The organism is uncultured Aquitalea sp., assembly GCF_945957525.1.
In the GTDB taxonomy this organism is placed as follows: Bacteria; Pseudomonadota; Gammaproteobacteria; order Burkholderiales; family Chromobacteriaceae; genus Aquitalea.
This window is the reverse complement of the sequence record NZ_CAMFLA010000012.1, coordinates 1-55,892: the sequence shown is the minus strand read 5'-3', so window position 1 is coordinate 55,892 and position 55,892 is coordinate 1. Positions and strand designations below refer to the sequence as shown.

The following is a 55,892-nucleotide window of genomic DNA, read 5'->3' as shown; positions in this document are numbered from 1 at the left end:
CGCCAATGATGCAGCAGTATCTCGCGCTGAAAAGCCAGCACGCCGACAAGCTGCTGTTCTATCGCATGGGCGACTTCTACGAACTGTTCTACGAAGATGCGGAAAAAGCCTCCCGCCTGCTGGACATCACCCTTACCGCGCGCGGCGCCAGCGCCGGCACCCCCATCAAGATGGCCGGCATCCCCTACCACGCGGCGGAAAACTACCTGGCCCGGCTGGTGAAAATGGGAGAATCGGTCGCCATTGCCGAACAGATCGGCGACCCCGCCCTGGCGAAGGGCCCGGTTGAGCGCAAGGTAGTGCGCATCGTCACCCCCGGCACGCTGACCGACGCCGCCCTGTTGGACGATAAACGCGACAACCTGGTGCTGGCGGTCAATATGGTGAAGGGTGTGCTGGGCCTGGCCTGGCTGTCCCTGGCCAGCGGCGAATTCCGCCTGATGCAAGCCGGCGTGGAAGATTTCACCAGCGAGCTGGAACGCCTCAAACCCGCCGAGCTGCTCATGCCGGACGACACCGGCCTGGCCGCGCTGGACAATATCGCCGGCCCCAGGAAAAAACTGCCGCCCTGGCAGTTCGATAGCGAATCGGCCACTCTGTCGCTGACCCGCCATTTCGGCACCCGCGACCTGGCCGGCTTCGGCGCGGACACCCTGCCGGTGGCCGTGGGGGCGGCCGGCGCGCTGCTGGAATACGTCAAGGCCACGCAAAGCGTGAACCCGGCGCACATCAGCGCGCTGACGGTGGAAACCACCGGCGACATCATCCGCATGGACGCCGCCACCCGCCGCAATCTGGAACTGACTGAAACCATCCGCGGCGAAGCCTCGCCCACACTGGCGTCCCTGCTGGACACTTGCGCCACCAGCATGGGCAGCCGCCTGCTGCGTCACTGGTTGCACCACCCCATCCGCCAGCAAGACAAGCTGGCCCGCCGGCTGGAAGCGGTGCGCAGCCTGCTTGATCGCCACCAGGACGCGCGCGAAGCACTGTCCGAAGTGGCCGACATCGAACGCATCACCGCCCGCATCGCCCTGCGCAGCGCCCGCCCGCGCGACCTCGCCGCGCTGCGCGACTCGCTCAAATCGCTGCTGGCGGTTAAAAGGTTGGCCGAAGCCTGCGGCGCGCCGTTATTGCAAGAGTTGTCGCGCGTCCTGCCGGACGAATCGCCGGTGGAGCAACTGCTGACCCGCGCCATCCTGCCCGAGCCCGCCACCTTTCTGCGCGACGGCGGCGTCATCAATCAGGGCCTGAACAGCGAGCTGGACGAACTGCGCGCCATCCAGACCGACTGCGGCGAATTCCTGCTGGCGCTGGAAGCGCGCGAACGCGAACGCAGCGGCATCAGCACCCTCAAGGTGGAATACAACCGCGTGCACGGCTTCTATATCGAAGTCTCCAAAGCGCAATCCGACAACGTGCCGGACGATTACCGCCGCCGCCAGACGCTGAAAAACGCCGAACGCTACATCACGCCGGAACTGAAAACCTTCGAAGACAAGGCGCTGTCGGCGCAGGACCGCTCGCTGGCGCTGGAGAAGCAGCTGTACGAAAGCCTGCTGGACCAACTGGCCCCGCATATCCCCGACCTCAAGCTCATCGCCCAGGCCGTGGCCGGCGTGGACGTGCTGTCGGCCTTCGCCGAGCGCGCCAGCACCCACAACTATGTCGAACCGCGCTTCGTGCGCGAGGTGAGGCTGGACATCATCGGCGGCCGCCACCCGGTGGTGGAGGCCGAGGTGGAACGCTTCATCGCCAACGACACCCGTCTTGGCGAACAACGCAAGCTCCTGCTGATCACCGGCCCCAATATGGGCGGTAAATCCACCTATATGCGCCAAAACGCGCTCATCACCCTGATGGCGCACGTGGGCAGCTTCGTACCGGCGGAAGAGGCCGTCATCGGCCCGGTGGACCGCATCTTCACCCGCATCGGCGCCTCGGACGATCTGGCCGGCGGCCGTTCCACCTTCATGGTGGAGATGACCGAAACCGCCAACATCCTCAACAACGCGGGCGAGCACTCGCTGGTGCTGATGGACGAAGTGGGTCGCGGCACCTCCACCTTCGACGGTCTGGCGCTGGCCTCCGCCATCGCCCGCGCCCTGATCGAGAAAAACCGCAGCTACACACTGTTCGCCACCCACTACTTCGAGCTCACCACGTTGGCCGAACAGTATCCGTCGGTGGCCAACGTGCATTTGTCCGCAGTGGAACACAAGGACCGCATCGTCTTCCTGCACCATGTGGAAGACGGCCCCGCCAGCCAGAGTTACGGTCTGGCGGTGGCGCAGTTGGCCGGTGTGCCCGGCAAGGTTATCCGCGAAGCGCGCCGCTACCTCACCGAACTGGAAAACCAGTCCGCCGCTCGCGTCCAGCCGGACCTGTTCGCCGCGCCGGCACCCATGGCAGCAGCGGAACCCGAACCGCATCCGGCGGTGGAAACACTGCAGGACCTCAACCCGGACGACCTGACGCCGCGCGCGGCACTGGATCTTGTGTACCAGCTGAAAAAGATGACTGAATAATTTCAGCAAAATTTCCGGGCTGGCCTATCATGAAAAAATCATTCAAACCCGAGAACAGGAGATAGCTATATGTCGTCACAGAGCACTGTCGTCAATCCCGGCATCACTCGTCTGTTCGGAGCACCCGGGGATGATGGCAGCATTTCTCTGGTTGCCATCCGCGAGCGCGCCAACAAGCAACTGGGCCGTTTCGCCGATCTGGCGCAAGAGCAACTGGCCACCCTCGGCATCAGCATGCCGCCGGCCATCAGTCTGGTAAGCTGCCCTGGTTGCAGCCTGACCTTGGGCAACAAGCATCCGCAGGCCGAGGAAATCCTCGCTTGGCTGGATGGCAACTCCAACGTCAGCAGCCTGTTCAAGGAAGTTGAAGTCTTGTTCGAGCTCGTAAGAGCCGCAGAAGTAGCAGGAGACACCGTCCCGGACACCTCCTGCTTCCATATTGGACTGACCAGCGCCGGACCGATTGCCTTCTTTGAAGAGCACCTGTGCGGTCAAGACCAACAGTAATTTCCCGACATTCCTTCAAACTCCATCGACAGGGAAGCCGCCAGGCTTCCCTGTTTTCTTGCTGCACCCGCTAACAAAAGCCCTGGTCCTGCCTTGCGCCGGCGGGTCGCAAACCGGTACTGCCCGCCTTGGCTCGTCTCGGCCAAGGGTCTCCATGAGGTATTGTCAGCCGCTCTTAACTGCAATCGCCCCACTGCAAAACCAGCCGTTTCCACAAACAGACTCAGCCCTCTCTCCGAACTCGGCTTTCTAGACTTCCTGCATTACGCCGCAAGGAAAGCACCCCATGATTGCCCAAGCCCAACACTCCGCCTTGTCTGTACAACGCCGCTCTCGTCATCTGCTGGCCCGCTTCGCCAGCCGTGCCCTTGACGAGCTGAAACGCCAAGGCGTGCCGCTCTCGCCAGCCATCTGCCTGAGCCGGCAGGGCGAGCGTCTGCGCACCGTTACCCCGCACCCTCAAGCCGAACGCATTCTCGATGGCCTCAACCGCCACAGGGAGTTGATCGGGCTGTTTCATGAAGTGCAACTGCATGTCGAATTGCTGCAACGATTGCGCCACCCATCCCTACCGTTTCTGGGAGGAACGCGATTTCGCATCGGTCTGACCAGCGCAGGGCCGATGGCGTTTTTCGAAAACAATCACCCCTCCGGCGCAACGCGGGTAGAGCGCGTGCCGGTCTGACGCACCGGCACGCCTTGAAAACAAACCGGGAGGCATCCGCCTCCCGATTTGTTTTTCTGCTGCGTGGATACAACGGGGTCAGGCCGGAATCCTCTCCATGCCCTGCCCCGCGCTGGCAAAACGGTTCACAAAACGCATCTCTTCCGGATAGGGGTAGAAATCTTCGATAAAACCCTCGCGGATGCGCTGCTGCCTTTGCTGCCAGAAGCCGGCGTCCAGCAAGTCCCGATGGTATTTGAGGAAGGTCTTGCGCACGACGGGGTCGCCCAGCAAGAAGGTGCCGAACTCTTCGGGAAACACATCATTGCGCGCCACCGGGTACCACACCTCGCCGGACATCTCCATCTCCGGATTGGGCGCGGGCGGTATCCTGCGGAAGTTGCAGTCCGTCATGTATTCGATTTCGTCGTAGTCGTAAAAAATCACCCGACCGTAGCGGGTAACGCCGAAATTCTTGAACAGCATGTCGCCGGGGAAGATGTTGGCCGAAGCCAGCTCCTTGATGGCCAAACCATAATCGCGAACCACCCGCTCCTTCTCAGCGGCATCGCAACTCATCAGGTACAGATTGAGCGGTTTCATGCGCCGCTCGATATACAAATGCTTGATAACGATGCTGCCCTCGCTCTCCTCCATCATCGAAGGCGCCAGCGCGCGCAACTCGCCAATCAGCTCGTCAGTGAAACGATGGCGCGGGAAGGCCACGTTGGAAAACTCCAGGGTGTCCGCCATGCGCCCTACCCGGTCGTGCCGTTTCACCAAGCGGTACTTTTGCTTTACCGTGGCGCGATCCATTTCCTTCGGGCCGCCGAACACGTCCTTGATCAGCTTGAACACGTAGGGGTAGGACGGCAAGGTGAACACCAGCATCACCAAGCCGCGAATGCCTGGCGCAATCACAAACTGATCGTCGGAGTGCTGCAGATGCTGCATGAAATCGCGGTAGAAGGTGTTCTTGCCCTGCTTTTGCAAGCCCAGCATGGTGTACAGCTCGGCCTTGGTCTTGCTGGGCAACATGCCGCGCAAAAACTGCACGTAGCCAGACGGCACTTCCATATCCACCAGGAAGTAAGCCCGGCTGAAAGAAAACAACACGCCGATACGCCAGGGTTCCAGCAAAATGGTGTCCAGATACAACCGCCCAGCCGCGTCGTGCAGCACCGGAATGGCGAAGGGATAACTATTGCCGCCATTCACTACCTTGCCAAAGATATAAGCCGTCTTGTTGCGGTAAAAAGGCGACGACAGCACCTGAATCTGGAAATTGGCCTCCGGCTTGGGCCAGATGCCCTGCAAAAACTCATGCGCATAGCGCAGCAGAAAGGCGGTATCGCGGTTGAGATCAGCGAAGGGCCGCCGCCAGCCAAAATCGCGGATGATGCGCTTGGTCACGGCGCGCAGGCTGCTCTTGGCCGGGTAGTAACTGCGGTAGGACGGGGGGTCGGACTCGATGTACTCGGTGGAAATGGCCGGCCGGATAAAGATGAAATCGTTGTTGAAGTAGTCCCGGTGCAGCATGCGGGTGAACACCGAGTTGAAGAAGGTTTCGGCCAACTCCGGCTGCTTGTGGTTGGTCAGCAAGCCAATGAAATACAGCTTGGCCTGCTGCCAGATATCATCGTCCAGCAGGTCGGCGTGGAACTCCGTGTTCAACCGCGCCACGGTCTCGCTGACGCGATCATCATAAAACTGGATGCGGTCGCGAATGGCTTTCTGCACGCCTTGCCAGTCGGCATCGTCAAACAACTGACGGGCCTTCTGATTACACTCGCGAAACAGCCGGTAGTGCTTGTTGAAACCGTCTATCAGGGCCTGGGCAATGTCCCTGGCCACCGGGTTGTAGTATTCGGGTATCTGCATGTTCTCGCCTCGAGTTCTTCCCTGCCGCGTTGTCTTTCGCAACGGCGGCCATGCGACGAACGCCCTGACGGGCGTTCACGGGAAGCGGGGCGAGCGGGAGGAAGGGTATCCGGCGGCTCAGGGCTTGTTCTTGCGGGCGAAACGGAAGGTCGGGGGTGCCCCGGCGCGTCCGCCCGTCGGCGCGCTGTTCCCTTTTGCGGGCGCAGGGCCGGGCTTCCCGATGCGGCTAGCATGCTGCACCTGCGGCAAATCTTCAAGGCTGACGGAGAGCCGGCGCAACTCGCCCGGCTGCAAGCCATCCAGCCGCCATGGCCCGATGGCCGCCCGCACCAGTCGCAAGGTGGGCAGGCCCACTTTGGCGGTCATGCGCCGCACCTGGCGGTTCTTGCCCTCGCTGATGATGATTTCCAGCCAGCCATCCGGCACCGTCTTGCGAAAACGCACCGGCGGCACGCGCGGCCACAATGCCGGGGTGTCAATGCGGCGAACCTGCGCCGGACGGGTGATGAAGTCGCCCAGATCCACCCCGGCGCGCAGGGCCTCCAGCTGCTCCTCGCGAATCTGTCCTTCCACTTGCACCCAGTAGGTTTTCGGCAACTTCCAGCGCGGATCGGCAATACGATGCTGCAACGCGCCGTCGCCGGTCAGCAGTAGCAGGCCTTCGCTGTCGGTATCCAGCCGGCCGGCGGGATACACGCCCGGCAGCTTGATATGGTCTTTGAGGGTGCGATGCAGCTCGTGCTCGGAGAACTGGCAGATCACGCCATAGGGTTTGTTGAACAGGATGAGTTCGGGCATGGACAAGCCGTAAAGATGAAGTCTGGCCGCCATGATAACAAAGCCGCCGCCGCCCGGCCCGCTCCAAACCCTGTACAGGCCCGGCGCCTGCGTTGTTTTTTCAACAAGTGATCAGCACAACAACGAAATGGCGCTATCCGCTGCCTGGCATTTCAATTTCGAACAAGCGTTTGCACATATTTCACTATGAAAGTTCGATATGCTACAAACAGAGCGAGCGATTGAGAGGTATAATTCTTTTCTGAAAAGTCGCCGAGCGTCTTCGGCCTTCAGCGCTGCGGTAGCATGCCGCGGCGGCCGCGCGTCTTTCCACATGCCTTTCCTTGTCTCCGGCGGGATGCCGCCCAGCCTCACATGCTCGCCGGGAGCAAGCGTTCTGACGTCAAAATAATCATGGAGATAGAGTAATGCCTTCGGAAAAACCGACCATCATCTACACGCTGACCGACGAAGCGCCGGCGCTGGCCACCGCCTCTTTCCTGCCGATCATCCGCACCTTCACCGATGCCGCAGGCATTCAGGTAGACACCGCCGATATCTCCGTGGCCGCCCGCGTGCTGGCCGAGTTTCCCGAATATCTGACCGAAGAACAAAAGCTGCCTGACACCCTGGCCGAACTGGGCCGCCTGACGCAAGATCCGGACACCAACATCATCAAGCTGCCCAATATCAGCGCCTCCGTGGCGCAGCTGATGGCTTGCGTCAAGGAACTGCAATCCAAAGGTTACCCGTTGCCGGACTACCCGGAAAACCCGGTTACCGACGAAGAAAAAGCCCTCAAAACCCGCTACGCAAAATGTCTGGGCTCCGCAGTGAACCCGGTGCTGCGCGAAGGCAACTCCGACCGTCGCGCGCCGCTGGCTGTGAAAAATTACGCAAAGAAGCATCCGCACTCCATGGGTGAATGGAAGCAGTGGTCGCAGACGCACGTCTCCCACATGCACCACGGCGACTTCTACCACGGCGAAAAGTCCATGACGCTGGACAAAGCCCGCGACGTGAAGATGGAGCTCTCCACCAAGAGCGGCAAAACCATCGTGCTGAAGCCGAAACTCGCCCTGCAGGACGGCGAGATCATCGACTCCATGTTCATGAGCAAGAAAGCCCTGTGCGAATTCTACGAGCGCGAAATGGAAGACTGCCGCCAGTCCGGCATCCTGTTCTCGCTGCACGTGAAGGCCACCATGATGAAGGTGTCCCACCCCATCGTGTTTGGCCACTGCGTCAAGATCTACTACAAGGATGCGTTCGAAAAACACGGCAAGCTGTTTGAAGAACTGGGCGTGAACGTCAACAACGGCATGGCCACCCTGTACGAAAAGATCGAAACCCTGCCGGCCACCAAGCGCGAAGAAATCATCCGCGACCTGCACGCCTGCCAGGAACACCGCCCGCGCCTGGCCATGGTGGACTCCGCCAAGGGCATCACCAACTTCCACTCGCCCAACGATGTGATCGTGGACGCTTCCATGCCGGCCATGATCCGCAACGGCGGCAAGATGTGGGGCGCCGACGGCAAGCCTTACGACAGCAAGGCCGTAATGCCGGAATCCACCTTTGCCCGCATTTACCAGGAGATGATCAACTTCTGCAAATGGCACGGCAATTTCGACCCGCGCACCATGGGCACCGTGCCCAATGTGGGCCTGATGGCGCAAAAGGCTGAAGAATACGGCTCCCACGACAAGACTTTCGAAATCGCAGAAGACGGCGTGGCCAACATTGTCGACCTCGCCACCGGCGAAGTGCTGCTGTCGCAAAACGTGGAAGCCGGCGACATCTGGCGCATGTGCCAGGTGAAGGATGCGCCGATCCGCGACTGGGTGAAGCTGGCCGTCACCCGCGCCCGCAATTCCGGCATGCCGGCCGTGTTCTGGCTGGACCCGTACCGTCCGCATGAAGGCGAACTGATCAAGAAGGTGCAAAAATACCTGAAGGATTACGACACTACCGGCCTCGACATCCACATCATGTCCCAGGTGCGCGCAATGCGTTACACCCTGGAGCGCGTGGCCCGCGGTCTGGATACCATCTCCGTTACCGGCAACATCCTGCGCGACTACCTGACCGACCTGTTCCCCATCATGGAACTGGGCACCTCGGCCAAGATGCTGTCCATCGTGCCGCTGATGGCGGGCGGCGGCATGTACGAAACCGGCGCCGGCGGTTCCGCGCCCAAGCACGTGCAGCAACTGCTGGAAGAAAACCATCTCCGCTGGGACAGCCTTGGCGAGTTCCTCGCCCTGGCGGTGTCGCTGGAAGAGCTGGGCATCAAAACCAACAACAACAAGGCCAAGATCCTGGCCAAGACGCTGGACGAAGCCACCGGCAAGCTGCTGGACAACGACAAGTCCCCGTCCCGCCGCACTGGCGAACTGGACAACCGCGGCAGCCAGTTCTACCTGTCGCTGTACTGGGCCCAGGCGCTCGCCGCGCAAACCGAAGACGCGGAACTGCAAGCCCGCTTCGCGCCGCTGGCCAAGGGACTGGCCAACAGCGAACAAGCCATCATTGATGAGCTGAAGGCCGTTCAGGGCAAGCCGGCCGACATCGGCGGTTACTATCTGCCGGATACGGGCAAGTGCAGCGCCGTGATGCGCCCGAGCGCCACGTTCAACAGGCTGCTGGCTGCAGCTCAAGCCTGATTTACCGCAATCCCATTACCAAGCGCCATGGTTATCCATGGCGCTTTTTTCATGCTCGATTCCAGCTTGCTGCTTGAATCGAGGGGATTTTCACGCTTGTTTGGTAGATAATTCTGTAGATGCCGGGTCAACGCAGCCTCTTGCCCGGCAGAAAAGACGGCACACCGGCCTCCGCCGGCTCAGGCCGCCACCACCACAGATAAGGAGAGAAAAAGAATGACAGCTTCGCATATTCAGGTACCGGCCGGCGGCCAGAAAATCGTCGCAGGACAAGCGGTGCCCGACCAGCCGATCATCCCCTTCATCGAGGGAGACGGCATCGGCGTGGACATCACCCCGGTGATGATCAAGGTGATCGACGCCGCCGTGGAGAAAGCCTACGCCGGAAAGAAAAAGATTCACTGGATGGAAGTGTACGCGGGCGAGAAATCCACCCGGCTTTACGGCCCGGACGAATGGCTGCCCAAGGAAACCTTTGACGCGCTGAAAGAATACGCCGTGTCCATCAAGGGCCCGATGACCACGCCGGTAGGCGGCGGCATCCGCTCACTCAACGTAGCGCTGCGCCAGGAGCTGGACCTCTACCAGTGCGTGCGTCCGGTGCGCTATTTCAAGGGCGTGCCCTCGCCGCTGAAAAACCCGGAACTCACCGACATGGTGATTTTCCGTGAAAACACCGAAGACATTTACGCCGGCATCGAATGGCAGGCCGGGTCGGAAGCGGTAAAGAAAGTCATCGGTTTCCTGCAGCAGGAAATGGGCGTGAAGAAAATCCGCTTCCCGGAAAGCTCCGGCATCGGCATCAAGCCCATCTCGGTAGAAGGCACTGAGCGACTGGTGCGCGCCGCGCTGCAGTACGTCATCGACAACGACCGCGAGTCGCTGACGCTGGTGCACAAGGGCAACATCATGAAGTTCACCGAAGGCAACTTCCGCGACAGCGGCTATGCGCTGGCGCGCAAGGAGTTCGGCGCGGAACCGATCGACGGCGGGCCGTGGTGCAAGTTCAAGAATCCGAAAACCGGCCGCGACATCATCGTCAAGGACGCTATCGCCGACGCCTTCTTGCAGCAGATCCTGCTGCGCCCAGCCGAATACGACGTGATCGCCACCACCAATCTCAACGGCGACTACATCTCCGACGCGCTGGCGGCGCAGGTGGGCGGCATCGGCATTGCGCCGGGAGCCAACATCTCCGACAAATACGCCTGCTTCGAAGCCACCCACGGTACCGCGCCCAAGTATGCCGGCCTCGACAAGGTCAACCCGGGCTCGCTGATCCTGTCCGCTGAAATGATGTTGCGCCACTTGGGCTGGCGCGAAGCGGCCGATCTGGTGATCAAGGGCATGGAAGCCGCCATCAACGACAAGATCGTCACTTACGACTTTGCCCGCCTGATGGACGGCGCCAGCGAAGTCTCCTGCTCCGCCTTCGGTGACGCCATGATCGAACGGATGTAAGCGCCGCGCTTCGGCCAACCATCCCCAGCAGGACAGCCCGCCTCACGGCGGGCTTTTTCATGCCCCCAGCCGGTAGCGCCGGACGCCGCCTACCGCATCAAGGAACGCCTCATCATGCGAAATCAGCAGCAAGGCTCCCGGATAGTCGCGCAACACCTCGATCACATGCGCACGGGTGCGCGCGTCAAGATGATTTCCCACTTCGTCCAGAATCAGTAGCGCCGGCACCTTGGCGGCCACGCAAGCCAAGGCCAGCCGCACGCGCTCGCCGCCGGACAACACGGCAACGCGCCGCCCCGCTTCACCGCCCTCCCGAAACAGGAAATCCGCCAGATGTTGCCGGCGTTGCGCCATTGCCCAAGCCGGCGTATGCCGCTCCAGCGTCGACAGTACCGTATCGTCCGGCTGCAAATCGGCCAAATGCTGATCCAGATAGGCCACCGTCGACGCTTCGGGCAACAGCCATTCCCCGCTCACCGCACAATCTGTCGGTCTACCTGCCAGTACGCTTGCCAGCGTGGATTTGCCGCTGCCGTTGCGCCCCGCCAACGCCAGCCGCTCCCCTGTGCACAAGCCCAGGTAAAGCTTGCTCAGCAAGACGCGCTCAAACGCCAGCTCACCATTGCTGATCTGCACGATCACCCGCTTGCCCTGCGATGCCGCCGCAAAATGAAAGCGCGGTGTCACCACAGGCGGCGCGGCGTTCTCGCTGATTTGCCGCGCCAGTTGCTGACGCCGCTCCCGCAAGACGGCTTGCTGACGCCCCGCCGTTTCATTGCCTCGCCCCAGCTTGGCCGGCGAGCGCACGGTAGCCCATTTGCGTTGCGCAATACTGCGGGCGCCATGCAAGCGCGCTTTGCCGGCACGCTCCTGTTCCGCCATGCGCGCCGCGTGCAACGCTTGCGCCTCCCGCTTGAGCAACTGCATTTCCCGGCCTTGCGCGGTGCGCCCTTGCGCCAGTTCGCGCAGATAATCCTGATAACTGCCGTTGAACACCCGTACCCTGCCGTCGGCCATGTGCCAGACGGTATCGCATACTGCGTCAATGAGCTCGGCGTCATGCGACACCATCGCCAGCGTGCCGTAAAAACGGTTCAGCCGGCTGATCAGGGCTCGCCGCCGATCGCTATCAAGGTGATTGCCCGGCTCATCCAGCAACAGCAAATCGGGCTGTTCGCCTAGCGCCGCCGACAGCGCCCGCTCTACCGCTTCGCCGCCGCTCAACGAGCAATCCTTCGGCAAACATTGCGGCAAATAGCCCAGCCTCAGCGCGGCGTCCCGCCACACACTGCCGGCATCCGGCGCCAGCTCGCCCAGCAACAGGCGCAGCAGGCTGGATTTGCCACTGCCATTGTCGCCGACAATGGCCACGCGCTGCCCCCACTGCAAAGTGAGATGCACATCGTCAAGACAGAGAGATTCAGGAAAAGCAAGGCAGACGCCCTGCAATCGGATAAGAGACATGCTGTGTACTCGCGTCAGGTCGCAATAGCCGTGTGAAACGGCGCGAACCCCGTTGATCGGGGCGGATCAGTCGCGAGAAAAGCTCATGCTCTTGGTCATCCGGTAAAGGCGGGAAAGCGGCTATTGTCCGCCGATCCGCACCCAAGGTAAACCGCTGGCGGCATGTCAGCCTTGCTGGCACTCCCCCGCCAGCGCCCGCGCCGCATCCAGCACAATGCCCTTGGCGGGGTCCATGCGCTTGCCGGCGCGATAGGCCATCATCACCTCCCACTGCCAGAGCGGCAGCTCGCCCACCTCCAGTCGCACCAGCGTGCCGTCGCGCAAATCGCTGCGAATCGACAATTCCGGCATGAAGGAAACAAAACCGTGGCGCAACACCAGCTCGCGCGCGGCGGAGGCCGGCTGGATGGCGTGAATGGCGCTGTGCTGCGGGCGGGAAAGACGAATCTGCCGGATCAATTCTTCACAGCCGTCACCCCAATACTGCGGTGCGATGCGGTACTCGGCCACCTCGGCCAGCCGCAGCGCCCCACCCGCTTCGGCCAACGGATGCCCGGCGGCCACCACCGGCACGATGGGAGAGCGCCACAGCAGCTCCATCTGAATGCCGGACATCGGCGGGCATTTGAGTACAAAGCCCACATCCACCTGCCCGGTCAGCAGCTCCTGCATGATCTGCTGGGAGTGATCGGTGTGGCAGCGAATCTCGATCGGCGCTTCGGCCAACCTGGTCAGCACCAACCCGAATACCGGCGACGCCAGCGACGGCAGGCAGGACAGATGCAGCCGAGGCAAGGCGGGCGTTGCCTGCATGGCTTCCTGCGCCTGCGCAAAAGCCTCAAGCGATTGCCGGGCCGGCCCCAGAAAGGCCAGGCAAGCTGCCGTGGGTGTCGCACCGCGGCGATGCCGCTGAAACAGAATATTGCCCAGCGTCTCTTCCAGCAGCGCCACGCGCTGGCTGACCTGCGGCTGCGACCACCCACGCCGCGCCGCCGCCTGGCTGAAACTGCCCAGCTCCGCCACATCCACCAGCAACTGTAGATCCGCCAAAGAAATAGACATTACAAAATCCAATATTAACTATTACCAGAAATACCGTTACATGATAGCTGAGCCGCCCTCTAGAATGCCATTTCAATAGGGAGAAAACATGGCATCCGCAACGCGCGCCCGGCGCATGGGCAAATGGTTCATCTTGCTGGACAACATCCTGGTGGTATTGGGTTTTTTCATGGTGTTTCCGCTGATCAGCCTGCACTTCGTCGACCAGCTGGGCTGGGCGGCCGCCAGCGTTGGCCTGGCGCTGGCCATCCGCCAATTCACCCAGCAGGGCCTGGGCATTTTCGGCGGCTCGCTGGCCGACCGCTTCGGTGCCAAGCCGCTGATTGTCGGCGGCATGCTGCTGCGCGCCTTGGGCTTCGCCCTCATGGCCATCGCCCACACGCCCTGGGTGCTGATTCTGTCCTGCGTGCTGTCCGGCCTGGGCGGCACGCTGTTCGACCCGCCGCGCAACGCGCTGGTGGCCAAGCTGGTGCGCCCGCGCGAACGCGCGCACTTCTTTTCCATCCTGATGATGCAAGATAGCGCCGGCGCGGTGATCGGTGCGCTGCTGGGTTCCTGGCTGCTGCGCTTTGATTTCGAATGGGTGGGCTTGGGCGGCACGCTCATGTTCATCATCGCCGCGCTGGCCAACGCGCTGCTGTTGCCGCCCTACCGGGTGGCCTCCCAGCGCGGCGCGGCGCCGCTGGCTTCGATGAAAACCGTTCTGGCAGATCGCGCCTTCATGCGTTTCGTCCTGACGCTCAGCGGCTACTACATGCTGATGGTGCAAATCATGCTGCTGGTGCCGGTCACCATCAAGCAACTGACCGGCACCTCGGCCGCCGTGGGCTGGATGTACACACTGGAAACCTGCCTCTCGCTCACCCTGCTGTACCCGCTGGCGCGACTGGGGGAGCGCCGCTTGCGTCGGGAAACCCGTATGTTGATCGGGCTGGCGCTGATGACGCTCAGCCTGGCGCTGATGGCGCTGGTCAACCATCCGGCACTGGCCTTCGTCGTGCTGGCGGTGTTCTATCTGGGCTCCATCATCATGGAACCAGCGCGGGAAACGTATGTGGCGGGTCTAGCCAATCCGCAGGCGCGGGCCAGCTATATGGGCACCAGCCGCATCGGCCTCGCCCTGGGCGGCTTCGCCGGCTATCTGGGCGGCGGCTGGCTCTACGACATCGGTCGCGTCAACGCCCTGCCCTCGCTGCCATGGCTCACACTGGCCGGTGTCGGCAGTCTTACTTTCCTGCTGTTGCGGAGACAATTCTTCGGCCAACCAGCACCGCCTGACGGCTGCCGCCCCTGCGATGCAAAAACAAAACCCGCCTGAGGGCGGGTTTTGTTATGAATCTGTCAGTATGCTGATTTTGCAATCAACTTACCTGGGAATCCTTGCGATATCCAGAATCAGGCTGCCTGGATATTCGACGCTTGCTTGCCCTTCGGGCCAGTCACCACGTCAAAGCTTACGCGCTGACCCTCTTTCAGGGTCTTGAAGCCTTGCATGTTGATGGCGGAAAAATGGGCGAACAGGTCTTCACCACCCTCATCCGGGGTAATAAAGCCAAAGCCTTTAGCGTCGTTGAACCACTTCACGGTACCAATAGACATGTTACTTCCTTGATTGACAATGGCTGGTGAGGCCGACCAACTCAAGCTTGCTGTGATCCTGCAACGGCAGGCATGCCAAACAACTAAGCCAAGCACCTGAACAGCATTTCTACGCAACCATCGCCACAGCGTCAAGTCGAAAAGGAAATACCCACTCCCCCCTTGAAAAAAAGTTCAGGGGAACCAAAATTGAAGTAAAACGCCGTTTCACTGAAAGTCGACATGCCAACGCAGTTCAGCGACGATGCCGTCAAACAGGCATCCAGGGAGAAGCTAAAGCCTCCTCCCATGTATAAGGTCCTGTTATTGAACGATGATTTCACCCCGATGGAGTTTGTGGTGGAAGTTTTGCAGCAGCTCTTCCACATGAATCGCGAGCGAGCGACTCATGTGATGCTGCAGGTACATACGCAGGGTCGTGGCGTGTGTGGCGTTTATACCAAAGACGTAGCGGCAACCAAGGTCGAGCAGGTTCAGCAAATGGCCCGATCCCACCAACACCCGCTTCAGTGCGTTATGGAGGAAAACTGATGATTGCCCAGGAGCTTGAAGTAAGCCTGCATATGGCGTTCATGGACGCCAGGCGCAAGCGCCACGAATTCATCAGCGTGGAGCACCTGCTGCTTGCCATGACCGACAATCCGTCGGCAGCCGACGTGCTGCGCGCCTGCGGGGCGAATATCGACCAACTGAAAAAACAGCTGGGCGATTTTATCGACGAACACACCCCCACCGTACCGGGGGAAACGGAAGTGGAAACCCAGCCCACCCTGGGATTCCAGCGCGTCATTCAGCGTGCCATCCTGCATGTGCAGTCGTCCGGCAAGAAAGAAGTCACCGGCGCCAACATTCTGGTGGCCATCTTTGGCGAGAAGGACTCCCACGCCGTGTATTACCTGCACCAACAGGGCATTTCCCGGCTGGACGTGGTCAACTTCATTTCGCACGGCATCACCAAGCAGCGCTCGCAGCAGCACCCGCCCGAGCCGCGCGACCAGCACAACGACAGCGACGGTGAGGAACAATCCTCCAGCGCTGGCGGCGCGCTGGAAAACTACACCCAGAACCTCAACCAGCAAGCGCGCGACGGCAAGATCGATCCACTGATCGGCCGCGAGCACGAGCTGGAACGCACGGTGCAGATCCTCTGCCGCCGCCGCAAGAACAACCCGTTGCTGGTGGGCGAAGCCGGTGTGGGCAAGACCGCCATCGCCGAAGGCCTTGCCCGCCGCATCGTCAACGGCGAAGTGCCGGAAGTGTTGTCCCAATCCACCGTTTACGCGCTTGACATGGGTGCGCTGCTGGCTGGCACCAAGTATCGCGGCGATTTCGAGCAGCGACTGAAATCCGTCATCAAACAGCTGACCGACGACGAACACGCCATCCTGTTCATCGACGAGATTCACACCCTCATCGGCGCAGGCGCGGCGTCCGGCGGTACGCTCGACGCCTCCAACCTGCTGAAGCCCGCATTGTCCAACGGCAGCCTGCGTTGCATCGGCGCCACCACGTACAACGAGTACCGCGGCATCTTCGAAAAAGACAACGCCTTGTCGCGCCGTTTTCAGAAGATCGATATCCCGGAGCCCACTGTCGAGCAGACCGTGGAAATTCTCAAGGGTCTGAAATCCCGCTTCGAAGCGCATCACGGCGTGAAGTACACCCAGTCCGCGCTGTCCACCGCGGCTGAGTTGTCGGCGCGCTACATCAATGACCGCCACCTGCCGGACAAGGCTATCGACGTCATCGACGAAGCCGGCGCCGCGCAGAAGATCCTGCCTAAATCCAAGCAGAAGAAGGTGATCAATAAGTCTGAGATCGAAGACATCGTCGCCAAGATCGCGCGCATCCCGCCCAAAACGGTCTCCAGCGACGACAAGAACGTGCTGAAGAATCTGGAACGCGATCTGCGCAACGTGGTATTCGGTCAGGACAAGGCCATCGAAAGTCTGGCTACCGCCATCAAGATGACCCGCTCCGGCTTGGGCAACCCGCAAAAGCCGATCGGCTCCTTCTTGTTCTCCGGCCCCACCGGCGTGGGCAAGACTGAAGTGGCGCGTCAACTAGCCTATGTACTGGGCGTGGAACTGATCCGCTTCGACATGTCGGAATACATGGAGCGCCATGCCGTCAGCCGGCTCATCGGCGCGCCTCCTGGCTATGTCGGCTTTGAACAGGGCGGCCAGCTCACCGAGGCCATTAACAAACACCCCTATGCGGTGCTGTTGCTGGACGAAATTGAAAAAGCCCATCCGGACATTTTCAATGTGCTGCTGCAGGTGATGGACCACGGCACACTGACCGACAACAATGGTCGCAAGGCAGACTTCCGCAACGTGGTACTCATCATGACCACCAACGCTGGTGCTGAATCCATGTCCAAACCGACGCTGGGCTTCACCAACAGCAAGGCGACCGGCGACGAAATGGCGGACATCAAGCGGCTGTTCAGCCCTGAGTTCCGCAATCGGCTGGATGCGATGATTCCCTTCCGCATGCTGGACGAACTCATCATCATGCAGGTGGTGGACAAGTTCCTGATGCAGCTGGAACAGCAACTGAGCGAGAAGAAGGTGGACATCCACTTCACCGACAGCCTGCGCGCCTTCCTGGCCAAGCGCGGCTTCGACCCGGTAATGGGTGCCCGTCCGATGGCTCGTCTAATTCAGGACACCATCCGCAAGGCGCTGGCGGACGAGTTGCTGTTTGGCCGGCTGGCTGATGGTGGCGAGGTCACGGTTCTGGTCAACGACAAGGACGAAGTGGAGTTGCAGTTTGACAAGGCCAGCCTGGCGACTGAACCCGCCTGAACAGTTTGAAATCACCCTGCACACAACAACGCCGGCTTTCGCCGGCGTTTTTCATGGCGCAATCACCGCACTCCCCAAGCTTGGCCGAAGCAGGAAATGCAATACACTGCTGCTATGCTGATGCAATATGTGGCGCCGTCGGCGCTGCAAACTAGCCAGGAGACCTGCTATGATCCCTCACCTACGCCCGCTGCTAGCCGCAGCCTTTCTCCTGTTTTTCTCCGCACTGGCCGACGCTGCCGAGCCGCTGAAGATTGCTTTTGTCGATACCGGCAACACTGGACGCAGCGTCACGGCGGAAGCGCTGGCCAACACGCTTATTCAGCAGCGACATCTGTCCATCGCCATCATTTCCCGCGCGGTGGATATGGACCCCTTCGACACACATCCTGAAGCCAACGCCGCCACCTTGCTGAAACAGCGAGGCATCGACGTCAGCCAACATCTGGCTGCGCAACTGAGCGCCAATGACGTGCGGCACGCAGACCTGCTCCTCGTCATGACCGCCAAACACAAAGCCAAGGTGCTCACCCTGTTCCCCGAAGCCGCAAGCAAAACCTTCACTCTGAGCGAGTATGCCAGCGGCGCCGACAGCGACATCGCCGATGCTTGGGGCAAGCCGATGGCAGTCTACGAGGACATGTTCAGACAAATGGACAAACTGGTGCCTGCCGCGCTGGAAAAGGCCGCTGCGCAGCAAGCCTCCAAGCCTTAGGGCCTGGCACCCCTCCACGGCGCAAGCCAGCGGTTAGCCGCGAGGGTGGTGTTGCGCGTGTAGCTGCTTGAGCCGTTCCCGGGCAACGTGGGTATAGATCTGGGTAGTAGAGATGTCGGAATGGCCCAACAACAGCTGCACCACCCGCAAATCGGCGCCGTGATTGACCAGATGCGTGGCAAAGGCGTGCCGCAAGGTATGCGGACTGATTCTGGGCAAACCCTGCCGACTGGCGTAGCTGCCAATCAGATGCCAGGCCATTTGCCGGGTCATGCCTGCCTTGCGCTGAGTGACAAACACCTCATCGCATTGCGTCCCGCCCAGCAAGAGCGGGCGAGCGTGCTGAAAATAGCGATCCAGCCATTCCAGCGCCACCTCCCCGATGGGCACCATGCGCTCCTTGCTGCCCTTGCCGCGCGTAATGATGAGCCCGGTGATACGGTCAAGCTGCTGAAGCTTCAGCCCCACCAGCTCCGACACCCGCAGACCGGTTGCATACAGGAGTTCAAACATCGCCTTGTCGCGCAGGCCCAGTGGGGTATCGACATCGGGCGCTAGCAACAGCAACTCCACCTGTTTTTCCGACACGCTCTTCGGCAAACGTTGGCCTATTCGCGGCGTTCCCAGGTGCTGCGACGGGTCGTCCTGGCGCACCTCGGCCTGCAACAGAAACTGGTAGAAGCGGCGCATGCAGGAACGCAGGCGCGCCTGAGTCGCAGGTTTTGCTTCAGCCAGCCGTCGCAGTAAAACAGCCTGCAGCTGGGCTTCGCTGGCCTCTATCAAGCTTGCGCCCTCTTCCGCCAGCGCCGCTGCCAGTTTGTTCATGTCCCGCCGATAGGCAGCCAGCGTATTGGCGGACAAGCCATCTGTCAGCCACAGATGGTCCAGAAAGCGGTCTATCGCGTCAGCGCCATTGCTCATGCTGCACCAGCCACTGCTTGATCATGCGGGTAGCCAACCCGCTGGAACGATTGAACCCGCCCAGGCTGCGGCCCGCCACCACCCGATGGCAAGGAATGATGATGGGCAGCGAATTGCGCCCGCAAGCGCCTCCCACTGCGCGAGGCGCCGAGCTAAGCTTGTCCGCCAGCTCACGGTAACTGGCCAGCTCGCCCAGCGGAATCTCGCGGATGGCCTGCCAGACCCGCTGCTGATACGGCGTGCCGCTCACGCGCCAAGGCACGGTAAAGACAAAGGCCGGATCGCAAAAATACTCCTGCAGCTGCTCCGCCGCCCAAGCCGCCACGCTGCCGGCATCCGGTTCTTGCACCGCGCGGTCCGCCGGCAGGAAGTCCAGCGCAGTCAGCATATCGCCACAAGAGAGAATGCCCAGTTTGCCGAAGGGTGCGTCGATAACGGCCTGGTAGTCGAGTGCGGCATCCGGTACGGCCAGCGATGGCTTGTCGAGCGGCAGGTCAAGAGCAGGAAGCAGCGAGGTCATGAGAGGTCTGACGAGAAGTAAGGCGTAGGCATATGGTAATCCCGTTCACTACGCGCACCAAGCAGGGCGCGGCAGGCATAAAAAAAGCGCGAGGCCAAAGCCTCGCGCTTTCATCCAGCCTGATGGTATCAGGATCAGCCTTGCTTGCGAGCCGGCAGTTTTTCCTTGATACGTGCGGACTTGCCGGTACGGCCGCGCAGGTAGTACAGCTTGGCGCGACGTACGTCACCGCGACGCTTCACTTCAATGGAAGCCACCAGCGGGGAGTAGGACTGGAAGGTACGCTCAACGCCTTCACCGGCGGACATCTTGCGCACGATGAAAGAGCTGTTCAGACCGCGGTTGCGCTTGGCGATAACCACGCCTTCGTAAGCCTGCAGACGTTCGCGGTTGCCTTCCTTAACCTTTACTTGAACCACTACGGTGTCGCCAGGAGCGAATTCCGGGATGGTTTTGCCCAGGCGGGCGATTTCTTCTTGCTCGAGCTTCTGGATCAGATCCATGAGTTACTCCGGTTTTGTCTGGATATCTTGTTCCTGCTGGTACTCTGCCAGCAGCCGAGATTCCTGTTTTGTCAGAGAGCGGCCTTGCAACAGCTCGGGACGACGTTGCCACGTGCGTCCCAGCGACTGTTTCAGCCGCCACTTGGCGATCAGCGCATGATTACCGGACAACAGCACATCCGGCACCCGCATGCCCTGATATTCTTCGGGTCGGGTATAGTGCGGACAGTCAAGAAGACCGTTCACAAATGAATCTTCGCAGGCCGACTGCGCATCGTTCAGCGCGCCGGGCAGGAGGCGAATAACGGAGTCCATCAACACCATGGCCGGCAGCTCTCCGCCAGACAAGACGTAATCGCCGATGGAAATTTCCTCGTCCACCTGACGCTGGATCAGGCGCTCATCCACCCCTTCGTAACGACCGCACAGCAAAATCAACCCCGATCGCTGCGACAGCTCCACCACACACTCGTGGTCCAGCCGACGCCCTTGCGGAGACAGATACACCACATGGCTTTTCGCCACGCCGGCACTGTGCTGCCTGGCTTTGGCGGACAGAATGGCCGCTTCAAGCGGTTCTATCTGCATCACCATGCCGGGGCCGCCGCCATAGGGACGCTCGTCAACGCGACGATAGTTGTCCTGCGTGAAATCGCGCGGGTTCCAGCACTTGAAATGCCAGATGCCCATGTCCAAAGCCCGCTGGGTAACCCCCGAGCGGGCGATGGCATCGAACATTTCCGGAAACAGGGTAACGGCGTCGACTTGCATCAGTAGTCGAGACCCCAGTCCACCAGCATGACGGCATCCTGCAGTTTGACTTCAAGGACAAACTGGTCAACGAAGGGAATCAGCTTGCGGCCGTGTTCACCGTCCACCACCAGTACATCGTTGGCGCCAGTTTCCATCAGGCTGCTTATCTTGCCCAGTGTTACACCGTCCTTGTTGACGACGGACAGACCAATCAGATCCGCCCAGTAATACTCGTCGTCGCCAGCTTCCGGCAGTTCACTGCGGGGGACGGCAACCTGCATGCCGCGCAAGGCTTCGGCGGCATCTCGACTTTCGACGCCCTCAAGCTTTGCGGCCAAGGCTTTGGGTTGCACAGCCCCGTTTTCAAATGTGTATGGCTTCCAGTCGCCCGATCGGCCCAGCCACCAGACCGGGTAGTCGAACAGACTGTCAGCATATTCGGTATCGGCATGGAGTTTCACCCAGCCCTTGATACCGAAGGCGCCACGCACAAACCCCATGATGACGAGATCGTTATCGTGCATGCGCCTCAGGCTCCGTCGTGTTTCGTCAATTGACGAAAGATCAGGCGGCAGCTTTCTGGGACTTCAGCACCTTGGCCACAGCGTCGGAAACCTGGGCGCCAACGCCGATCCAGTGGTTCAGACGATCGGAAGCCACGCGTACGCGCTCTTCCTTCTCGTTGGCTACCGGGTTGTAGAAGCCAACGCGCTCGATGAAGCGACCGTCACGACGATTGCGGGAGTCGGTTACAACGATGTTGTAGAACGGACGGTTCTTGGAGCCGCCACGTGCCAGACGAATCACTACCATTGTCGATTGTCCTTAGATAAAAACGGTAACTTAGAAAAGCCCACGATTTTATGGCACTTTTCCCTTATCTTGCAAGCGCTTAATCCGGAGACGGCCCGATGCGGCAACAGCGGCTGACGCTTTGACCACAAAAGCAACGCCGCCAGCGCGGATCAGACCGTGAAAAAACAGTCGGCCAAGCTGCGCGGACAGCCTGGCCGAAGAGTAAGGAACACGCCAAGGCGACTCAGAGAATCTTGGTAACCATGGTCAGCGCGCGATCTTCCGGATGCGGCTCTACGGTAAAGCCAAGCTTGTGCATCAGCTTGAGCATGCCCTTATTGCCGGCCAGCACTTCGCCGCGCATCACGGTGAGGCCCTGCTCGCGCGCCGCGTCGAACAAGGCATTCATCAGGATGAAGCCAATTCCCTTGCCCTGCCATTTGTCGGCCACTTCCAGCGCGAATTCACACCCCTCGTTGTCCGGATCGGTGATGAAGCGGGCCACCGCCTGCTGCTCTTCGCCCTGCTCTGTCTCGCAAGTCATGGCCAGCGCCATCTCTCGGTCGTAGTCCAGCTGGGTAAAGCGCACCAGCATGGTTTGCGACAACTGCTTGATGCTGGACATGTAGCGGTTATAGCGGCTTTCATCGGACAAGGTGCGCACGAACTCCTGCTGCATGTCGGCGTCCTCCGGTCGCACCGGCCGGATAGTGACGGCCATGCCGTCATTCAGCGTGGCCTGACGCACCATGTGGGTGGGGTACGGCATGATGGCCATGTGCCCGTAGCGCTTGAGATCCGGCCGCTGGGCCTCGACGATGATGCGGGCGTCGAGCGCAATGACGCCTTTTTCATCGGCCACCAGCGGGTTGATGTCCATCTCCCGCACTTCCGGCAGTTCGCACACCATTTCGGAGACGTGCAGCAGCACGTCTTCCAGTTCGTCCATATCCACGCCCGGCAGATTTTTAAACGGCCCGAGCAACTGGCCGATACGGGTCTTGCGCACCATATTGCCCACCAGATACTTGTTGATGGGAGGCAGGGCCAATGCGCGGTCGTGCATCACTTCCACCGCGATACCGCCAGCGCCGAAGGTAATGACCGGGCCGAAGGCGCCATCGTGGGTCACACCCACCATCACTTCCCTCGCGAAACGTCGCTTGCGCATCGGCTGCACCGACACGCCCTCCACCCGCGCTTCCGGCATAGCTGTGCGGGTGCGCTCGAGGATGCCGGCGAAGGCGTCGCGCAGCGTGGCCTCATTGCTAATGTTGAGCTCCACGCCACCAACGTCGGATTTGTAGATCACATCGGGAGAGTCAATCTTCAACACCACCGGGTAACCGATTTCTTCGGCCAACTTCACTGCTTCGTCGGCGCTGCGCGCCAGCCGGGTAGGATTGACCGGAATGCGGAAAGCCGCCAGCACATCCTTGGACTCACGCTCGGAAAGGATATTGCGTCCCCCAGCCAGCGCCGCCTGAATGATGCCGCGCGCGCGGCCGATATCGGGCGCTTCCACCTTGCCCTCCAGCGGGCCAGGCGTCTGCAGCAGCAATTTCTGGTTGTGATGGTAAGACGCCAGGTTGCGGAACACCTCGATGCCGTATTCCGGCGCGCGGAAATGAGCGCACTTCGCCTTGGAGAACAGGTCACGGCTTTCCGACACTTTGGCGTCGCCCAGCCAGGACAGAAACAGGGGTTTGGTGGTTTCCCGCTGCAGACCGATCATCAGCTGCGCGGTGGTCATGTGATCGGTTCCCGCTTGCGGCGTGAAGATCACGAGCACGCCATCCACATTTTCATCGTCGAGGCAGGCTTTCACTGCCGTGCGGAAGCGTACCGGGCTGGCGTCGCCGATGATGTCCACCGGATTGCCGTGCGACCAGTTGCGCGGCAAGGTGCTATTGAGCAGCTCCATGGTCTTGTCGGACAGCTTGGCCAGCTCCACGCCATTGATATAAGCGCTATCCGCCGCCAGCACGCCGGGACCGATACCGTTGGTCACGATGGCCAACCGACGACCCAGCACACGGTAATTGGCCGCCAGCACCTTGGCGGCAGTAAACAACTGGGCAATGGACGATACCCGCAGCACCCCCGCGCGGGACAGCGCGGCGTCGAACACATCGCCGCTTTCCACCAGGTTGCTGGAATGCGTCAGGCCGGTCAGGTCATCCTGATAGCGGCCGGACTTGATCACCACCACCGGTTTGGTACGGGCGGCAGCCCGCAGGGCGCTCATGAATCGGCGCGCATTATGAATGTGGTGAACATGCAACAGGATGCCTTGCGTGAAGTTGTCCGCCACCAGGTAATCGAGAATTTCGCCGAAATCCACATCCAGCGCCTCGCCTACCGAAATCACACTGGAAAAACCGATGCCCTTGCTGTCGGCCCAGTCCAGCATGGCGGTACACAGCGCGGAAGACTGCGACACCAGCGCCAGATTGCCCGGCCGGACTTTGCTTGTGTAGTTGGTGGCATTGAAGCCGGCCACCGGGCGCATCAGGCCCAGCACATTAGGGCCCAGCACGCGAATACCGTAATGACGGGCAATGGAAACCGACTCGTTGAGGATCTCCCGCTCCAGCTGTTCGCTGTCGGAGAACTCTTTGGCCAGCAGCACCGCCTTGATGCCCTTCTTGCCGCAATCCTTGATGATGGCCGGCAAGGTACGGATGGCGGTGCACACCACCGCCATATCCACAGCCGGCTCTATCTGCCGCACCGACGGCACGGCGGGAATGCCGCCCACCACCGAATGATTGAGGTTTACCGGATACAACTTGCCCTGGAAGTTGCCCGCCAACAGATTGGCGAACACCGACTGGCCGATGGATCCCGGCGTATCACTGGCGCCGACAACGGCGACGCTACGGGGCGAAAACAGCGGGGTGAGATAATGTGGCCTCATACAAGCTCGTCCAGTTCTTGATCCGTCAGGAAGGTTGCCCGAAGCGGGCGGCGCGCAGGGCACTGCCCGGCGCGGCAGGTTGTCATCACAATACTGTTGCAGTGCAGCATAAAATTCAATCAGGGATTGCCAGCATGCTTCAAACAGTCTTCAACGCTAATGGCGGCATCCTCCATCCTGCCCGCCTCACCTCTACGTCATATTGACATCACGCAAGCCTTTGCTGAATGGGTTCCTCCACTTCCAGGCCCACTCTCAGGCCCGCGCAGCGGTAGCCAGCATCAGGCAATATTGTTAATCTTTGTCGTTTGGCAACCTGCGTTGCATCGCACCAAAAATCAGCCGCCCGGGCAGCAGCCCGCAAGGGGCCGGCAGGAGCAGAACACATCATGAGCAAGCGCGTCGTCACCCTCGCCCACTACTACACCCAGCCCGAAATTCAGCAAATGGCCGACAAGGTGGGCGACAGTCTGGAGCTGTCCCTGTACGCCAAGGAAGCCAACGCCGACATCATCGTCTTCGCCGGCGTCCGCTTCATGGCGGAAACCGCCAAAATCCTCAACCCGCAAGCCGAGGTGATCCTACCGGACGCCGGCTCCACCTGTTCGCTGGTCACCCAGACCGACGTCGGCGCTCTCAAGGCCTGGCGTCAGCGCCACCCGGACCACGTGCACGTTTCCTATATCAACTCCAGCGCAGAGCACAAGGCGCTGTCCGACTGGATCGTCACCAGTCGCAATGTCGATGACATCATCGCCCACCTGTATGCCGAAGGAAAGAAAGTCATTTTCTCGCCCGACCGCAATATGGGCGGCTACCTCAACGACCAATACGGCTATGACATGCCGCTGTGGTCCGCCGTGTGCGAAGTGCACGACAAATTCAACGAAGCCGCCCTTGACGAGGCCTTCGCCGCCGCCACAGGCGAGAAATATCTGATCGCCCACCCGGAAAGCCCGCTGCCCGTACTGAAGAAGGCCGATTACGTTGGCTCCACCTCCGGTATGCTGGGCTGGGTGAAAAATTTCAAGGGCGACAGCAAGTCGGTGATTTTCGTCGCCACTGAAGACGGCATCCTCTACAACATGGGGCTGGCCCGTCCTGACCTCGACCTGCGTCAAGCACCCATCTATGCAGGCTGCCAGTGCAACTCCTGTCCGTACATGAAGATGAACACCATCGAAGCGGTCAAACGCGCCCAGGCAGGAGAAGGCTTACGCATAGATTACCTGACGCCGGAGCAGATGGACGCGGCCCGGGTGCCCATCGAACGCATGCTGGACTTCAGCCAGCGTTACTACGCCTGAACATGAAACCCGCCATCCGGCGGGTTTTTCTTTGCCGTTCCGCCATGACGGTTTTCCTTGTCATCGCCGGGGAGATACAATCGGGCCTTACTCCGGAAAGAAGACATGAAGTTCCTGATCAGCAACGACGACGGTTATTTTGCGCCCGGCATCGCCCAGCTCGCCGACACCCTCTCCCGTCATGGCGAAGTCGTTGTGGTAGCGCCCGAGCGCGACCGCAGCGGTGCCAGCAACTCGCTGACGCTGGATCGCCCGCTGACCGTACGCAAAGCCGCCAACGGCTTTCACTACGTCAACGGCACGCCCACCGACTGCGTCCACCTTGCCGTCACCGGCTTTCTCGACTTCCGGCCCGACATGATTTTCAGCGGCGTCAACCATGGCCCCAATATGGGCGACGACACCATTTACTCCGGCACCGTTGCGGCCGCCACTGAGGGCTTCTTACTGGGCATCCCCTCCGTCGCCGTATCGCTGGCGGGCTATAGCGGTCGCCACTTCGCCAGCGCCGGCAAGGTAGTGGATCAACTGGTGACGCGCTGCAAGGCCAGCCCGTTCCGTCAACCGGTGCTGCTCAACGTCAATGTGCCCGATCTGCCGCCAGAGTCGCTGGGCGAGCTAAAAGTAACCCGCCTTGGCCGTCGTCATCATGCCGAACCCGTCATCAAATCGCAGAATCCGCGCGGAGAGACGATATACTGGGTGGGGCCCGTCGGCAGTGCGCAAGACGCCGGCGAAGGCACCGACTTTGCCACCATCGCGGCCGGCGACATCTCCGTCACCCCGCTGATGCTGGATCTGACCGCTTTCGGCCAACTGGACGGTATCCATCAATGGCTTCATCCGTGACGCAAGACAACCAAGCCTACGGCATGCTCTCCGACCGCACCCGCCGGCGGATGACCGACCGTTTGCGCCAGCAGGGCATACAGGACGAACGCGTGCTGACTGCCATGGCCGAGGTGCCGCGACACGCTTTTGTCGATCAGGCGCTAGCAACGCGCGCTTACGACGACGTCTCCCTGCCCATCGGTCACGGCCAGACCATTTCCCAGCCCTTCACGGTTGCCCGCATGACGGAAATCCTGTTTACCGGCCGCAAACCCGGCAAGGTGCTGGAGATCGGCACCGGCTGCGGTTACCAGACTGCCGTGCTGCTGAAAATGGGTGCGGAAGTCTATTCGATTGAACGCTTGGGTGCCTTGCTGGACAAAGCCAGACGCAATCTGCGCGCCGCCAAGTTGGTACACGCACGGCTGGTGCACGGCGACGGCCATCTTGGCCTGCCTGAAGCAGCGCCCTTTGAAGGCATCATCATGACCGCCGCCGCGCGCAACATTCCGGAAGCGCTGGTGGAGCAGATGGCCGAAGGCGGCCGCCTGATCATGCCCATCGGCGATGGCGAGCAGCACCTCTGGCTCTTGGAGAAAACCTCGCAAGGCCTGCAGAAAACCCGGCTGGACCCGGTCAAATTCGTCCCGCTGCTGCCAGGCCGCGGTTGAATGATGGCAAAAACGCCACACTGATTTTGTTCGACAATTTACAAACCCCAACTAACCGGCATATAAAATTTCCAGGCATGCGTAAACAGCATTCACAACACACACGGTGGCTGGCATTGTCGCTGATGGCCATGGCCGTAAGCGGTTGCAGCAGCATGGCCCAGCAGGCCGCTCCGGTGGAATCCGCCTCCAGCGCGCCAGCGGCTCCCATCGTCACCGCAGCCCCTGCGCCGGCGCAGCCCGCTACTACCAGTCCGGCGGTAGCAACGCCGTACAAGAGTGGCGGCGATGTTGTCGCCAAGCCAGTATCCGTCGCCAATGGCGAGAAAACGCACATTGTGCAGCCCGGCGAGAATCTGTTCCGCATCTCGCTGAACAATGGTTTGAAATACAAGGATGTCGCAGCCTGGAACAACCTGCCAGACTTCAACATCAAGGTAGGCCAAGTACTCCGGCTGACCCCGCCTGATGGCGGCGGCACAGCCCCTACAGTGGCTACGGCTCCGGTTATTTCCGCATCCGCCCCGCCGGCTGGCGCGACGGCTACGCAGGCGCAGGATGCAGGAAACAGCAAGAACTATCCCAAAGCACTAAAAGTGCCGTATTCTGAAGACGCCGTGAAAACGCTGCCGGCTCAGAGCGAGGGCGGCAAGAAAGCGCCGGCCAAGGCCGCCGCCAGCTCGGCTCCCGCAGCAACAGCGGCAACGACGCACAAAGACACCAGCGCCCCGCAAGCGAGCGCGCCGGCTGCAACAATCCAGCCGGAAACCAAGAAGGACAGTAAACCGTCCGCGGACGGCGAAGATACGGTGGCATGGATCTGGCCGACTGAAGGCAAAATGATCCGCGGCTACTCTGACAGCAACAAGGGTATCGATATCAGCGGACGCAGCGGCCAGCCGGTCGTCGCTTCCGGTGACGGCAAGGTGGTATACAGCGGGAACGGCTTGAGAGGCTACGGCAAGCTCATCATCATCAAGCACAACAAAACCTTCCTGTCTGCGTACGCCCACAATAGTCAGTTGCTTGTGAAGGAGGGTCAGTCTGTCAAGAAAGGGCAAAAGATTGCCGAAATGGGCAATACCGATGCCGATCAGGTGAAGCTGCACTTTGAGGTCCGCCGTTTCGGGAAACCGGTGGATCCCATGCAGTACCTTGACAACAAGCCCTGAGCCGGAGGCCAGAACTCCCTCCGGACTGGGTCACCGTAGCGGGGGGAGTTATGAGCCAAGATAGCGATATCCTCATTGAAGAGGAACTGCTCGAAGAAGAAGAAGCTGAAGAAACCGTTGCCGAACAGGAAACCGAAGAGGCTTCCGAGCGTCAGGCCGTACCTGACGAAGTCGCCGACGTAACCCAGATTTACCTCAACGATATTGGCAACAACGCGCTGCTGACGCCGCAGGAAGAACTGGCGCTGGCAAGACGCGTGGTGGCGGGTGAATTCGAAGCCCGTCAGAAAATGATCGAGCACAATCTGCGCTTGGTCGTGAACATCGCCAAACACTACATCAATCGCGGCCTTGCCCTGCTTGACCTGATCGAGGAAGGCAATATCGGTCTCATGCACGCGCTGGAGAAGTTCGATCCGGAACGCGGCTTCCGCTTCTCGACGTACGCTACCTGGTGGATCCGGCAGAGCATCGAGCGCGCCATCATGAACCAGTCGCGCACCATCCGCCTGCCGGTTCACGTCATCAAGGAACTGAACGTCTACCTGCGCGCCTCGCGTTTTCTGGAAAACCAGATGGGACGCGAACCCACGGTGGAAGAAATCGCCCATCAGGTTGGCAAGCCGGTAGAGGATGTCCGCAAGATCCTGAATCTCAATGAGCGCATGGCTTCGCTGGATGCGCCGCTGGATATCGATCCGATGCTTTCCATTGGCGAGTCCATTCCGGACGAGCAGCATGAAGAGCCGGAAATCCAGTTGCACAATACTCAACTGGAGCGCTTTGTGCATGAATGGCTGGCCCAGCTCAACGAAAAACAGTGCATGGTGATCGAGCGTCGTTATGGTCTCAACGGCCATGAAATCTGCACATTGGAAGAGCTGGCCGCCGCGCTGAGTCTGACGCGGGAGCGTGTGCGTCAGATCCAGATAGAAGGCCTGGAACAACTGCGCCGGATATTGCGGCGCAAAGGCATCTCGCGGGATTTCCTGCTTTGACGCTCTACACACCTCGCCATGAAAAAACCGCCATCACGGCGGTTTTTTTATTACAGGCAGTCAGGTACGGGGTGGGCTGCCTCTAGCCAGATGCTTGCCCGTTACGCTGAAGCGCCGCGCCTCTTTCAGCCAGGCGCGCTCTTGGGCAGAATCCGGCTTCGCCGCGCCATAACGCAAGGCACTGTAACGTTTGAAGAGACGCTTCAGCTGCTTGAATTCCTGTTCGGGCAAACGGCGGCTCTTGTTGATGATGTCCAACGGTCCGTCGCTGTCCCGCACCGCGATCCCATGCCGCGCCAACTGCCCAACAATGCGCGCCCGCCCCTCGGCCAGCGGCGGCAGACCTTTTTGCCGGCGCCACAGCAGCAACAAAGGCAGGCAAGCCAACGCGCCGCCTATCAGCACACCCTTTGTCACTGCGGCACTGTCCACGCTATCGCCCAGACCCAGCCGCTGATATAGCCCTTGCTGGCGGCTAGCATCGTAGCCCACCACCCACTGTTGCCAACTGAAAGACAAAGCCTGCCAGCCCTGGCGCACGGGACGCCACCAGTTGGCCGAAGCGGCGCCGGCAGCGCCGCCGCCTGCCAGCGCAGGAATCGCCTGCGTCACCTCTTCGCTCACCCTGCTGGGCGCGACGGCGGCAGTGGGGTCCACCCTCAGCCATTGCTGCCGGCTGGGCAGCCACACCTCAACCCAGGCATGCGCATCCGACGAGCGCACCTGCCAAAAACGGCCAACCGGGTTGTATTCGCCCCCCTGGTAGCCCACCACTACCCGCGCGGGCAAGCCCGCTGCACGCGCCAACACGGCCATCGCCGAAGCGTAGTGTTCACAAAAGCCTTGTCGAGTGGAAAAAAGGAATTGGTCAATGGGTTCGTCGCCGTCCAGCAACGGTGGCGACAGGGTATAACGGTATGCGCCCAACCTGAAATACTCCAGTGCTGCGCGCACAAAGCCGGCGTCGTCCCCACCCTGCAAACGCAGCCTTTCGGCCAACAGTCGCGTCTGCGGATTGCCGACGGGAAGCCGACGATAAAACTGTTGATCCTGTAGCGACAAGTCCGTCAGATACGCTGCCTGCGGGCGACTGCGGGCACGATAACGGAATAACTCTTCACCTTCTTTCTCCAGACGCAGCACGCCGCCCGGCTCCATCCGCGTCGACTCGGACGGGCCCTCGACATACTCCAGTGCCGGCAACCTCGACTTCTCCGGGCGCAGCGTCAGGGTATAGTTTACGGCGTCGCCGCCGCTGAGCCCCATGCGCTCCTGCGTCACGCCCCGAATGTTCTGCCAGCGGCGACCATCGAAATCATCAAAAATCATCATCCGCCAATACAGGGAGGGGCGCGGCGGGATGGCGCCGTCAAACACGACTGAAAAGGCCGGCTCCTGATTCTGGATCAACTGACTGATGCTGCCTGGTTCCATTTCATCCGACATGCCGGTACTGGCCCGTTTCTGGTCATGCGGCATGCTCCACAAAGGCCCGGGCAGGCGCGGCATGACCACAAACAACACCAGCATCATGGGCAGCGCCAGCAACAAGGCGCTGATGGCCGTGCGCAAACTGCCCTTGGGCGCCGCGCCGGCCAGCAGTACCATGGCCCAGGTCAGCGCCAGCAGACTGAGCGCCAGCCATGCGGCTGCCAGCGGCGACTGATCAAACAGCAGCGGCATGCCGGCCAGAAAAAAACCCAGCGCCAGCAACACCTGCCAGTCTCGCCGGCTAGCGGACTCGAAGGCCTTGAAGCCCAGCAGCAAGGACAACAGGGCCACGCCGCCTTCGCGCCCCACTAGGGTTTTGGTTGTAAGCCACAGCACCAGCACCGCAGCGGTCAGCACACACAGCAGCAGCCAGCGCGCCGGCAAGGCACGCCCCGCCCACAGCATCCAGCCGCGCAAACCCAGCATGACCAGCACCAGCAGCGGAATCCATACCGGCAGTTGCAGCAGCAAAGGGACGGTTGTCACACCCAGCGCAGCCAGTACCGGCCAGCATCGCAGTATATTGTCCTGACTCATGCCGGCTGGCCTCCATCGTACGCCGCCAGCGCGGACAACGCGGCTTCCTTTTGAAAAGGGCGTGGATCGATGCGCGCGCCCGGCAGCAACAGGCAGTACGACTGCCCGCTCCGCTCGCACTGCAGCACCCGCCAGCACAACCGGGACAAGCGGCTTTCCACATCCACGCCCGCCGGGTAATCCTGCCAGGCGATCACGCGCAGCCCTGCTCCAGCCGGCTCTCCGGCAAAACGTTTGCTCACCAGCACATCCCGGCGCGCCAGCACGGTCCAGGCTATCTGACGCGGAGTGTCGCCCTGCTGGTATTCGGACAAGTGAGAAAATTCATCGCGTTCGGTGGGACGCGGTGCGGCGCTGGGTTCGCGGCCCTCCTGATGGTCGTTGCGGTCCCTGTCCGCCAATGGCATCGGATAGGCCAGCAAGGCACCGTCCAGCCGCACATAGGCAAAAGCCCGGATCAATCCGAACGGCGCTTCGCTCCATACCCGCAGATCCGGGTAGGGGTGCGCCCCGCGCCAAGCCAACACCTGGGGGATGCCCACGTCCAGAGAAGCCGCAGGCGCCAGCGCGCAATCCACAATATCGCCCTCCCCGTCTGCCCGTTGCAGGCACAGCCGGCGCTCCAGGGCCTGCTCATGCGACAAGCGGATACGGCAGCTGGCCGCATCTCCAGCGAATACCGGCTCGCTACGGGCCCCGCTCAACGTCAAGCCAGCCAACTGGCGGTAAGCCATCAGCACCGCCACCAGCAATAAGGCGGCGATCCAGAACGCCAGCGCGTAAGCGAGGCTGACTGCGTAATTGAGCGCACCCACCCATACCGCCAGCGCCACCACGATGAGCGACAGGCCGAAACGGGTGGGCAACAAGTAGATGCGGCGCTGATTGAGCGTACAGGTGGATTCACGCGGCAAGCGCGCGATAAACCAGCCACTCAACCGTTTACGGAATGGCAACATGTTCCAGCAGGGAGGCGAGTTCGGATTGCGCATCGCCGGCCAGGCCCAGACGATGGCCAGCCACCGAGGAAAATACCGCTTTCACGTCTTCGGGCAATACATGATCGCGCCCCTCCAGCATGGCCCAGGCACGAGCCGCCGCCAGCAGCGCCAAACCAGCGCGCGGGCTGAGGCCGGCGAGGAAGCGTTTGTCGCCGCGCGTGGCCTTGAGCAGACTTAGCACATACTCCGCCAGCGCCGGACTGACCGTCACTGCGGCCGCCATCTGCTGCAGCTTGGGCAGTTCGCCTTCCTTGAGGATCGGTTGCATGGCGCTCAACAGTTCGCGCCGGTCTTGCCCCATCAGCAAGGACAACTCGGCCTCGGCGGGCGGATAGCCCAAGGAAATGCGCATCAGGAAGCGGTCGAGCTGTGATTCCGGCAAGGGGAAGGTACCCAGTTGCTCGGACGGATTCTGTGTTGCGATGACGAAAAACGGCGCCGGCAGAGCATGGCTCTCGCCATCAATGGACACCTGACGCTCTTCCATGGCCTCAAGCAGGGCCGACTGCACCTTGGGCGAAGCGCGATTGATTTCATCGGCCAGAAGCAGTTGGGTGAAAACCGGCCCCTGATGAAAGTGGAACTGGCCGGTATCGCGCTGGTAGATGTTAACGCCGAGGATATCGGCCGGCAGCAGATCACTGGTGAATTGCACGCGCTGATAACGCAAGCCCAACACCGCGGCCAGACCATGCGCCAGCGTGGTTTTTCCCACGCCCGGCAAGTCTTCGATCAACAAGTGGCCCTTGGCGATCAGGCAGGACAGCGCCAGGCGAATGGCTCTCGGCTTGCCCAGCACCAGATTGTTCAGTTGACGATAAGCAAGGGAGAGTGATTGCATTTGACCCCGGTTGCGAGCAGTATTTATTAAAAAGACATAACCGCGTCCCATTGTACGCAACAAGGAAACGCTCGTGTTCACTTGGCTGAAAAACCGTCTGCAACGTAACGGATTGACTGCTTACGTTACGCATTCCGACTGCTTGCAACACAATATGGGGGTAGGCCACCCGGAGTGTCCGGAACGGCTGATCGCCATCCGCGATCAACTGATGGCCGGGCAAATTTACGACAGCCTGCATGAGGTTGACGCGCCGGAAGTCACCGAGCAGCAATTGGCGCGGGTCCATCCGCCCCGCTATGTGGAATACATCGAAGCCTGCGCGCCCAGTGTGGGCACTTTCCGTGTGGACCCGGACACCGCCATGGGCCCCGGCACGCTGAAAGCCGCCCGCCGTTCCGCTGGCGCGGTGGTCAAGGCGGTGGAGCTGGTTTGCGAAGACAAGGCCCCCAACGCTTTTTGCGCCATCCGGCCGCCTGGTCATCATGCGGAAGCGGACAAGGCCATGGGCTTCTGCTTCTTCAACAATGTGGCGGTGGGCGTGGCGCATGCGCTGTCCACCTACAAGTTCGAGCGCATCGCAGTCATCGACTTCGACGTCCATCATGGCAACGGCACGGAAAACATCTTCCACGACGACCCGCGCGTGATGATGGTGTCCATCTTCCAGCATCCGTTCTACCCCTACTGCGGCGATGCGCCAGCCGGCGCCAATATGGTGAACGTGCCGATGAAGGCCGGTAGCGGCGGGCGCGAATTCCGCGAAGTGGTGGAAAACATCTGGTTGCCCTCGCTGCATGATTTCAAGCCGCAGATGATCTTCATCTCGGCCGGCTTCGACGCTCATCGCGAAGACGACATGGGCTCGCTGGGGCTGGTGGAGTCCGATTACGAATGGGTGACGCGGCATCTGATGCAAGTGGCCGACCAGTACGCCGACGGCCGCATCGTCTCGGTGCTGGAAGGCGGTTACGACCTGTCCTCGCTGGCGCGCAGCGTTACTGCACACGTGAAAGTACTGTCGGACGGCTGAGGTGCCTCTTCGGCCAACCTTGCGCCGCAGCATGCAAAAAGCCCGCTTAAGCGGGCTTTTGTTTTGTCTGGCGAGGCGTCGTCACCCCTGCTTGTCGGTTTTCTCGCCGATGCGGCCTTCCTGACCCGTAACCAGCTTCATCAGGTTGGACTTGTGACGATGCACCACCAGAATGGCGATGATGATGCAGGTGCCGAAGAAGGGGGTGGCGGTGCCGGTGATGAAATAGGCATATACCGGCACCAGCAGGCAGGCCACGATGGCGGACAGGGAGGAAATCTTCACCACAAAGGCCATGAACAACCAGGTAGCCAGTGCCGCCAGCGCCAGCCAGACATTGAATCCGAACAACACCCCCACCGCCGTGGCCACGCCCTTGCCGCCCTTGAAGCCGAAGAACACCGGCCACATGTGGCCGATCAGCACCGCCAGCGCCGAAGCGGCCACCACCTGGTCGCCCAGCCCGTAGCGTGGCGCGAAAGCGGCCGTCAGGGCCACGGCCACCCAGCCTTTCAGCCCGTCGCCCAGCAAGGTCAGCGCCGCGGCGGCCTTTTTGCCGGTGCGCAGCACATTGGTGGCGCCGGGGTTGCCCGAACCGTAGGAACGCGGATCAGCCATGCCCATGGCCTTGCTGACAATGACGGCGAAGGACAGGGAGCCTATCAGGTAGGCGGCGACGACAAAGGCGAAGGCTGTCGTGGTCATGGCGTATCCATTAGAATAGAAGGCTTCGGATTTTACGGTATCGGGCGGCAAAGCCCAACTCCCCGCTAAGAGATGGACATCATTTTCCTGCGCGAAGTGCGCGCCGACACCATCATCGGTGTCTATGAATGGGAGCGGAAAGCCCCGCAAACCATCGAGCTTGACCTGGAAATCGGCATTCCCAGCGAGGTACCGTGTCATAGCGACAACATCGGCGACACCATCCACTACGGCGTGGTGGTGGAGCGTCTGCGCAAGGCGCTGGCCGAGCAGCACTTCCTGTTGCTGGAAGCGCTGGCCGAGTACATCGCCAAAGTCATCCGCGAGGATTTCGGCGCGCCCTGGGTCCAGGTATCGGTCACCAAGCTCGGGATCCTGCCCGGCGTCAAGCGCGTGGGCGTGATGATAGAACGCGGCCACCGCCCGCGCTAAGGCCCCGCCGCCTGCCGCGATCACCTCGCGCCCTCCCGGCGGACCACGCCGGCTTGGGCGGCAGCTGCAATTGACGTTAACGTAATCGTCATGCAGGATGGGTTTCCCCTTGCCCGGAGCCCATCATGAGCCAGCTGAGCGTTGACGCCTTTCAAACCCTCATCGACAACGAATTGCCCTTGGTGCGGCTGTTCGGCATCCGTACGCAGGAAATCGGCCACGGCAACGCCACCCTGCGCATGCATTTCAACCCGGACCTGATCCGCCCCGGCGGCACCATTGCCGGCCCGGCGCTGATGGCGCTGGCGGATGCCACGCTGTATGCCGTGGTGCTTGGCATGATTGGCCACGTTGAGCTGGCGGTCACCACCAGTCTAAATATCAACTTCCTACGCAAACCGCCGCAGGCGGATGTGCTGGCCGAAGGCCGCATTCTCAAACTGGGCAAGCGGCTGGCAGTGGGAGAAGTGATGCTCTACTCCGCTGAACTGGACGAACCTGTCGCCCACGTTACCGGCACATATTCCATTCCACCCCGAGACTGATTTTCGCTATTTCATAGCGGGATAAGCACTATCCATTTTGTGTTTTTGCCACACTTTCACTTCAACATGAAACATACGCTCATTTAAATTAGACTTCTCTAATGAACAGCGTAAAATGGCAAGCATTCACTCTCGTTGTAGTCTCCGGCCACGCCGCCGACCTCATGTTTCAGGAATGCCGCCATGTTTTGCCACCGCAGACAGCCGCAGGGTTTCACCCTGATCGAGCTGGTCATTGTCATTGCCGTCGTCGGCCTGTTGCTGACCATCGCCTTGCCCGCTTATCAGAATTACCAACTGCGCGCACGCCGTGCGGACGGTATGCAGGCCGCCTTGCATCTACAACAGACGCAGGTGCGCTATCGCGGTTTTCACCCCGCCTACGCCGACAGTCTCGCCGCGCTGGGTCAGAGCGATCATAGCCCACAAGGCTACTACTCGCTGAGCAGCGGTCTGCTACCGGATGGTTTCTATGTGGAAGCACGTCCGGCGGCAGGCAGCCCGCAGGCACAAGATAGCCAATGCTCCACGCTGCGGCTGGAGCAACGTGCCGCCGATACCCGCCTGACGCCCGCCGAATGCTGGAGCCGATGATGCGCCGCTGCCAAAACGGATTCACCCTGATGGAACTATTGATTGTGCTCACCCTGCTCGGCCTGCTGGCGGTAATGGCCATGCCGGCCATGGGTCAGTGGCTAGCGCGCCAACAATTGCAAGGCACGGCCTGGGAGTTGGCAGATACCCTGCGTTACGCGCGCAATAGCGCCATTACCAGCCAAACCCCTACCCGCATTACCTTCACGGCCGCAGCCGACGGCAGCTGGCGGGCAACAGTGCGCAAGCTGGACGACGACGGCGCGGTCACGATCAAAACGCTGGAACCCAAGGAGGCCGGCAAGATCGCGCTGGCCACGCCGGGCAGCGCCTGGCCCTACAGCATCGAGTTCTCTCCCCTGCACGGTTTGCCGGCCACGCTGGACGGCCAAGCCGCCAGCGGACGCTTCCTGCTGGAGCGCAACGGTTGCCGCCCCTTGAGCATGGAACTGCTGATCACCGGCGCGGTAGATATGGAGGCTGCGCAATGCGTGTGACACAGAGGGGCCTGTCGCTGGTGGAGCTGATGATCTCGCTGGCCGTCGGCTTGCTGGTACTGCTGGTACTGTCGGATGTCCTGGTCAATCTGCTTGCCACCCAGGCACAGGATCGCCGCCGCAGCCAGCTGTCGGCCATGCTGGACGGTGCCGCGTCGCTGATCGCCGTGGATCTGCGCCGCGCCGGCTATGACGCCGGCGGCGCGGCCCGCACCCCCTATGGCAAGGTGTTCATCAGCCCGGACGGCAGCTGCCTGCGCTACGCCTACGACACTCCGCCCGGCATGCCCGCCTCCAGCAAGCGCTACTTTGCCGTACGACTGAACCGCGCCGCCGAAGACGGCCCTCGCCTGGAACGCCTGCAAACCACAGAAAGCGGCTGGCGCTGCGATGCGCCGGAGACCGATTGGCAAGCCATGAGCAGCCCAGGGCTGGGCCGCATCACCGCATTGCGCTTCGGCAAACAGCAAGGGGGCATAGAAATCGAGCTGGCTGGCGAAGAGAATAGCGGCGAAAAACCCGAAACCGTGGCGATCCGCACCCTGGTCAGCCTGCGCAACCAACCCGAGGCAAGCATCCAATGACGCACCGTCCGCACCGTCAGCACGGGCTGGCGACCCTGTTTGTCGTAGTTACCCTGCTGGCCATCGCTGCGCTGGTGGTGCTCGCAAGCTCGCGCCATTTGCTGCTGGCGCAGTTCAACGCGCAGAACCAGCATCGCTATCATCAGGCGCTGGACAATGCGGAAACAGGTCTCGCCGCCGCTATCGCCAATCTGAGCGCCGGCAAGAGCCTGCCGCCCCCCTCAGCGCTCTATACCGTCACCGTGCAAGATCTGGGCGAGGGGAAACAGCGCCTGATCAGCGCCGGCCATCACGACGGCGAAACCGTCAGTGTGCAACGCCTGCTCAGCCTCAGTCCCGCGCCGCCCTCCAAGGACGACAACGCCATCAACATCATGGGGGATCTCAATCTGGGCGGCGCCATCAAGATCACCGGCAACCCCGACGCTGTGCTCAATGTAGACGGCAACGTGACGCTAGGCGGCTCGGTCAGCGGCATCAGCACCCTCAACGCCACCGGCAGCATCACGCTGAAGGGCAACCAGCAGCTGGATGTACTGCATGCGAATGGCGATATCCAGGCCGCCAACGGGCAATACCAGACCATCAAAAGCAAGGGTTCGGTAACGCTGACCGGCAACGCCGCCGCCGCCGTGGTGCTGGCCGACGGCAAAGGCAACTTCGGCAACGCCTCGGTGGACAGCGCCCGCCTGCGCGGCGACGTGGACATCAACGGGGGCAATACCACCGTAGGCTCGCTGGCCACGCGCGGCAAACTGAGCAGCCGCAGCAGCAACAAGGTAGGGCCGGCGCAAGTGATGGGCGACCTCAGCGTCAGCGGTTGGGGCGGCCCGCTCACCGCCACCATCGGTGGCCAGGCCAGCTACAACACCGCCAACAAAGACATCCGCGTCACCCGCCAACCCGGGCTGAGCATCGACATCAAAGAGGTGGAGCCGGTCAGCATCGGCCGTCCCGTCATCAACGCGCTGGATTACCGCGCGCTGGCCAACTATGCCTTCAGCGCCGATCAGAGCGGCCATATACGCGTTGCCGTACGGCAAGTAGCGGGGCTGGAAGACGGCGATTACTATCTGGCCGGCGACGCCAAGGGCCGCCGCAACTTGCTGTGCCAGAAGCTCGACGCACAGGGACGCTGCGCCACCGGACCGAGCGAACCCCTCTGCAAAGGCTATTCAGATTACAACGACTGCCTGACAGTACAGGGCCGCAACTGGGCACTGGCCGGCGTAGGCATGGCGCCGGGCCTGCTGTGGTTCGACGGCAATCTCAAGGCAGGCAACGGCACCTACTACAACGCGCTGATCGCCACCGGCGACATTGAAACCAGCGGCGATCACACCATTTACGCCGTCAATTACATCGGCTACCAGAAGGTTTGCCGAAACGAGCAATTCCCAAACCTGACACCGCTGAATCTGTGCGATACCACCACCGGCAAGCTGCGTCTCACCACCGCCGGCAACATTGCCTTACTGGCCGGCAGCGCCAGTGAAGGCCGCTTTCAGGGCGGCGACATCCGCCTTGGGTCGTCCAACCATGTTTACGGCAATGTGCTGGCCGGCAAGCAGTTGATCAGCGGCGGCAGCAGCACCGTGCACGGCTACATCACGGTGGCCGGGCAGGGCTTGAACGGGATGATGAATCAGTGGAGTGGCAGCACCACCATTGATCTGAGCGATCTGCCGGAAAGCTTTCAGCCGGGCGGCGGCGGCTCATCGGGCGGCGGCAATGGCGGGAAACCGACCATCAGACTATTGCCGCACAGCTGGATAGACAGCGGCGCGGGAGCGCAATCATGAAATGCGCCCGCGGATTCAGCATGGTGGAAGTCTTGATCAGCCTGGTGGTGCTGGCGGTAGGCGTACTGGGACTGATGCGCTTTCAGGGTTACCTGTTTCATCAGCAGATACTGGCCAACGACTACAACGCCGCCACCAATCTGGCGCAAACGGCGCTGGAGCAACGTCATGCCGGCGCCAGTCCGGCATGGTGCGATCAGGAAAACTTCGCGCCGCCGGAACCCAACGCCAGCGGCACGCTGGCTCGCTTCCAGTGCCGCAGCGCCAGCAAGGGCGATCAGACTGCCGTCACCGTGCGTTGGACCACCAGCGACGGCGAAGCCGCCGAGCTGTCGCTGACCGCGCCAAGCCGGCTGCAGCCTTGAACACCCTTGCGGGCAGGCCTAGCCCTGCCCTTCGTCCCGATTGCGCATGAAATCGGCGGTGTTGTAGAAGGCCTCCAGCAATTTGGCCTTCAACCAGTCTTCCACCAGCAGTTCATTCACTGCCTTGCTCATGCAGTACATCCACTGGTCGCGCGCCTCGCCATCCACGGCGAACGGCATATGGCGCATGCGCAAACGCGGATGACCAAACGCCTCCATATACAGCGACGGGCCACCCAGCCAGCCAGACAGAAACATGAACAGCTTCTGCCGCGAACCGGCCAGATCGGCCGGGTGCATGTCGCGCAGCGGCTTGACTGACGGGTCGCTGTCCATGATGTCGTAGAAGCGATCGGTCAGCCAGCGCACCACGCCCTCGCCGCCCATCAGCTCGTAAGGGGTCATCTCCTGCACTTACGCCCCCTTGCCCGTTACCGGCTTCACCAGCGAGGCCGCCAGCCGCGCCCGCTCGCGCGCGGTATCGACATCGTCGGCATAAGCGACGGCCACGCCCATGCGGCGGCGCACGAAGCTCTCGGGTTTGCCGAACAGGCGCAAATCCGCGCCAGGCACGGCCAAGGCTTCAGCCACACCCTCAAAGGCAATGCCTTGCGCTTCCATGCCGCCGTAAATCACGGCCGAAGCGCCGGCGGTGCGCAGCCCGGCGTCCACCGGCAAGCCGAGAATGGCGCGCGCGTGCAACTCAAACTCCGAGAAACGCTGCGTGGCCAGCGTTACCAGCCCGGTATCGTGCGGACGCGGGCTGACCTCGGAAAACCACACCTGATCGCCCTTGATGAACAGCTCCACGCCAAACAGACCCCGGCCACCCAAGGCATCAGTCACCGCCTTGGCCATTTCGCGGGATCGCAGCAAGGCCAGTTCGCTCATCGGCTGTGGCTGCCAGCTCTCCACATAGTCGCCGCTTTGTTGCAGATGGCCCACTGGCGCGCAGAAATGAGTGGCGATGCCGCCCTCGCCATCGCTGGCACGCACGGTCAGTTGGGTAATTTCGTAATCAAAATCGATAAAGCCCTCGACAATCACGCGACCCTTGTCCACCCGGCCAGCGCTCACCGCGTATTCCCAGGCGCGGGCCACATCGTCCGGCCCCTTGAGCAGGCTCTGGCCCTTGCCGCTGGAAGACATCACCGGCTTCACCAGGCAGGGGTAGCCGATGCCGGCATCGATGGCTGCCTGCAACTCCTGCAGTGAAGAAGCGAAAGCATAGGGCGAAGTGGGCAGGCCCAGCTCTTCCGCCGCCAGACGGCGAATGCCTTCGCGATTCATGGTGAGATTGGCGGCGCGCGCAGTGGGGATGACCTCGGCAATGCCGTCCGCCTCGATCCGCAACAGTTCTTCAGTGGCAATAGCCTCGATCTCCGGCACGATCAGGTGCGGCTTCACCTGCTCGACCAGGCTGCGCAAGGCCGCGGCGTCGGACATGTTGATCACATGGCTTTCATGCGCCACTTGCATGGCCGGCGCGCCGGCATAGCGGTCAACGGCGATGGTTTCCACGCCCAGACGTTGCAGGGCGATGGTCACTTCCTTGCCCAGTTCGCCGCTGCCCAGCAACATGACGCGCAGTGCGGAAGGGCTGCGAGGGGTACCGATTTGCATGGTGAATCTCCATGATGGGGTGTCTGGCGCGCATGGTAGCACAGCGCCTTCCCCGCGCCGGCTGACGCGGCTCAAACACCCAGAAAGGAAAAAGGAATCTCCGGTCGGCGGCCGGATATCAGTTCGGCCAGCGCGCGCCCGCTGCCCGGGCCCTCCGTCCAGCCCAGCGTGCCGTGGCCGGTATTAAGATAGAGGTTGGGACAAGCGCTGCGGCCAATCAGCGGCACATTGCCCGGCGTTGCCGGGCGCAGGCCGGTCCAGAATTCGGGCGCGTCCCAATCAGCCGCTTCGGGCAACAAGGTCCGCGCCTGCCGGATCAAGGCTGCGCAACGCACCGGGTTCAGCGAGCTGGAATACCCCGCCAACTCGGCGGTGCCAGCCACGCGCAGGCGGCCGCCAAGACGGGAGACGACAATCTTGTTGGCTTCATCGGTAATACTGACCAAGGGCGCCACAGCGCCTTCCCGTACCGCGAGTGTGGCCGAGTAGCCCTTGGCCGGATAAATGGGCAAGCGCAGCCCCAGCGGCGCGGTCAGCAAGGGCGAATGACTGCCCAAGGCCAGCACGTAGACATCGGCGCGCAGACTGGCGAAATGGCCGTCCGGCTGGGTGATGGATACGCCGGCCACTTGCCGTCCATCACTCTCCAGCGCATTGACGCGGGTATTGAAGCGGAAGCGCACGCCCAGGCCGGCGGCGCGCTCGGCCAATTGACGGGTAAACAGGTGCACGTCGCCCGACTCGTCCGAAGCGCAATAAGTGGCGGCGGACAATTGCGGGGCCATAGCGGCCAGCGCGGGCTCAATCCGCGCCAACTCGTCAGGCGTGATCAACTGCTTGTCGATGCCGAAAGCCTGCATGCGGCGGGCGATGCGCTCCGCCTCGCGCGCTTCGGCCAACGTGCGCAGCAAGGTGACGATGCCGCGCGTCTGCTGGTCGTAGGCCAGGCCCAGCTCCCGGCGCAAGTCTTGCAGCGTTTGCCGGCTGTACAAACCCAGCGCCAACATCTGCGACATATTGTGCTGAAAGCGCCCCGGCAGGCATTCCCGCAAAAACTGCAGACACCAACGCCACTGGGCGGGCTCCAATCGCGGGCGGAACAACAAGGGCGCATCGTCGCGCAGCAACCACTTGAGCACTTTCCACGGCGCGCCAGGCTGTGCCCAGGGTTCGGATTGGCTGACGGAAATCTGCCCGCCATTTGCAAAACTGGTTTCCCGCCCGACCCCGTCAGCACGGTCCACCACCTCCACCTCGTGCCCCTCGCGCGCCAGAAACCAGGCAGTAGACACCCCCACCACCCCCGCGCCCAGCACCACAACCTTCATGAGGTATCGCCTTTCTCTACTTGCAACGGAAAACGGGCAAGATGTCTTGCCCGTTCAGTGCATGACCCGCCTTGCGGATCATTTTGCCAGCGCGCAGTCCGCGCCGGCATCGGGACTATCCCTGCTTTTTCGCCGCGTGCTGGTACACGGTTTTGCCGCGCAACTGGAAATAGTCGCTGGCGAAGTAGAAGTTTTCCGAATGGCCGACAAACAACAAGCCGTCCGGCTTGAGCAGCGGCGCGAACTTCTTCAACACGCCAAACTGTGTATCGCGATCGAAATAAATCATCACGTTGCGGCAGAAAATGGCGTCGAACTGCTTGCGCAAAGACCACGTCGCGTCAATCAGATTCAGCCGCTGGAAGGTGATCATGCTGCGCAGCACCTGCTTGGCCTGGAAGTTGCCGTCCGGCAACTTGTCAAAGTACTTGGCGGCATAGCCGGCCGGCAGCTTGGCCACTTTCTCGGCGGCGTAAATGCCTTTGCGGCCGGTTTCCAGCACCAGTGTATCCAGATCGGTGGCGATAATGCTGATGGCCGGCTTGTGACCGCTGGGGAAGGCTTCCAGCGCGGTAATGGCCAGCGAGTAAGGCTCTTCGCCGGTGGAAGAGGCCGCGCACCAGATGGACAACTCGCTGGCGCCGGCGGCGGCGCGGCTCTTCAGGTGTTCGGCCAACAAGGGGAAGTGATGCTCTTCACGGAAAAAGAAGGTGAGATTGGTGGTGAGCGCGTTGACGAACTGCTCGAACTCGCGCTTGCCGCTGACCGACTCGAGAAAATCGACATAGGCGGCAAAACTGGTCAGCTTCAGCTCGCGGATGCGCCGCACCAGCCGGCCATACACCATGTCCTTTTTGGAAGGGTTGAGCGAAATGCCCGCTTCTTTGTAAATCAGCTTGCGGATACGTTCGAAATCCTGGTCGCTGAAAGCGAATTCGCGATTGAATTCCACTTTGGGCAACACGATGGGCGGCAGCTTGTTCATTGTCGTTTCTCCCCGCGCAAAAAAAGCCCGGACTTTGAAGCCCGGGCTTTCATTCTAAACCTTTTTGCACCCGCCGCAGCGATTTACACCGAGAAGGACGAGCCGCAACCGCAAGTGGTGACGGCATTCGGGTTGCGGATAACGAACTGGGAGCCTTCCAGGCTTTCCTGATAGTCGATTTCCGCGCCCACCAGATACTGGTAGCTCATCGGGTCAACCAGGAAGGTAACGCCGGAACGCTCGATGGCGGTGTCGTCATCGTTGGCCAGTTCATCGAAGGTAAAGCCGTACTGGAAACCGGAGCAACCGCCGCCGGTAACAAATACGCGCAGTTTCAGATCCGGATTGCCCTCTTCCGCGATCAGATCCTGCACCTTGGCGCAGGCGCTGTCAGTGAAGTTGATCGGGATCGGCATTTCGTTTGCAGACATTCATTCACCTCGCAATTCGCATTTCGGGCCGGATTGCCGGCCATTCACCTAGTATTTTAGTCGGATATCAGGGCGAATGGCGACAATTCAATAGCCCGACAATCAGGGCATCAGCGGCACGATGTCCAGGCCAGCGTTTTCCGGCAGACCGAACATCAGATTCATGGTTTGCACCGCTTGGCCAGAGGCACCCTTCACCAGGTTGTCTTCCACCACCAGCACGATCAGCAGGTCGCCATTGCCCGGACGGTGCACGGCAATGCGCACAGTGTTGGATCCGCGCACACTGCGGGTTTCCGGGTGACTGCCCGCCGGCAGCACATCGACAAAATGCTCGTCGGCGTAGCGCTGCTCAAACAGGGCCTGGAAGTCCGTGTCCATCGCTTCCGGCTTGATGCGGGCGTATAGCGTGGAGTGGATGCCGCGGATCATCGGCGTCAGGTGCGGCACGAAAGTGAGTTTGACCGGGCCGCCGTGGATGGCGGACAAGCCCTGCTCGATTTCCGGTGAGTGACGATGGCCTTTCACGGCGTACGCCTTGAAATTGTCGCCCGCTTCGGCCAGCAAGGCACCCACTTCGGCCTTGCGGCCTGCGCCCGACACGCCGGACTTGCAGTCGGCAATCAGGGTCTGGGTATCCACCAGTTGCGCGCCGTTTTCCAGCAAGGGCAGCAAACCCAGTTGCACGGTTGTAGGGTAGCAGCCGGCCATGCCCACCACTCGCGCGGTCTTCAGGGCTTCACGGTTGACTTCCGGCAGGCCGTACACCGCTTCGGCCAACAGGTCGGTACAGCCATGTTCCATGGCATACCACTGCTGGAACACGGCCGGGTCTTTCAGACGGAAGTCGGCAGCGAGATCGATCACCTTGACGCCCGCGGCCAGCAGTTCGCGCGCTTGCGCCATGGCCACACCGTGCGGAGTGGCGAAGAACACGACGTCGCAAGCTGTCAGCGGCGTGTCGTCCGGCGCGGAAAAAGCCACATCCACGCGACCTCGCAAGCTGGGGAACATCTCGGCCACCTTCATGCCGGCCTCCTTGCGGGAGGTCACGGCCACGACCTGGGCTTCAGGGTGCCCGGCCAGAAGACGCAAGAGTTCGACCCCGGTGTAACCGGTGCCGCCGACGATGCCCACCTTGATCATGCTGCACTTCCTTGTATAAAAAAACGTCGCAAAAGCGACAGTCTAGAGACTAGGGCACCGCATTGCAACATGCGATTTCCCCCAATCGGCAAGCATGGGCGGCAAAAGCAAAAAGCCGCCCGAGGGCGGCTTTTTGTGGAAACAAATCCCGGCGATTAACGCTTGGAGAATTGCTTGGCGCGGCGGGCCTTGCGCAGACCAACCTTCTTACGTTCAACTTCGCGAGCGTCACGGGTAACGTAACCAGCTGCGGAGAGAGCGGACTTCAGCGCTGCGTCGAATTCGATCAGGGCGCGGGTGATGCCGTGACGAACTGCGCCGGCTTGACCGGTTTCGCCGCCACCAATCACATTGACCTTGATGTCGAAGGATTCGAGGTTCTCGGTCAGAACCAGCGGCTGGCGGATAACCATGCGGCCGGTTTCACGGGAGAAGTACTCGTCAACCGGCTTGCCGTTAACAACGATCTGGCCGGAACCCTTTTGCATGAACACGCGAGCTACGGAGCTCTTGCGACGGCCAGTGCCGTAGTAGTATTTACCGTTCATCTCTTAGCCTTAAAAACGAAATTCCAGCGCTTGGGGCTGCTGGGCGGTGTGCGGATGCTCGGAGCCAGCGTACACCTTGAGCTTCTTGATCATGGCGTAACCCAGCGGGCCCTTCGGCAGCATGCCCTTCACGGCCTTCTCCAGAACGCGTTCCGGGAACTGGTTTTGCAGTTCGGTAAAGGAGCGTTCGTAGATACCGCCCGGGAAACCGGAGTGACGGTAGTACTTCTTGTCCTGGGCTTTGGCGCCAGTAACACGCAGCTTGTCGACGTTGACTACAACGATGTAGTCACCGGTATCAACGTGCGGGGTGTATTCCGGCTTGTGCTTGCCACGCAGACGGTAGGCGATTTCAGCGGCGAGGCGACCCAGCACCTTGTCTTCCGCGTCAACCACGAACCACTCGCGCTTCACCTCATGCGGCTTAGCAGAAAAGGTCTTCATGGAACTCTTCCATCGTAATTCTTGAAAGTTACGGATTCTATTACAGGCTCATTTCCGCTGTCAAACCATTGTGCGGCAAAGAAATTGACGAGGGGCAAAGCGGGCCTGAAAGCGGGCTATTTTGCCACACTTCCGGGGTTTTCAGCCGTTAGGGCGGCATTTGGAAAAAAAAAAGGCGCAATCCATTCTGATTGCGCCAAGTTCCACCTAAAAGAAGGAGGATGGAGGAGACAACACCAAAACGCACACATTGCATGCAACGTCCTGATGCAGACTTCATTATCAGGAGGCGTTTTCAATTTGGCAAGGCTTTTTGTGCAGTGCACGATAAATTCGAGGCATGCGCACAACAGCCCTTGACTGGAGGCTGCCAATTGGCGGAAAAGCCCACTGGACGCGGGCTTTCCGATTTACTCACGCTGCAGGTCAAGGTGTTTTCACCTGCCTTTCACGCCCCAAAATCGGGCATTACGCCCTGAAATTGTGCAGACGCAGCAAAGCCGTATTGGCGCTTACAGCTTGATGGCGGTATCCAGCGCAATCTCCATCATGTCGCGGAATGTGGTCTGCCGTTCTTCGGCCGACGTCGCCTCGCCGGTGGGAATGATGTCCGATACGGTGAGTATGCCCAGCGCGCGCGCGCCGTACTGGGCCGCCACGCTGTAAATGCCGGCCAGCTCCATCTCGATCACCTGCACATTCATTTTTTCCAGCACGCCCAGCATTTCCGGCTGCACGCCATAGAACAGATCGGCCGAGAAGACATTGCCCACGGTGACGCTCTTGCCTTGTTCCGCGGCGGTGTCCATGGCGGCGCGCAGCAGGTGGTAGTCGGCGGTGGCGGCATAGTCGTGATCGTTGAAGCGCATGCGGTTGACCTTGCTGTCCGTGCTGGCGCCGATGGCGATGTAGAGCTCGCGCAACCGGGTCTTGGCGCTTACCGCGCCACAGGAACCGATGCGGATGATGTTCTTCACGCCGTAGTCTTTCACCAGCTCGGTGGTGTAGATACTGGCGGAAGGGATGCCCATGCCATGTGCCATCACCGACAGGCGCTTGCCTTTGTAGCTGCCGGTGAAGCCAAGCATATTGCGCACATTGGTCACTTCGCGCGCGTCTTGCAAAAAGGTTTCGGCGATCATTTTGGCGCGCAGCGGGTCGCCCGGCATCAGGACGGTTTCGGCGAAATCGCCCTGCTGGGCGTTGATATGCGGAGTCGGCATCGGGTTTTCCTTGTCGTGATATGAGGTTCGGTGCGGCGGTCAGTGCAGAAAGTCGACGCCGTAGTCCATGGGCGGCAAGCCCAGATGACGGGCCACGGTCTGGCCGATGTCGGCGAAGGTGGCGCGCTCGCCAATGGCGCCGGCCGGCACGCCGGGGCCATAGCACAACACCGGAATGTGTTCGCGGGTGTGATCGGTACCGGCCCAGGTGGGGTCGCAGCCATGGTCGGCGGACAAGATCAGGATGTCGTCCGGCCCCAGCGCAGCCATGACTTCCGGCAGGCGGGCGTCGAACTCTTCCAGCGCGCTGGCATAGCCCGCCACATCGCGGCGATGACCGTAGCTGGAGTCGAAATCAACAAAATTGGCCATGATGATGGCGCGCTCGTCGCTGGCCGCCATCGCCGTCAGCGTGGCGTCCCACAACTGATCGAAGCCGGTGGCCTTGTGCTTTTCCGTGATGCCGACATGGGCGTAAATGTCGGCGATCTTGCCGATGGACACGACCCTGCCCCCGTATTCGGCCAACCTTTGCAACACGGTGGGAGATGGCGGCGGCACTGCGAGGTCCTTGCGGTTGCCGGTGCGGCTGAAGCGCCCCTTGCCGTCGCCGACGAAGGGGCGAGCGATCACGCGGCCGATGTTATAGGGCGCCAGCGCCTCGCGGGTGATGCGGCACAGTTCGTACAGGCGCTCAAGGCCATAGGTCTCTTCATGACAGGCAATCTGGAATACCGAGTCGGCCGAGGTATAGAAAATCGGCTTGCCGGTTCGCATGTGTTCCTCGCCCAGGCGATCGAGAATCTCGGTGCCTGAGGCGTGGCAATTGCCCAGATAGCCGACCAGGCCGGCGCGTTCGGTAATCTCATCCAGCAAAGCTGGCGGGAAGCTGTTTTCCTTGTCGGTAAAATATCCCCAGTCGAACAGCACCGGCACGCCGGCGATTTCCCAGTGCCCGGACGGGGTGTCCTTGCCGCTGGAAATCTCCTTGGCGTAGCCATAGGCGGCGATGGGTTCGGCCTTGTCCATGCCTTCCGGAAAGTATCCGGAAGACAGCTGGCAGGCATGCCCCAGGCCCAGCCGTGACAGATTGGGCAAGCGCAAGGGGCCGCTGCGGCCCTTGTCGGCCCTGCCCGCGGCCGCTTCCATGGCGATATGTCCCAGCGTATTGCTGCCGGTGTCGCCGAAACGGGGGGCATCGGCGGCGGCGCCAATACCCAGCGAGTCCAGAATCAGAATGATAGCGCGTTGCATGACGCTCTCCGGTTGATCAGGCGGAACGGATGGTCTGGTAGACCAGCGGCGGCAAGGATGGTGCGGTCGGCGTCAGACTGACGGCGGCGCGCACGCGGCGCTCCGCCTCCGCAAACCCGGCCTCGTCGGCGGCGTGAACGAACAGCAGCGGCGTATCCGCTTCAATCCGCGCGCCCAGCTCGACAAAACCGGACAAGCCCACGCGATAGTCCAGCTGATCGCCGGACTGGCGGCGGCCACCGCCCAGGGCACAGACGGCCATGCCCAGACCGCGCGTGTCCATGCCGCCGACAAAACCACTGCCTCCAGCATATACCGGGCGTACGATGGGCGCAGGCGCGAGGTAACGATCGTAATGCTCCAGGAAGTCCACCGGACCGCCCAGCTCGCTGACCATGCGACCGAAAATCTCAGCAGCGCGGCCGGAATCCAGCGCCACGGTCAGACGCGCGCGGGCATCTGCCTCATCGCTGGCAAGCCCGCTGGCCAGAAGCATTTCGGCGCACAAAGCCATGGTGACCTCATGCAAGCGCGGGTTGCGCTCATCGCCCATGAGATAGCGCACCGCTTCACGGGTTTCGATGCTGTTGCCGGCCGTGGACGCCAAGGGCTGGCTCATGTCGGTAATCAGCGCGCTGGTGGCCACGCCCGCGCCGCAGCCCACTTCCACGATGCGTCGAGCCAGCTCTTCCGAATCCGCCAGCGTGGGCATGAACGCACCGCTGCCGGCCTTGACGTCCATCACCAGCACATCCAGCCCGGCCGCCAGCTTCTTGGAGAGGATGGAGGCGGTGATCAGCGCGATGGATTCCACTGTGGCAGTGATATCGCGCGTGGCGTAGAAGCGACGATCGGCGGGCGCGAGGTCCGCCGTTTGCCCGATGATGGCCACGCCGATGTCCTTCACTACCTGGCGGAAACGCTCGGGCGCGGGAAAGGGGTCGTAACCCGGAATGGCGGACAGCTTGTCCAGCGTGCCGCCGGTATGGCCAAGGCCCCGACCGGAGATCATGGGTACGAAGCCGCCGCAGGCCGCCACCATGGGGCCCAGCATCAGCGATACCACATCGCCCACGCCGCCGGTAGAGTGCTTGTCCAGCATCGGGCCGGGCAGTTGCAGATCATCCCAGCGCATGCGGCGGCCGGAGTCGCGCATGGCCAACGCCAGATCCACGTTTTCTTCCAGCTCCATACCGCGGAAATACACCGCCATGGCCAGAGCGGCGATCTGGCTTTCCGCCACGCTGTTGTCGGTGATGCCGGCGACGAAGCGGCGGATATCGTCGGCGCTCAGGCGTTGGCCGTCGCGTTTCTTACGAATGACTTCCTGTGGCAGGAACATGTTTTTCTCCCGTTCGACGCCGGCTGCGCCAGTGTCAAAACAAGGTTGGCCGAAGCGGGGCTTCGGCCAACCGGTGATGCCGCACCAAGCGCAGCATATTGCCGCGAGGCGCCTGGCGGTGATCAAACCCGCCGACAAAACCCTGATGCTGCATTACGCCGCCTTGCCGTACAACGGGCGCTACCGTGTCGGCGCGCCCGGGCTCAGGGACACGGCGCGGTTTTGTCAGCGGCTATTAGTAACCGGCGACCGGATTGGCCTGTCCGCCAGCGATCTCTGCTTGCAGATTGCCCAAAAGCGCGGATGCGCCAAAACGGAAGCGCGCCGGCGCAACCCATTCCGCGCCGAGGATGTGCTCGGCCAGATCAATGTACTCGGCCGCTTCGGCGGCAGTGCGCACGCCGCCCGCCGCCTTGAAACCGCAGACGCCGCCCGTGGCGCGGATAGCGGTCAGCATGATGCCGGCGGCCTCCAGCGTGGCGTTGACCGGCACCTTGCCGGTGGAGGTTTTGATGAAATCCGCGCCGGCCTCGATGGCGATCAGGCTGGCCTGGCGGATCAGGGCCGGGTCTTTCAGCTCGCCGCTCTCGATGATGACTTTCAACTGGACGTCGCCGCAGGCTTCCTTGCAGGCGGCCACCAGCTCTGCGCCGACTTCCGCATTGCCGGCCATCAGCGCACGGTAGGGAAACACCACATCCACCTCATCCGCGCCAGCCGCGACTGCGGCGGCGGTTTCTGCCGCGGCGGCTGCGACATCGTCACCACCAGCAGGGAAGTTGGTGACCGTGGCCACTTTCACGTGAGTCAGCCCCAGCCCGGCCAGGGTCTGACGCGCAATCGGCACAAAACGGGGAAACACGCATACTGCCGCCACGGTGCCGGCCTCGCTGGCGGCCTTGCGGCACAGCGCCGCCACCTTGTCGTCGGTGTCGTCATCGTTAAGGGTGGTGAGGTCCATCATGGACAGGGCGCGGCGCGCGGCGGCGATGAGTTCGGACATGGCGTTTTCCTGCGTATTCGGGGCTTGCTTGCCGGCCCGGCCGGCAGCCAGGGGCAAAGGATGAAGGGAGTGATTATGAAAATATCTTCAGATGAAATCAATGACGTTGAACAAGCGGCGACGTCTTCGTCAGCCCGGCATGGCAAGCCCGGCGGAATGCAGGGCGGTCGACAAACTCCCGGTGCTGCGTTGCGCTTCCCTGCCGTACTCAAGCCCAGCCTGCGGCGGCGCGCCTTGCCTCGGTCGCGATACTGATTTTTGTCAGCCGCTTTTATGCCGATTACTCGGCAAGGCTCGACAAATACTCGCGCAAACGCTGCTGCAGGTAAGGTACGGCGGCGCTCAGGCTCAGGTAGTCGTCCACCGGCATCCATTGCCAGCGCTGGCCCTCGTCGCCAAAGCGGATGGACGCCGCCTGCTCGTCGTCCAGTTCACCCGCCATGAAGTAACTGATCTCGCCCGGACGATGCTGGCTGGGGTAGCTCCGCGTCCAGCGCACTTGGCCGGCACGCAGAGCGATGCCGAACTCCTCGCGCGTTTCCCGCTGCAGGCAGTCAAACGGCCCCTCCTCGCCCTCGCGCCCGCCGCCGGGAAAATCCCAGCAGGCGGCAAACGGCAGGCCGGGCTTGTCGTCGCGCAGGTACACCAGCAAGCGCTTGCGATGAAACAGCGCCGCCTTGCTGCCGCAAAACGAAGCCATCGCCATTCAGACGCGACGGGCGTCCGTCACGCCCGGCAGCTCCATCATGCGCGCCAGTACCCGGCTGATGTCCTGCACATGGCGCACTTCGACGGTAAAACGCATCTTGGCGCGCATGTCGCGCGACAGGGTGTGCACGGCAATGAGATTGAGCTTTTCCCGCGACAATACATCGGAGATGTCGCGCAACAGCCCAGCCCTGTCCATCGACACCACTTCAATATCAATTGGGAACAGGCTGTTTTTCAGCTCGCCCCAGCCGGCGGTGATCATGCGCTCCGGCGCTTCGGCCGACAACCGCTTGAGCGTGAGGCAATTGCTGCGATGAATGGAGATGCCGCGCCCCTTGGTGACGAAGCCCACCACCGCGTCCGGCGGAGCCGGTTTGCAGCACTTGGCCAGCACGGTCATCAGATTGTCCACGCCCTCGATCAGGATGCCGCCGGCGTCCGGCGCGCCCTTGCTGGCCTTGACCAGACTCTCCGGCGCCACGTCGGCCGGCGGCGGCGGGGCGAAACTTTCGATAGCGTTGCTCACCGCGCGGGCGGTCAGCTCGCCATGCCCCATCGCGCCGTACAGCTCATCCAGCTTGGCGTAGCCGAGCTTGTCGGCCAGCGAACTGAGGTTGGGTTGCAGATGCGGATGGCGCGCCAGCTCACGCTCAAACAACTGCTTGCCGGTCTCGCGCACGGTGTCGGCGTTTTGCAGACGGATGTACTGGCGGATCTTGGAGATGGCGCGATGGCTCTTCACCCAGCCATCGTGCAGCCAGTTGACCGACGGGCCACCCTCCTTGGCCGTGATCACTTCCACCCGCTGGCCGTTCTGCAAGGGCGTGGACAAGGGTACGATTTGCCCTTCCACCTTGGCGCCCCGGCAGCGATGACCCAGGCCGGAGTGAATGGCGTAAGCAAAGTCGATGGGCGTGGCGCCGTGCGGCAGCGCCAGCACGCGGCCTTGCGGCGTCAGCACATAAATGGTGTCGGAGAACAGCTCGGTCTTGAAGGCTTCGGCCAAACCTTCGCGGTCGGACATTTCTTCGCGCCAGTCCAGCAACTGGCGCAGCCAGGAGATTTTTTCCTCGTACTGGGCGTCGCCCTTGCCACCTTCTTTATAGCGCCAGTGGGCTGCCACGCCGAATTCAGCGTGCTCGTGCATCTCGAAGGTGCGGATCTGCACCTCCAGCGCCTTGTCCTCCGGGCCGATCACCGCCGTATGCAGGCTGCGATAGTTATTGGCCTTGGGGTGGGAGATGTAGTCGTCGAATTCGCCGGGAATGGGCTGCCACATGCTGTGGATAATGCCCAGCGCCGTGTAGCAATCCTGCATTTTCTCCACCAGGATGCGCACGGCGCGGATGTCGTAAAGCTCGGAAAAATCGAGCTTTTTCTTTTTCATCTTCTTCCAGATGGAATAGATGTGCTTGGGGCGGCCGGCCACTTCGCACTTGACCCCGGCGGCCTTGATTTCGCTGCGCAGGGTTTCCAGCACGCGCTCGATGTAATCGATGCGTTCCAGCCGGCGTTCGTCCAGCAGCTTGGCGATTTTCTTGTAGCTGTCCGGCTCGGTGTGGCGAAAGCCCAGATCTTCCAGCTCCCACTTGATTTGCCACACGCCAAGGCGGTTGGCCAGCGGGGCAAACAGCTCCAGCGTTTCCACGGCAATGCCGCGACGGATGCTCTCATCCTCGACGTGCGACAGGTAGTGCATGGTCTGTGTGCGCCAAGCCAGCTTGATCAGCACCACGCGGATGTCTTCCACCATGGCCAACAGCATCTTGCGCATGGTTTCCGCCTGACGGGCGCGCTCTTCAGGCGTATCCAGCCTGTCGATGCGCGCCAACTCGGTAATGCGGCGCACGCGGCCCACGCCGTCCACCAGCACGGTGATGGTGGGGCCGAACTCGGCGGCCAGCCACTCCTGCCAGTCCGGACGATGATCCGGCACGGCAAACAGCAAGGTGGCGGCAATAGCGTCCGGCAGAAGATTGAGATCGGCGACGATGGCGGCGGAAGACACGGCATGGCTGAACAGGTCTTCGCCGGTGGACGGCAGGCGCTTGTCCTTGTATAGCGCGGCGGCCTCGTCGAAGGCGCGCGCCAGCAGACGGCGATCGTCGTCGCTGAGCGAGGCGGACAGATGCTGCAGCCAACGTTGCGGATCGGCTGCGTCGGCCAGGGTATCGGCCATCGAACGGACTACGGAAACCATATCAACAATTACCCGGATCGAACGTCAATCAACAAGGAAAACAACGGCCCTCAAGCGGGCTTTGCGGCTGAAAAACACCCCTGCGCCAAGCTGTTTCGCCAGCAAGCGGGGCCGGCCTTGCCACGGGGGGATTCGGCGGCGTTTATTCAGGCAGACCACCTGCCAAGCAGCCTTTTTACCGGGGCCGGCAAGCCGGCGTCCAGCGCTTTGGTCAAGTCCAGCCATTGCAGGGCAGCCGCCCCGCCATCGGGATCGGCAAGGCTGTCCACGCGCACCGGCACGGGCGTGATGATCAGACGATAGTGCGTAAACACGTGCTCAAGTTCCGGCCAGGCCGGCAAAACATCGCCCTGTCCATGCATTTGCAACCAGGACTCCACCGCCAGCGAGTCGCTCATTTCCGGCAGCGACAACAAGCCGCCCCAGATACCGCTGTCTGGTCGTCTCTGCAACAGCACGCGCCCCTGATGCACCGCCATCATCATCACGGTATGGCGGGTAGGCAGCGGCCCGCGCGGCTTTCGAGTGGGCAATTCCTGCTGGCGACCTTCTCGCGCAGCCACGCATTCCGCCACCAGCGGGCAGACGGTGCAGGCCGGCTTGCTACGGGTGCAGACCGTGGCCCCCAAGTCCATCATGGCCTGGGTGTACGCCGGCATCGCCGCCGCGTCTTCGGGCAACAGGCTCTCCACCAGCGCCCACAAACGGTTCTCCACCGCTTTCTCGCCAGGAAAGCCGTCCACGCCAAAGGCGCGCGTCGCCACGCGCTTCACATTGCCGTCCAGAATGGCCTCGCGTTGGCCGAAGCAGAAGGCGGCGATGGCCGCCGCCGTTGAGCGCCCCACGCCGGGCAAGCGCTCCAGCTCTGCCCGGGCCGAAGGGAATTGGCCGCCGAAAACCTCCATCACCATGATGGCGGCTTTATGCAAATTACGGGCCCGGGTGTAGTAACCCAGGCCGCTCCACAAGGCCAGCACATCCTCCGCCGGCGCGGCGGCCAGCGCCGCCACATCGGGAAAACGCGCCAGAAAGCGCTGGTAGTAATCCAGCACCGTGGTCACCTGTGTTTGCTGCAGCATGATCTCGGACAGCCACACCCGATAAGGGTCGCTCACCTGCCAGGGCAGATCGTGACGGCCGTAGCTTTGTTGCCAGGCCACCAGACGTTGGGCGAACAGGGGTTGGGACATGTCGGAAATCTTTACGCAATCGAACCGGACATGGTACCGGAAAGCGCCCAAGCCACCAAGCGGCCAACCGGCAAATAGGTTAAAATGAAGGATTACCCAGCAAGGATGTACCCGATGACCAGCTTCCGATCCCGCCAGCGCGCGAACCTGCGCAGAGAACTGCCCCGCGACGCCGCAGACAACGGCAAACCGGGCAGCGACGCCAGCGCGACCCCGGCTTCGGGAGCAGGCACGATTCCCGTCATCCGCAAGCCCGCCGCGCCGCAAGGCGACAATCCGCGCGACCCTTACTCCGCGCGGCGCCCCGGCCCCGCCACTTCCGGGATGAAACAGGACAAGCGCCGCTTCGACAATCGCGACGGCGAGCGCGCTCCGTACCAGCGCGACGACAAGCCCCGTTTCAATAATCGCGACGGCGACCGCGCTCCGTACCAGCGCGACGACAAGCGCCGCTTCGACAATCGCGATGGCGAGCGCGCTCCGTACCAGCGCGACGACAAGCCCCGTTTCAA

At 61.6% G+C, this 55,892-nt stretch carries 53 protein-coding genes and 2 pseudogenes; 24 read left to right on the top strand and 31 right to left on the bottom strand.

Going from position 1 to position 55,892, the window contains the following annotated elements; translation table 11 throughout:
- The first annotated feature begins 5 nt into the window (after positions 1–5).
- The 3 genes from mutS to Q0P52_RS12630 all read left to right on the top strand — a co-directional run bounded on the left by mutS (position 6) and on the right by Q0P52_RS12630 (position 3,720).
- A complete protein-coding gene (gene mutS, locus Q0P52_RS12640; RefSeq protein WP_293763002.1) occupies positions 6–2,528 on the top strand; it encodes a DNA mismatch repair protein MutS in 2,523 nt (840 codons plus the stop codon).
- 69 nt (positions 2,529–2,597) lie between these two features.
- A complete protein-coding gene (locus Q0P52_RS12635) occupies positions 2,598–3,035 on the top strand; it encodes a hypothetical protein (RefSeq protein ID WP_293763005.1) in 438 nt (145 codons plus the stop codon).
- Between the two features lie 286 nt (positions 3,036–3,321).
- Positions 3,322–3,720 carry a hypothetical protein gene (locus Q0P52_RS12630; RefSeq protein WP_293763008.1) on the top strand — a complete coding sequence of 133 codons (399 nt, stop codon included), beginning with the start codon at positions 3,322–3,324 and terminating at the stop codon, positions 3,718–3,720.
- Positions 3,721–3,798: 78 nt separating this feature from the next.
- On the opposite strand, the gene aceK is transcribed toward Q0P52_RS12630, so the two are convergent.
- Both aceK and Q0P52_RS12620 read right to left on the bottom strand, forming a co-directional pair.
- Positions 3,799–5,580 (bottom strand): bifunctional isocitrate dehydrogenase kinase/phosphatase, encoded by a 1,782-nt coding sequence (aceK, locus tag Q0P52_RS12625; protein ID WP_293763011.1) that lies wholly within the window; start codon positions 5,578–5,580, stop codon positions 3,799–3,801.
- A gap of 255 nt (positions 5,581–5,835) precedes the next feature.
- A pseudogene (locus Q0P52_RS12620) lies at positions 5,836–6,378 on the bottom strand (pseudouridine synthase); the annotation flags it as partial.
- A gap of 407 nt (positions 6,379–6,785) precedes the next feature.
- On the opposite strand from Q0P52_RS12620, the gene Q0P52_RS12615 reads away from it, so the two are divergent.
- Positions 6,786–9,023 carry an NADP-dependent isocitrate dehydrogenase gene (locus Q0P52_RS12615; RefSeq protein WP_293763013.1) on the top strand — a complete coding sequence of 746 codons (2,238 nt, stop codon included), beginning with the start codon at positions 6,786–6,788 and terminating at the stop codon, positions 9,021–9,023.
- Positions 9,024–9,239: 216 nt separating this feature from the next.
- A complete protein-coding gene (gene icd / locus Q0P52_RS12610; protein WP_293763015.1) occupies positions 9,240–10,484 on the top strand; it encodes an NADP-dependent isocitrate dehydrogenase in 1,245 nt (414 codons plus the stop codon).
- Positions 10,485–10,541: 57 nt separating this feature from the next.
- On the opposite strand, the gene Q0P52_RS12605 is transcribed toward icd, so the two are convergent.
- Positions 10,542–11,948, bottom strand: coding sequence for an ATP-binding cassette domain-containing protein (locus Q0P52_RS12605; protein ID WP_293763017.1), 1,407 nt, complete (start codon positions 11,946–11,948; stop codon positions 10,542–10,544).
- A 165-nt stretch (positions 11,949–12,113) separates the two neighbouring features.
- A complete protein-coding gene (locus tag Q0P52_RS12600; protein ID WP_293763019.1) occupies positions 12,114–13,010 on the bottom strand; it encodes a LysR family transcriptional regulator in 897 nt (298 codons plus the stop codon).
- Positions 13,011–13,098: 88 nt separating this feature from the next.
- Between Q0P52_RS12600 and mdtH the strand changes: the two genes are divergently transcribed.
- Positions 13,099–14,328: a multidrug efflux MFS transporter MdtH gene (gene mdtH / locus Q0P52_RS12595; protein ID WP_293763021.1), complete on the top strand. Its 1,230-nt coding sequence runs from the start codon at positions 13,099–13,101 to the stop codon at positions 14,326–14,328.
- Positions 14,329–14,405: 77 nt separating this feature from the next.
- On the opposite strand, the gene Q0P52_RS12590 is transcribed toward mdtH, so the two are convergent.
- Positions 14,406–14,609: a cold-shock protein gene (locus Q0P52_RS12590; protein WP_293763024.1), complete on the bottom strand. Its 204-nt coding sequence runs from the start codon at positions 14,607–14,609 to the stop codon at positions 14,406–14,408.
- Between the two features lie 222 nt (positions 14,610–14,831).
- Between Q0P52_RS12590 and clpS the strand changes: the two genes are divergently transcribed.
- The 3 genes from clpS (at position 14,832) to Q0P52_RS12575 (ending at position 18,134) form a co-directional block, all read left to right on the top strand.
- Positions 14,832–15,140: an ATP-dependent Clp protease adapter ClpS gene (gene clpS, locus Q0P52_RS12585; protein WP_293763027.1), complete on the top strand. Its 309-nt coding sequence runs from the start codon at positions 14,832–14,834 to the stop codon at positions 15,138–15,140.
- Positions 15,140–17,419 (top strand): ATP-dependent Clp protease ATP-binding subunit ClpA, encoded by a 2,280-nt coding sequence (gene clpA / locus Q0P52_RS12580; protein WP_293763030.1) that lies wholly within the window; start codon positions 15,140–15,142, stop codon positions 17,417–17,419. The genes clpS and clpA overlap by 1 nt, the downstream gene beginning before the upstream one ends.
- 169 nt (positions 17,420–17,588) lie before the next feature.
- On the top strand, positions 17,589–18,134 hold the full coding sequence (locus Q0P52_RS12575; RefSeq protein WP_293763032.1) for a hypothetical protein: 546 nt from the start codon (positions 17,589–17,591) through the stop codon (positions 18,132–18,134).
- Between the two features lie 33 nt (positions 18,135–18,167).
- Here Q0P52_RS12575 and xerD read toward each other — a convergent pair whose 3' ends face one another.
- The 7 genes from xerD to Q0P52_RS12540 form a co-directional block, all read right to left on the bottom strand.
- Positions 18,168–19,055, bottom strand: coding sequence for a site-specific tyrosine recombinase XerD (xerD, locus tag Q0P52_RS12570; protein WP_293763034.1), 888 nt, complete (start codon positions 19,053–19,055; stop codon positions 18,168–18,170).
- Positions 19,039–19,575, bottom strand: coding sequence for a methylated-DNA--[protein]-cysteine S-methyltransferase (locus Q0P52_RS12565; RefSeq protein WP_293763035.1), 537 nt, complete (start codon positions 19,573–19,575; stop codon positions 19,039–19,041). The genes xerD and Q0P52_RS12565 overlap by 17 nt, the downstream gene beginning before the upstream one ends.
- 134 nt (positions 19,576–19,709) lie before the next feature.
- The gene (gene rplS / locus Q0P52_RS12560; protein WP_293763037.1) at positions 19,710–20,078 is read right to left on the bottom strand and encodes a 50S ribosomal protein L19; all 369 of its coding nucleotides are present in this window, start codon (positions 20,076–20,078) and stop codon (positions 19,710–19,712) included.
- Between the two features lie 3 nt (positions 20,079–20,081).
- On the bottom strand, positions 20,082–20,849 hold the full coding sequence (trmD, locus tag Q0P52_RS12555; protein WP_293763039.1) for a tRNA (guanosine(37)-N1)-methyltransferase TrmD: 768 nt from the start codon (positions 20,847–20,849) through the stop codon (positions 20,082–20,084).
- Complete coding sequence (gene rimM, locus Q0P52_RS12550) at positions 20,849–21,355, bottom strand: ribosome maturation factor RimM (protein WP_293763041.1); 507 nt, start codon at positions 21,353–21,355, stop codon at positions 20,849–20,851. Before rimM ends, trmD begins: the two co-directional genes overlap by 1 nt.
- A 40-nt stretch (positions 21,356–21,395) precedes the next feature.
- Positions 21,396–21,644, bottom strand: a complete 249-nt coding sequence (gene rpsP, locus Q0P52_RS12545) for a 30S ribosomal protein S16 (RefSeq protein ID WP_293763043.1) — start codon at positions 21,642–21,644, stop codon at positions 21,396–21,398.
- A 226-nt stretch (positions 21,645–21,870) separates the two neighbouring features.
- Positions 21,871–24,546, bottom strand: coding sequence for a bifunctional acetate--CoA ligase family protein/GNAT family N-acetyltransferase (locus Q0P52_RS12540; RefSeq protein WP_293763045.1), 2,676 nt, complete (start codon positions 24,544–24,546; stop codon positions 21,871–21,873).
- 389 nt (positions 24,547–24,935) lie between these two features.
- On the opposite strand from Q0P52_RS12540, the gene nadA reads away from it, so the two are divergent.
- The 5 genes from nadA to rpoS all read left to right on the top strand — a co-directional run bounded on the left by nadA (position 24,936) and on the right by rpoS (position 29,525).
- Positions 24,936–25,853, top strand: a complete 918-nt coding sequence (gene nadA, locus Q0P52_RS12535; RefSeq protein ID WP_293763047.1) for a quinolinate synthase NadA — start codon at positions 24,936–24,938, stop codon at positions 25,851–25,853.
- Positions 25,854–25,958: 105 nt separating this feature from the next.
- Complete coding sequence (gene surE, locus Q0P52_RS12530; protein WP_293763050.1) at positions 25,959–26,702, top strand: 5'/3'-nucleotidase SurE; 744 nt, start codon at positions 25,959–25,961, stop codon at positions 26,700–26,702.
- The gene (locus Q0P52_RS12525) at positions 26,687–27,355 is read left to right on the top strand and encodes a protein-L-isoaspartate(D-aspartate) O-methyltransferase (protein ID WP_293763053.1); all 669 of its coding nucleotides are present in this window, start codon (positions 26,687–26,689) and stop codon (positions 27,353–27,355) included. The genes surE and Q0P52_RS12525 overlap by 16 nt, the downstream gene beginning before the upstream one ends.
- On the top strand, positions 27,352–28,527 hold the full coding sequence (locus Q0P52_RS12520) for a peptidoglycan DD-metalloendopeptidase family protein (RefSeq protein WP_293763055.1): 1,176 nt from the start codon (positions 27,352–27,354) through the stop codon (positions 28,525–28,527). Before Q0P52_RS12525 ends, Q0P52_RS12520 begins: the two co-directional genes overlap by 4 nt.
- A 50-nt stretch (positions 28,528–28,577) precedes the next feature.
- A complete protein-coding gene (rpoS, locus tag Q0P52_RS12515) occupies positions 28,578–29,525 on the top strand; it encodes an RNA polymerase sigma factor RpoS (protein ID WP_293763058.1) in 948 nt (315 codons plus the stop codon).
- A 60-nt stretch (positions 29,526–29,585) separates the two neighbouring features.
- Here rpoS and Q0P52_RS12510 read toward each other — a convergent pair whose 3' ends face one another.
- From Q0P52_RS12510 to Q0P52_RS12500, 3 genes are read right to left on the bottom strand one after another with little or no spacing between them, the layout of a single operon-like run.
- Complete coding sequence (locus Q0P52_RS12510) at positions 29,586–31,553, bottom strand: DUF3488 and transglutaminase-like domain-containing protein (RefSeq protein WP_293763061.1); 1,968 nt, start codon at positions 31,551–31,553, stop codon at positions 29,586–29,588.
- Positions 31,550–32,512, bottom strand: coding sequence for a DUF58 domain-containing protein (locus Q0P52_RS12505; protein ID WP_293763064.1), 963 nt, complete (start codon positions 32,510–32,512; stop codon positions 31,550–31,552). The genes Q0P52_RS12510 and Q0P52_RS12505 overlap by 4 nt, the downstream gene beginning before the upstream one ends.
- Positions 32,496–33,395 carry an AAA family ATPase gene (locus Q0P52_RS12500; RefSeq protein ID WP_293763067.1) on the bottom strand — a complete coding sequence of 300 codons (900 nt, stop codon included), beginning with the start codon at positions 33,393–33,395 and terminating at the stop codon, positions 32,496–32,498. The genes Q0P52_RS12505 and Q0P52_RS12500 overlap by 17 nt, the downstream gene beginning before the upstream one ends.
- Positions 33,396–33,468: 73 nt before the next feature.
- Here Q0P52_RS12500 and Q0P52_RS12495 point away from each other — a divergent pair, with 73 nt between their 5' ends.
- Positions 33,469–34,428 carry a histone deacetylase family protein gene (locus Q0P52_RS12495; protein WP_293763069.1) on the top strand — a complete coding sequence of 320 codons (960 nt, stop codon included), beginning with the start codon at positions 33,469–33,471 and terminating at the stop codon, positions 34,426–34,428.
- Between the two features lie 81 nt (positions 34,429–34,509).
- Here the strand turns inward: Q0P52_RS12495 and plsY are convergent, their stop codons facing one another.
- A complete protein-coding gene (gene plsY, locus Q0P52_RS12490) occupies positions 34,510–35,133 on the bottom strand; it encodes a glycerol-3-phosphate 1-O-acyltransferase PlsY (RefSeq protein ID WP_293763072.1) in 624 nt (207 codons plus the stop codon).
- A gap of 72 nt (positions 35,134–35,205) precedes the next feature.
- On the opposite strand from plsY, the gene Q0P52_RS12485 reads away from it, so the two are divergent.
- The 7 genes from Q0P52_RS12485 (at position 35,206) to Q0P52_RS12455 (ending at position 39,952) form a co-directional block, all read left to right on the top strand.
- The gene (locus Q0P52_RS12485) at positions 35,206–35,565 is read left to right on the top strand and encodes a dihydroneopterin aldolase (protein ID WP_293763075.1); all 360 of its coding nucleotides are present in this window, start codon (positions 35,206–35,208) and stop codon (positions 35,563–35,565) included.
- A 125-nt stretch (positions 35,566–35,690) separates the two neighbouring features.
- Complete coding sequence (locus Q0P52_RS12480) at positions 35,691–36,110, top strand: PaaI family thioesterase (RefSeq protein WP_293763078.1); 420 nt, start codon at positions 35,691–35,693, stop codon at positions 36,108–36,110.
- 183 nt (positions 36,111–36,293) lie between these two features.
- Positions 36,294–36,704 (top strand): type IV pilin protein, encoded by a 411-nt coding sequence (locus Q0P52_RS12475; protein ID WP_293763081.1) that lies wholly within the window; start codon positions 36,294–36,296, stop codon positions 36,702–36,704.
- A complete protein-coding gene (locus Q0P52_RS12470) occupies positions 36,632–37,201 on the top strand; it encodes a GspH/FimT family pseudopilin (protein ID WP_366062327.1) in 570 nt (189 codons plus the stop codon). Before Q0P52_RS12475 ends, Q0P52_RS12470 begins: the two co-directional genes overlap by 73 nt.
- A complete protein-coding gene (locus Q0P52_RS12465; protein ID WP_293763087.1) occupies positions 37,192–37,785 on the top strand; it encodes a prepilin-type N-terminal cleavage/methylation domain-containing protein in 594 nt (197 codons plus the stop codon). The genes Q0P52_RS12470 and Q0P52_RS12465 overlap by 10 nt, the downstream gene beginning before the upstream one ends.
- A complete protein-coding gene (locus tag Q0P52_RS12460) occupies positions 37,782–39,587 on the top strand; it encodes a hypothetical protein (protein WP_293763090.1) in 1,806 nt (601 codons plus the stop codon). Before Q0P52_RS12465 ends, Q0P52_RS12460 begins: the two co-directional genes overlap by 4 nt.
- A complete protein-coding gene (locus tag Q0P52_RS12455) occupies positions 39,584–39,952 on the top strand; it encodes a prepilin-type N-terminal cleavage/methylation domain-containing protein (protein ID WP_293763093.1) in 369 nt (122 codons plus the stop codon). The genes Q0P52_RS12460 and Q0P52_RS12455 overlap by 4 nt, the downstream gene beginning before the upstream one ends.
- Before the next feature lie 18 nt (positions 39,953–39,970).
- Here Q0P52_RS12455 and Q0P52_RS12450 read toward each other — a convergent pair whose 3' ends face one another.
- From Q0P52_RS12450 to rplM, 8 genes are all read right to left on the bottom strand, one after another.
- Entirely contained in the window at positions 39,971–40,357 is a 387-nt protein-coding gene (locus Q0P52_RS12450; RefSeq protein ID WP_293763132.1) for a group II truncated hemoglobin, read from the bottom strand.
- Between the two features lie 9 nt (positions 40,358–40,366).
- Entirely contained in the window at positions 40,367–41,575 is a 1,209-nt protein-coding gene (gene purT, locus Q0P52_RS12445; protein ID WP_293763096.1) for a formate-dependent phosphoribosylglycinamide formyltransferase, read from the bottom strand.
- Between the two features lie 71 nt (positions 41,576–41,646).
- On the bottom strand, positions 41,647–42,903 hold the full coding sequence (locus Q0P52_RS12440; protein ID WP_293763098.1) for a D-amino acid dehydrogenase: 1,257 nt from the start codon (positions 42,901–42,903) through the stop codon (positions 41,647–41,649).
- Between the two features lie 115 nt (positions 42,904–43,018).
- Complete coding sequence (locus tag Q0P52_RS12435) at positions 43,019–43,888, bottom strand: CheR family methyltransferase (protein WP_293763100.1); 870 nt, start codon at positions 43,886–43,888, stop codon at positions 43,019–43,021.
- Positions 43,889–43,971: 83 nt separating this feature from the next.
- Positions 43,972–44,319 carry an iron-sulfur cluster insertion protein ErpA gene (erpA, locus tag Q0P52_RS12430; protein WP_293763103.1) on the bottom strand — a complete coding sequence of 116 codons (348 nt, stop codon included), beginning with the start codon at positions 44,317–44,319 and terminating at the stop codon, positions 43,972–43,974.
- A gap of 102 nt (positions 44,320–44,421) precedes the next feature.
- Positions 44,422–45,465 (bottom strand): N-acetyl-gamma-glutamyl-phosphate reductase, encoded by a 1,044-nt coding sequence (argC, locus tag Q0P52_RS12425; RefSeq protein WP_293763106.1) that lies wholly within the window; start codon positions 45,463–45,465, stop codon positions 44,422–44,424.
- Between the two features lie 155 nt (positions 45,466–45,620).
- Positions 45,621–46,013 carry a 30S ribosomal protein S9 gene (rpsI, locus tag Q0P52_RS12420; protein WP_293763109.1) on the bottom strand — a complete coding sequence of 131 codons (393 nt, stop codon included), beginning with the start codon at positions 46,011–46,013 and terminating at the stop codon, positions 45,621–45,623.
- Between the two features lie 9 nt (positions 46,014–46,022).
- Positions 46,023–46,457, bottom strand: coding sequence for a 50S ribosomal protein L13 (gene rplM, locus Q0P52_RS12415; RefSeq protein WP_293763112.1), 435 nt, complete (start codon positions 46,455–46,457; stop codon positions 46,023–46,025).
- 254 nt (positions 46,458–46,711) lie between these two features.
- Between rplM and Q0P52_RS12410 the strand changes: the two genes are divergently transcribed.
- Positions 46,712–46,936 carry a hypothetical protein gene (locus Q0P52_RS12410; protein WP_293813719.1) on the top strand — a complete coding sequence of 75 codons (225 nt, stop codon included), beginning with the start codon at positions 46,712–46,714 and terminating at the stop codon, positions 46,934–46,936.
- A gap of 33 nt (positions 46,937–46,969) precedes the next feature.
- On the opposite strand, the gene deoD is transcribed toward Q0P52_RS12410, so the two are convergent.
- From deoD to mutY, 7 genes are all read right to left on the bottom strand, one after another.
- The gene (gene deoD, locus Q0P52_RS12405) at positions 46,970–47,680 is read right to left on the bottom strand and encodes a purine-nucleoside phosphorylase (RefSeq protein ID WP_293763115.1); all 711 of its coding nucleotides are present in this window, start codon (positions 47,678–47,680) and stop codon (positions 46,970–46,972) included.
- Positions 47,681–47,719: 39 nt separating this feature from the next.
- Positions 47,720–48,934 carry a phosphopentomutase gene (locus Q0P52_RS12400; protein ID WP_293763118.1) on the bottom strand — a complete coding sequence of 405 codons (1,215 nt, stop codon included), beginning with the start codon at positions 48,932–48,934 and terminating at the stop codon, positions 47,720–47,722.
- Between the two features lie 16 nt (positions 48,935–48,950).
- Positions 48,951–50,276 (bottom strand): thymidine phosphorylase, encoded by a 1,326-nt coding sequence (gene deoA / locus Q0P52_RS12395; RefSeq protein WP_293763121.1) that lies wholly within the window; start codon positions 50,274–50,276, stop codon positions 48,951–48,953.
- 235 nt (positions 50,277–50,511) lie between these two features.
- Positions 50,512–51,279 carry a deoxyribose-phosphate aldolase gene (gene deoC, locus Q0P52_RS12390; RefSeq protein WP_293763123.1) on the bottom strand — a complete coding sequence of 256 codons (768 nt, stop codon included), beginning with the start codon at positions 51,277–51,279 and terminating at the stop codon, positions 50,512–50,514.
- Positions 51,280–51,559: 280 nt separating this feature from the next.
- The gene (locus Q0P52_RS12385) at positions 51,560–51,979 is read right to left on the bottom strand and encodes an NUDIX hydrolase (RefSeq protein WP_293763125.1); all 420 of its coding nucleotides are present in this window, start codon (positions 51,977–51,979) and stop codon (positions 51,560–51,562) included.
- Between the two features lie 6 nt (positions 51,980–51,985).
- On the bottom strand, positions 51,986–54,190 hold the full coding sequence (locus tag Q0P52_RS12380) for a bifunctional (p)ppGpp synthetase/guanosine-3',5'-bis(diphosphate) 3'-pyrophosphohydrolase (RefSeq protein WP_293763127.1): 2,205 nt from the start codon (positions 54,188–54,190) through the stop codon (positions 51,986–51,988).
- 146 nt (positions 54,191–54,336) lie between these two features.
- The gene (gene mutY / locus Q0P52_RS12375; RefSeq protein WP_293763130.1) at positions 54,337–55,380 is read right to left on the bottom strand and encodes an A/G-specific adenine glycosylase; all 1,044 of its coding nucleotides are present in this window, start codon (positions 55,378–55,380) and stop codon (positions 54,337–54,339) included.
- Positions 55,381–55,494: 114 nt separating this feature from the next.
- Here mutY and Q0P52_RS12370 point away from each other — a divergent pair.
- Positions 55,495–55,892, top strand: a pseudogene (locus Q0P52_RS12370) (hypothetical protein); the annotation flags it as partial.

Bases quoted from the DNA above. Each gene is read 5' to 3' on its own strand.
- Q0P52_RS12470 (WP_366062327.1), top strand. From the start codon at position 36,632: ATGCTCCACGCTGCGGCTGGAGCAACGTGCCGCCGATACCCGCCTGAC.
- Q0P52_RS12480 (WP_293763078.1), top strand. From the start codon at position 35,691: ATGAGCCAGCTGAGCGTTGACGCCTTTCAAACCCTCATCGACAACGAA.
- Q0P52_RS12485 (WP_293763075.1), top strand. From the start codon at position 35,206: ATGGACATCATTTTCCTGCGCGAAGTGCGCGCCGACACCATCATCGGT.
- Q0P52_RS12565 (WP_293763035.1), bottom strand. From the start codon at position 19,575: ATGACCTCGCTGCTTCCTGCTCTTGACCTGCCGCTCGACAAGCCATCG.
- Q0P52_RS12410 (WP_293813719.1), top strand. From the start codon at position 46,712: ATGCAACGTCCTGATGCAGACTTCATTATCAGGAGGCGTTTTCAATTT.
- Q0P52_RS12400 (WP_293763118.1), bottom strand. From the start codon at position 48,934: ATGCAACGCGCTATCATTCTGATTCTGGACTCGCTGGGTATTGGCGCC.
- Q0P52_RS12615 (WP_293763013.1), top strand. From the start codon at position 6,786: ATGCCTTCGGAAAAACCGACCATCATCTACACGCTGACCGACGAAGCG.
- deoA (WP_293763121.1), bottom strand. From the start codon at position 50,276: ATGTTCCTGCCACAGGAAGTCATTCGTAAGAAACGCGACGGCCAACGC.
- rplS (WP_293763037.1), bottom strand. From the start codon at position 20,078: ATGGATCTGATCCAGAAGCTCGAGCAAGAAGAAATCGCCCGCCTGGGC.
- rpoS (WP_293763058.1), top strand. From the start codon at position 28,578: ATGAGCCAAGATAGCGATATCCTCATTGAAGAGGAACTGCTCGAAGAA.
- Q0P52_RS12450 (WP_293763132.1), bottom strand. From the start codon at position 40,357: ATGACCCCTTACGAGCTGATGGGCGGCGAGGGCGTGGTGCGCTGGCTG.
- Q0P52_RS12575 (WP_293763032.1), top strand. From the start codon at position 17,589: ATGATCCCTCACCTACGCCCGCTGCTAGCCGCAGCCTTTCTCCTGTTT.
- Q0P52_RS12440 (WP_293763098.1), bottom strand. From the start codon at position 42,903: ATGAAGGTTGTGGTGCTGGGCGCGGGGGTGGTGGGGGTGTCTACTGCC.
- Q0P52_RS12380 (WP_293763127.1), bottom strand. From the start codon at position 54,190: ATGGTTTCCGTAGTCCGTTCGATGGCCGATACCCTGGCCGACGCAGCC.
- Q0P52_RS12500 (WP_293763067.1), bottom strand. From the start codon at position 33,395: ATGCAATCACTCTCCCTTGCTTATCGTCAACTGAACAATCTGGTGCTG.
- Q0P52_RS12590 (WP_293763024.1), bottom strand. From the start codon at position 14,609: ATGTCTATTGGTACCGTGAAGTGGTTCAACGACGCTAAAGGCTTTGGC.
- mdtH (WP_293763021.1), top strand. From the start codon at position 13,099: ATGGCATCCGCAACGCGCGCCCGGCGCATGGGCAAATGGTTCATCTTG.
- clpS (WP_293763027.1), top strand. From the start codon at position 14,832: ATGCCAACGCAGTTCAGCGACGATGCCGTCAAACAGGCATCCAGGGAG.
- Q0P52_RS12510 (WP_293763061.1), bottom strand. From the start codon at position 31,553: ATGAGTCAGGACAATATACTGCGATGCTGGCCGGTACTGGCTGCGCTG.
- mutY (WP_293763130.1), bottom strand. From the start codon at position 55,380: ATGTCCCAACCCCTGTTCGCCCAACGTCTGGTGGCCTGGCAACAAAGC.
- clpA (WP_293763030.1), top strand. From the start codon at position 15,140: ATGATTGCCCAGGAGCTTGAAGTAAGCCTGCATATGGCGTTCATGGAC.
- erpA (WP_293763103.1), bottom strand. From the start codon at position 44,319: ATGTCTGCAAACGAAATGCCGATCCCGATCAACTTCACTGACAGCGCC.
- Q0P52_RS12540 (WP_293763045.1), bottom strand. From the start codon at position 24,546: ATGAGGCCACATTATCTCACCCCGCTGTTTTCGCCCCGTAGCGTCGCC.
- deoC (WP_293763123.1), bottom strand. From the start codon at position 51,279: ATGTCCGAACTCATCGCCGCCGCGCGCCGCGCCCTGTCCATGATGGAC.
- rimM (WP_293763041.1), bottom strand. From the start codon at position 21,355: ATGCACGATAACGATCTCGTCATCATGGGGTTTGTGCGTGGCGCCTTC.
- xerD (WP_293763034.1), bottom strand. From the start codon at position 19,055: ATGAGCAATGGCGCTGACGCGATAGACCGCTTTCTGGACCATCTGTGG.
- Q0P52_RS12525 (WP_293763053.1), top strand. From the start codon at position 26,687: ATGGCTTCATCCGTGACGCAAGACAACCAAGCCTACGGCATGCTCTCC.
- Q0P52_RS12435 (WP_293763100.1), bottom strand. From the start codon at position 43,888: ATGAACAAGCTGCCGCCCATCGTGTTGCCCAAAGTGGAATTCAATCGC.
- deoD (WP_293763115.1), bottom strand. From the start codon at position 47,680: ATGCCGACTCCGCATATCAACGCCCAGCAGGGCGATTTCGCCGAAACC.
- Q0P52_RS12455 (WP_293763093.1), top strand. From the start codon at position 39,584: ATGAAATGCGCCCGCGGATTCAGCATGGTGGAAGTCTTGATCAGCCTG.
- Q0P52_RS12505 (WP_293763064.1), bottom strand. From the start codon at position 32,512: ATGTTGCCATTCCGTAAACGGTTGAGTGGCTGGTTTATCGCGCGCTTG.
- mutS (WP_293763002.1), top strand. From the start codon at position 6: ATGATGCAGCAGTATCTCGCGCTGAAAAGCCAGCACGCCGACAAGCTG.
- aceK (WP_293763011.1), bottom strand. From the start codon at position 5,580: ATGCAGATACCCGAATACTACAACCCGGTGGCCAGGGACATTGCCCAG.
- Q0P52_RS12605 (WP_293763017.1), bottom strand. From the start codon at position 11,948: ATGTCTCTTATCCGATTGCAGGGCGTCTGCCTTGCTTTTCCTGAATCT.
- argC (WP_293763106.1), bottom strand. From the start codon at position 45,465: ATGATCAAGGTGGGCATCGTCGGCGGCACCGGTTACACCGGGGTCGAA.
- Q0P52_RS12385 (WP_293763125.1), bottom strand. From the start codon at position 51,979: ATGGCTTCGTTTTGCGGCAGCAAGGCGGCGCTGTTTCATCGCAAGCGC.
- rplM (WP_293763112.1), bottom strand. From the start codon at position 46,457: ATGAAGACCTTTTCTGCTAAGCCGCATGAGGTGAAGCGCGAGTGGTTC.
- Q0P52_RS12630 (WP_293763008.1), top strand. From the start codon at position 3,322: ATGATTGCCCAAGCCCAACACTCCGCCTTGTCTGTACAACGCCGCTCT.
- Q0P52_RS12465 (WP_293763087.1), top strand. From the start codon at position 37,192: ATGCGTGTGACACAGAGGGGCCTGTCGCTGGTGGAGCTGATGATCTCG.
- surE (WP_293763050.1), top strand. From the start codon at position 25,959: ATGAAGTTCCTGATCAGCAACGACGACGGTTATTTTGCGCCCGGCATC.
- plsY (WP_293763072.1), bottom strand. From the start codon at position 35,133: ATGACCACGACAGCCTTCGCCTTTGTCGTCGCCGCCTACCTGATAGGC.
- Q0P52_RS12475 (WP_293763081.1), top strand. From the start codon at position 36,294: ATGTTTTGCCACCGCAGACAGCCGCAGGGTTTCACCCTGATCGAGCTG.
- Q0P52_RS12460 (WP_293763090.1), top strand. From the start codon at position 37,782: ATGACGCACCGTCCGCACCGTCAGCACGGGCTGGCGACCCTGTTTGTC.
- icd (WP_293763015.1), top strand. From the start codon at position 9,240: ATGACAGCTTCGCATATTCAGGTACCGGCCGGCGGCCAGAAAATCGTC.
- trmD (WP_293763039.1), bottom strand. From the start codon at position 20,849: ATGCAAGTCGACGCCGTTACCCTGTTTCCGGAAATGTTCGATGCCATC.
- Q0P52_RS12600 (WP_293763019.1), bottom strand. From the start codon at position 13,010: ATGTCTATTTCTTTGGCGGATCTACAGTTGCTGGTGGATGTGGCGGAG.
- nadA (WP_293763047.1), top strand. From the start codon at position 24,936: ATGAGCAAGCGCGTCGTCACCCTCGCCCACTACTACACCCAGCCCGAA.
- rpsI (WP_293763109.1), bottom strand. From the start codon at position 46,013: ATGAACGGTAAATACTACTACGGCACTGGCCGTCGCAAGAGCTCCGTA.
- rpsP (WP_293763043.1), bottom strand. From the start codon at position 21,644: ATGGTAGTGATTCGTCTGGCACGTGGCGGCTCCAAGAACCGTCCGTTC.
- purT (WP_293763096.1), bottom strand. From the start codon at position 41,575: ATGCAAATCGGTACCCCTCGCAGCCCTTCCGCACTGCGCGTCATGTTG.
- Q0P52_RS12635 (WP_293763005.1), top strand. From the start codon at position 2,598: ATGTCGTCACAGAGCACTGTCGTCAATCCCGGCATCACTCGTCTGTTC.